This is a genomic window from Acinetobacter sp. UBA1297 (genome assembly GCF_002307755.1).
In the GTDB taxonomy this organism is placed as follows: Bacteria; Pseudomonadota; Gammaproteobacteria; order Pseudomonadales; family Moraxellaceae; genus Acinetobacter; species Acinetobacter radioresistens.
Genome location: NZ_DBUF01000009.1, coordinates 1 through 51,141 on the forward strand (window position 1 = coordinate 1; position 51,141 = coordinate 51,141).

Here is a 51,141-nt window from a genome sequence, read left to right on the forward strand (position 1 = left end):
CTTAGCTGTTTAGGCGGTGTGTAATTCGCTCAGTTCTCAATTGCAGGCGGCGAGACAGTAAATAAAATATTTTCCTTTCTTCATGCAGCAAATAAAATTTTTTATGGCATAGTCATGATTGTTAAACTTCTCTCGATGGAATACACCATGCAAATTACCCGTGGTATTTATCAGCATTATAAGGGTCAGCTATACCAGGTTTTTTCTGTAGCGAAACACAGTGAAACACAAGAGGAACTGGTTATTTATCAATGTCTATATGGTGATTATTCAATGTGGGTTCGACCTTTAAGTATGTTTAAGGAAACGGTGGAGGTAGAAGGTGAAATCATTCCCAGATTTAAACTTATCCAGATCGTATAAATTTTAAATTTATAAAAAATTTATAATAAAAACAGGAAAAACTGCCATGGCGACTTCCGAATTTAATGCCTATATGGCTGAGCTCTATCAATCTTTCCAAGCTCATGATGCAGACCAGAATGACCGATTGCTGCGCTATCGAAATATTGAGCCAGAATCGGCTCACTATTTATCTATGCTAGTGCGTATTCAGCAACCCGAGAGATTGCTGGAAATTGGTACTTCTACCGGATACTCTACACTCTGGCTGGCAGAGGCGGCCAGAGCAACAGGGGCAAAATTAGTTACTCTGGAAATAGAGAAGGAACGGAGTCAGCAGGCACAGTGGCATGCACAAAAAATGGGATTAACTGATGTAGTCCGGTTTTGGGTCGGAGATGCGCTTGAGTTTCTTCGCCACACTCAAGAACAGTACGATTTTATTCTACTTGATGCAGAGCGGGATGCCTATATTATCTACTGGCCTTATTTAAAGAAAGTTTTGACCCCAAAAGGGGTCCTGATTGTAGATAACGTAATTTCACATGCAGATCAGGTTAAAGATTTTATATCTTTACTTCAGCAGGAGCAGGACATGATGTTAACGACACTGGATCTAGGGGCCGGTCTACTCATGGCAATACGAACCTGAATCTTTTATTTTCAATATTTTAATTTACTGAAACTCACGCTATTGATAGCCGGTCAAAGTGCAAATTGAACTCCAGATATTTGTGAACAAAAGCAGTTTTGTCAGTAACGCGCATCATATTGTCATATACAAATGCCGGTACGGGGTGATAAAGCTCGCCTGTACCATTATTATAAAAAATTTTTAAATAACGTGAAGTAGAGTCATATTTCCAGTAAATAACAGCTAAAACTTGTGGCATAGGTTTCCTCCACGCTTTAGTTATATTTTCATTTATAATGCTTATAAGCTGACCATAGTCGAAATGAATCTTTCTGTGAGTATAAAATATGTTATTGCTGTGCTGGCTCGGCTATAGAATAAAATTCAAATAAAAAAACCGCCTCAAATGAGACGGTTTTTTATTAGCTTAATCTAATCAAGATTAGATTTTACCTACTAGGTCGATTGAAGGAGCAAGTGTAGCATCGCCTTCTTTCCATTTAGCTGGGCATACTTCACCTGGGTGAGCGTGAACGTATTGAGCTGCTTTTACTTTACGAAGCAGTTCAGATGCATCACGACCGATACCGCCAGCATTGATTTCAACGATCTGGATTTTACCTTCTGGATCGATAACGAAAGTACCACGGTCAGCAAGACCATCAGCTTCGATTAATACTTCAAAGTTTTTAGCCAGAGTCCAAGTTGGATCGCCTACCATTGGGTATTCGATTTTCTTGATTTCTTCTGAAGAGTCATGCCAAGCTTTGTGAGTGAAATGAGTGTCAGTAGAAACTGAGTAGATTTCAACACCTAACTGTTTGAATTCAGCATAGTTGTCTGCAAGGTCACCAAGCTCAGTTGGGCAAACAAAAGTAAAGTCTGCTGGATAAAAGAAGAATACAGACCATTTACCTTTCAGGTCAGCTTCAGTAATTTCGATGAACTGGCCGTTCTGATAAGCAGTTGCTTTAAATGGTTTAACTTCAGTATTAATTAAGCTCATCATTGTCTCCATGATTGAGTGTTAGCATTTAAATTTCATGATCTAGAATAGATAATTTTTTATCATTGGTAAAATAGTATTTTTACATTGCTTAAATCGGTAAAACAAATTAAGCCATTTCTATTTTACCTAAGTCTTGTCCGGTTCATTTTTTAAGGCGAAATCTAGAGCCAGTCGGGACAAGCATTTTTGCTACGCATATAACATGCCGTCGGACCCTTTAAAATTCAAGGGTTAAAATGAAAAAAACACTAAATATATTAAAGTGAGAATTCTTTCACTGGATGTCATTACGGCGTAAAATAGACAGTTCGTATTTTTATATCAGGAATTGCGCTCGGTGCTGAGTCATTTAAATGTAGATCAACTGGTCATGGCGCGGGACTCTTATCGTTTAAATCGGCTAGGTAAAGGTAAAGATGCAAATCCCAAGCAGTATCAGGAACTTTTTGAAAAATCTAACGCCAAGGTGCGGGCACGTGTAGAACGCCTCCCGAATATTAAACTGAATCAGGATTTGCCAGTCACGCAATATGCGGACAAACTGATTGAAGCAATACAAACGCATCAGGTCATTATTGTGGCAGGTGAAACCGGCTCTGGTAAAACAACACAATTACCCCAGATAGCAATGCTGGCAGGCCGCGGCCTGACGGGAATGATTGGTCATACCCAGCCGAGACGTCTGGCAGCGCGTAGCGTGTCACAGCGTATTGCTGAAGAAGTGGGTGAAAAGCTTGGGGAATCCATTGGCTTTAAAGTCCGTTTTAATGAACAGGGCTCACAGGATTCTATAGTCCGGTTGATGACAGACGGAATTCTGCTGGCTGAGCTGACCCATGATCGTTATCTGACTAAATATGACACGATTATTATTGATGAGGCGCATGAACGTTCACTAAATATTGACTTTATTATGGGCTACCTGAAGCAGCTCATTAAAAAACGTCCTGATTTAAAAGTCATTATTACCTCGGCAACACTAGATGTAAATCGGTTTAGTCATTACTTTAATGGTGCACCAGTCTATGAAGTGGAAGGCCGGAGTTTTCCGGTTGAGGTACGTTATCGTCCGATTTCCGACCTGAACATTGCAGGAAGTGATGATGATGAGTTTGATGACTTCGAAGAAAATTTACCACGTGCAGTAGTTCAGGCTGTAGAAGAGTGCTTCAAGGATGCAGAAGAAAAAGGTCATCCGGAACATGCAGATATCCTGATCTTTTCAAGTACAGAACAGGAGATTCGCGAACTTCAGGAAACTCTGGAAAAACATGGTCCACGGCATACAGAAATCTTGCCACTGTTCGCACGCCTGGGTTTAGGTGAACAGCAGAAAATTTTTAATCCGGGAGGAAAGGGCCGGCGCATTATTATTGCTACTAACGTGGCAGAAACGGCACTGACTGTTCCTAATATTCGCTATGTGATTGATAGCGGTTTTGCCCGTATTTCCCGCTATAGTTATCGCTCGCGCGTACAGCGCTTGCCGATTGAAGCGATATCGCAAGCTGCTGCAAACCAGCGTAAGGGGCGCTGTGGCCGTATTGCGCCTGGGGTCTGTATTCGTCTGTATAGTGAAGAAGACTTTTTAAGCCGGCCAGAATTTACAGAACCTGAGATCAAGCGGACAAACTTGGCTTCAGTCATTCTGCAAATGCAGAGTTTAGGTTTAGGAAATCTTGAAAATTTTGACTTTATTGAGCCGCCTGACCACCGCCTGGTTAATGATGGACGTAAGCTGCTCATTGAACTGGGTGCACTAAACGAGAAAAAAGCTGAGCTGACTAAAATTGGTCAGATGATGGCACGTATGCCAATTGATCCAAGACTTGCCCGCATGATTCTGGGTGGGGCACACTTCGGTGCGTTAAATGAAGCTCTGATTATTGTGAGCGCACTGGCTGTACAGGACCCACGTGAGCGACCTGCGGATAAACAGACTCAGGCGGATCAGAAACATGCTTTATTTAAAGAAGCTGATTCAGATTTTCTATTTTATTTGAAGCTCTGGTCAACTTTAAAAGGCAACAAGGATAACCAGCTAAGTGAAAATAAACGTCGCGCATTTGCACGTCAGCATTTTTTAAGCTGGCTACGTTTACGTGAATGGAAACAGACTCATAAACAACTTGTTGAACTGGCTGAAGGCTTAAAGCTGAGTTTTAATGATAAACCTGCCAGTTATGAAAACCTGCACCGAGCCCTGCTAACCGGATTACTTTCCTTTATTGCCAACAAGACTGATGAAAAAAATGTCTATATGGCGGTGCGCCAGCAAAAGGCACGAATTTTTCCTGCTTCTGTTTTACATAAGGCGGGCGCATCTTGGGTAATGGCTTTTGAAATGGTAGAAACTTCACAGGTCTATCTACGGACATTGGCTAAAATTGAACCGGAATGGATTTTGCTAGCGGCCCGTGATTTGCTGAAGCATCACTATTTTGAGCCGCACTGGTCGAAAAAAACAGGTATTGTAAATGCCTATGACCAGATTTCGCTATTTGGTTTAATTATTGAGCCAAAACGCCTGACCAATTTTGAAAAAGTTGATCAGGCAGCAGCTCATGAGATTTTCCTGCGAGATGCTCTCACAACCGGTAACCTGGGCATTATGCCGCCATTTCTAAAACATAACCTGCTTAAATTTGAAGAAGTAGAGCGGGTAGAAGACAAGCTGCGCCGACGTGATCTGGTTGTAGATGAAGAGACTGTCTATCAGTTTTATGCTTCTAAGATTCCTTCTGAAATTGCCAGCCGACGCAGTTTTGAAGACTGGCTGGCTACAGTTGAGGCCAAAGAACCGCGTTTCTTATATGTCGATGAAGAGTCACTCTGGCTGAATGACCGTCCGACTACACAGCAGTTTCCGGATTATCTGCAAAATGGACAGTTACGTTTGGCTGCAAGTTATCGCTTTGACCCAAGCCATGATGAAGACGGGGCTACAGTAAAAATTCCATTACAGGCATTAGCGCAGGTCAATGAAGAGATCTGGTCTTGGGGAATTCCAGGCTGGCGTCAGGAACTGGTTGAGGCCTTGCTTAAATCTTTGCCAAAGGATAAACGACGTAATCTAGTGCCGATCCCGGATACTGCACGCAAGTTGCTGCGTGAGGTACAGGATAAGGATTTGCAGCGTCATGTTCTGAATTATCTGACATTTGCCTTGCGGGGTGAACAGATTACAGAGAAGGATTTTTCAGTTGAACGGATTGATCAGTACCTGATTCCTTTTATCAAGGTAACTGATGAAAAAGGCCGAGTGATTGAAAAAGGACGTGATCTGGCAGAGCTAAAAGCACGTTGCCGTCAGGAAACTCAGCGACCGGTAAAACAGCTGAAAGGTGAATATAAAACTTTTCCGGAAAGCTTTATTTTTGAAGCCAGTCAGAAAGTAACAGGCGTAGTGATAAAACAGTATCAGGCTCTGGTTCCGGTAAAAAGCTTTAGTGAGATAGAAGCTAAAGATGAATCAGGTGTCGTTATACAAAGTTTTAATGATCAGGCCGAAGCCATTAAACAGCATCGTGAAGGAGTAATCCGTCTGATTCACATGCAGTTAGGTGACCTGATACGTCAGCTTAAAAAGCAGTTGGGTAAGCCTCTGGCTCTGGCTTATTCGTCATTAGGTGACCGGGCCAAACTGGAGCAAATGCTGGTATATGCGACTTTGCAAATGGCATTAACTGAACTGCCGGTGAATGCCGGAGAGTTCCAGAATGTACTGACAGAGGTTAAGGGAAATTTCCTGAGTTATGGCCAGCAGGCTTTGGCAGCACTCAGCGATATTTTTATTCAGTGGCAAGATATTCGCCGTAAACTGCTCGTGCTTGATCCGGAAATTTTTGGGCGTAGTATTGATGATATTGAAGATCAGCTTGACCTGATGCAACTGGGCGATTTCGTTTATACCCAGCCGCCTGAGGTATGGGCAGAATTTCCACGTTATTTGAAGGCCTTGGTTCTGCGTCTGGAGCGTTTGCCTAATAACCTTCAACGTGATGAAGCTGCTATTGCCCAGGTTGACCCGTGGATGGACAAGTTATTCAGTGTCCGTAACAATCCGAAATCTATAGACTTTTACTTTATGCTTGAAGAGTTACGTATTTCCCTGTTTTCCCAGCCTATGAAGACCAAAATACCTGTTTCTGCAACTCGACTGCAAAAACTATGGGATCGGCTCGGAATCAGTTAAAATACCGTCATTCTTTAAAAGGAGTTTTACATGGGCATCCGCATTACTGGTACTGGCTTGTTTCATCCTGAAAATGTCATTACCAACGAAGAGTTAGTTGAAAGTTTAAATGCTTATGTGGAACAGTATAACCTAGAAAATGCTGAAAAAATTGCTGCAGGTGAACTAGAGCCCCGCCGTGGTTCAAGTGCTGAATTTGTTGAAAAGGCATCAGGTGTCAAGCGTCGTTATGTGTCTGAAAAAACTGGTATTCTTGACCCGAAACGTTTGCGTCCACGTTTGCAGGAACGTGCTGATGACCAGCTGTCGTTACAGGCAGAGTGGGGCGTAATTGCTGCCAAGCAGGCGATGGAAAATGCTGGTGTTACACCTGAAGATATTGATGTCGTGATTCTGGCATGTTCAAACATGCAGCGCGCTTACCCGGCAGTTGCTATTGAAATTCAGACTGCTCTGGGAATTCAGGGGTATGCCTATGACATGAACGTGGCATGCTCTGCAGCGACCTTTGGCCTGAAACAGGCTCATGATGCCATTAAGACAGGCGCGCGTCGTGTATTGCTGGTCAATGTTGAAATTACATCTGCGCATTCTGATTTCCGTTCACGTGACAGCCACTTTATTTTTGGTGATGTAGCGACTGCTTCTATTATTGAAAATACAGACAGCAAATCTGGCTTTGAAATTCTGGATACACAGCTGTTTACTCAATTTTCCAACAATATTCGTAATAATTTTGGTTTTTTGAATACCAGTGAAAATGCCGATATTGATGACAAGCGTTTCCGTCAGGATGGCCGCAAAGTATTTAAGGAAGTATGCCCGCTGGTCGCAAAAATGATTACTACTCAACTTGAGAAAAACAGTATTCAGCCTAATGAAGTAAAACGCTTCTGGTTACATCAGGCCAATGCCAGCATGAATGAATTAATCTTGAAGCTGGTAGTAGGCAAAGAAGCAGCCCAGCCAGGGCTTGTTCCAATTATTCTGGATGAATTTGCCAATACTTCTTCTGCCGGGGTCATTATTGCCATGCACCGCACAGCACACGAAGTAAACGATGGTGAATATGGAATTCTGTGCTCGTTTGGTGCAGGTTATTCCGTGGGCTGTATTCTGGTACAAAAGCATGTAGTATAAAAATATCTTGTTAAACTCTTAAGAAGGGTACAGTTTAGGCTGTGCCCTTTTTATTGCATTTGTATAGTGATTAAAAGAGTAGCTTTAACCCGGTTCAAAGTGCAATCTGATGTTCTTTCAGACATTGTCTTAATACGCTAAATGCTACAAGCATGTCTTTCTCCTTTACACAGGCGAAACCTAGTAGCAGACCAGCTTGTGAGCGGTCTGCATCCGAATAATAGCGTGATAAAGGTCTTACTTTGACACCACGCGAAAGGGCCATTCTGGCAATTGCAACGTCATTACTATGCTCCGGCAGCTTGAGGACCAGGTGTAAACCTGCTGCATGACTAAATTCATGAATAAACTCTGTGCCCAGATAGCGCTCAATCAGTTCAATTAGAAATGCACGGCGTTTACCATACAAAATCCGCATCCGACGGATATGAGCGGCATAATGACCTTCTTGAATAAATTCAGCCAGTGCCCGCTGTGTAAGTAAATGCCCGCCCCGATAAAGCTCGGCAGCTACCGTTTTCAGTGATTCGACCAGACTTTTAGGAATGACCATATAACCAATCCGTAATGCCGGGTAAATCGTTTTACTGAATGTTCCCATATAAATGACGGGCGTATTTTCTTCCAGTCCCTGCAAGGAGGGAAAAGGCTGGCCGGAAAAGCGAAATTCACTGTCGTAGTCATCTTCAATTATCCAGCTGCCGTGATAACGGGCCAGGTCTAACAGTTGCCGGCGTCTGGATACGCTCAAGTGCGAACCAAGCGGATACTGATGTGAGGGAGTAACAAAGATCAGTTTAGGAACGGAAGATGTATGATCAGGAATAAGACCTTCATGATCAACGGGTACCGGGTTAATACACAGTCCATTGATCCGTAAAATATTACGCGCACCCCAGTAACCCGGATCTTCAATCCAGACCTGATCACCGGCATCGCATAAAGAGCGTGAAACCAGATCTACTGCCTGATGAATACCTTCAGTAATTAGAATCTGGTCAGCCTCACAGCGTACAGAGCGCGCAACCCGCAAATAATCTGCTAATGCCTGTTTAAGTTCAAGACAGCCCCCGTCATTGCTATAAATGAGCCGTGAAATTTCCGGCTGGCGGCTTAAACGGTTCAGAATCCGGCCAAACTCGGCGTGTGGAAATTCGGTAACGTCTGGTGCGCCTGGCACAAAAGCACCCCACTGATAGGGGGATGCGGCTGCACTTTCAAGAAATTCAGTACCACGCTTAGACAGATGCTTTAACTGTTGCTGGTTGGGCTGTTCTGCCAGATGTTCATGTCCCGGTACTGTCAGATAGCTCTCCGGCAGGTTTTCAGCGACCCAGCTGCCACGTCCCGTATGTGCCTGAATATAGCCTTGTGCCTGTAAATGCTCATAGGCATTCAAGATAGTATTACGTGAAACCTTGAGTTCATGAGCCAGATCACGCGAAGCCGGAAGCCGTGTTTTAGGCGGTAAAATACCTTCTGTGATGGCATCACGTAAACAGCAGAATACCCGGTGATATAGAGCTCCCTCGGTCTGTTTCTGTAAGCGCTGTAACAGATGATCTCCTAACAAGCTAAGCAATTGGCTCTCTCCGGTTTATTAAAAATGGCTCTCGTTTCTGGTCCCATAAAGCATGAAATTATAAAACCTTATGGATGGGCCAGCAGGTTCAACCCTGGAGCTGAACATATACTCAGGCTTAATTTACTGAAATTCAAGGGTCTTAAAACAAGCAGGATTGATCAGAAGATGAATCTGAACCCGTTATAAAAGCATAACAGGAAATTAGAAACCTAAGTCATCAAGGACTATAATTTATAAGGAATTCATCATGTCAGAAGAGACCATACAAGGCGCAGTACCTTTTACCGTTGTAGAGTGCAAAGAAGCGCCTGTCAAATCTTTAAGTTTTCTGGAAGGCGTTGCAATGATTGTTGGCACCAATATTGGTGCAGGTATTCTCTCTATAGCCTATGCAGCGCGTAAGGCAGGTTTTATGCCCTTGCTATTCTGGTTAATTGTTGCTGGTATTTTGACCACCATTACCATGCTATATGTTGCCGAGTCAACATTAAGAACCCAGGCACATCTGCAACTAAGCGGCCTGTCCGAGCGTTATGTAGGTGCTTTAGGCTCATGGATTATTTTCGCAGCGGTTTGTGTTAATTCAATGGGTGCATTAATCGCCTATATGAGTGGTAGTGGTGAGCTGCTGAATTCGCTGGCCGGCCTGCCAAGGTCACTCGGCAGTCTTATTTTCTTTATTCCCGCGGCAGGAATATTATGGCTCGGATTAAAAGCGATTGGCCGTAGTGAAAAAGTAATCTGTATATGCATGGTTGCTATGCTGGCGATTTTATTCGGTGCGACATTGCTCAATGAAAAAACCCAGTTTGTAAATCTGATGCAGGGCAACTGGATCTATATGATTCCAGTATTTAATGTCGTGGTGTTCTGTTTTTCTGCCCAATATATCGTGCCGGAAATGGCGCGTGGTTTTAGTGATAAGCCTGAGCAGCTGCCAAAAGCTATTATTACCGGTATGGTAATTACATTTATTCTGCTGGCTGCGGTACCGATGTCCGTAATTGCTCTTAGTGGTCTGGATAACATTACCCAGGTAGCAACTTTAAGCTGGGGCAAGGTACTGGGCAATTGGGCCTTTTTCTCTGCTAACCTGTTTGCCTTGTTTGCAATGCTGACTTCGTACTGGGGGCTAGGTGGCAGTCTGGTTACAAATATCGGTGATCGTTTTAAACTGGCAATTCATACCGATATGAAAAAGCGTCTTCTGGTCATGGCCATTGTAACTCTTCCACCATTTTTGCTGGCTTATAGCGGTATGGTCTCTTTCGTTAATGCTCTTTATATCGCGGGAACATTTAGTGGTGTAGTCCTGTCTATCATGCCCATGCTTATTTTAAAAGGTGCGCGTGCGCGTGGAGATATTCAACCTTCATGGACATGCAGCTCTGCCATTACTCACCCGGGCATTAAAATTCTGATTATTCTTATCTATTTTGCCAGTGCTGTTTATGCTATTGCTGCATTATTCAAATTATTGCCAGCTGGCTGGTAATTTTTATTTTTTCTAAACCTTAACTGTTCATTTATGAAACCGGTAGAGCGATTTGCTTTACCGGTTTTTAATGATTTTAAGCTGGAGAAAACTATTTATATTTCTTATAAAATATTAAAAAGACACCATTTTACCTGGATTCATTAAAGCTCCCACACCATAAGCACTTTTTGCAATTGGAATCACAACAGGGGCCAGAGTGCGCGCAAACAGGATGTTGGCATGATCAATCTGGGTGAGCATTTTAAAATCACTGGATTGACCAATAAAATCTGCTGCAATGGCTTTACCAATACGCACAGTCTGGGCAACACCGTGGCCGCTCCAGCCATGCACGGCATAAATTGGAGACTTGCTCCCGAACTTACGGCTGTCTACAGCACCATTGACTGTCAAATCAGTGGTACCACTCCAGACAAAATCGATTTCAACCTGCTTGAGCTGTGGGAAAACTGTATGAATACGATTTTTTAAATAGTTCAAGGTCCTCTCTGGTGACCAGCAGCTACCTGTACCTTGTCCGCCAAACAACAACCGGTTCTGTGTGACCGGGCGATAATAGTCAATCTGAAATTGGGTGTCGTAAACCGGATGCTCCTCAGGCAGAAGCTCATGAATATCAAGCTCAAGCGGAGCAGTGGTACTAACGTAAGTATAGAAGGGAAGCGTCGTCTGTTTTTTCTGTGGAAGCAACTTAAATGATGCATGATGTACAGCCATCACTACACTTTTACGTGCCTTGACTGTACCGGTTGCTGTTCTGACATAAACGCCGTCTTCGGCTTCTTCAATTGTAATTACTTCAGTCTGTTCATACACGGTACCCCCATTTTTGCAGAAGGCATAAATCAGGCCACGGTTTAGAGCAAGTGGATGAATCTGGCCACCTAACTCATCAATCAGCCCGCCGGTATAATAGTCTGATTTAATATATTCATCTAATTCGTGTTTACCTACAATGCGTGTATGGTCTTCACCCAGATATTTACGGGCATCTGCGCCTTGGGTAAGACCAACCAGATGACCTTGATGAACCGCAGCAGTAATGTGTCCTCGTTTTCGCTGAAAATCCAGACCGTATTTTTCAGAGATTTCATCAATTAACCGCATGGCCTCCGTAGAAGTAAAATGCCAGAGTTTTTTTGCATCTTCATAACCAAAATGTTCTGCCATTTCACCTGCTTCCCAGCGGGCCAGACCAGGTGTCAACTGGCCACCATTACGTCCTGAAGCGGCACTACCTACACGATTTTTCTCAAGTATAACAGTTTCGACCCCCTGTTCAGCCAGATGTAATGCAGTAGAGGCGCCTAGCAGGCCTGAACCAATGACAACCACATCACATTCACAATCAGTTTGCAGGGCATTAAATTCATGCCAGTCTGCCAGAGAGCTTTCATAGTAATTTGCCGGATGGTCAGCCTGTAGATGACGGGGATTAACCCAGTTCCATTCTTTACCTGCCTGTTGAGTGGTTGACTGCTTAAAACAACATCATTTAATATTATAGGTTTAGATATATTTAACATGGCTTTTGACCTCAATGAATTAATAAACATTGCTGATAGCAATATTCTGCTTTTTAAATTTTTTGTAAAAGAAAACGGAGATACCGGCCAATAACCAGATACAACCAAATATCAAGGAAGAATGATCCAGATTGAACCAGAGGCACAAGATGGCACAGACCGAAATAAATGGTAAAACCAGGTTGAGGAACTTATTCTTGAGTCCTGTGCGTTGCTGCTTTTTAATATAAAATTGCATAAATACTGAGAAATTCACCGCAGTAAAGGCAACCAGAGCACCAAAACTGATCAGGCTAACCACTTGGGCGAGATCCAGAAAAGCTGCACTCATTGAAATGAGGCCGACAAATAATACCGAAAAAAGTGGTGTGCCGAGTTTAAAGTGAACTGCACCAAAGAATTTACGCGGGAAAATACCATCTCTGCCCATAATATGCAAAAGCCGCGAGGCACTGGCATGGGTAGCAAGACCGGAAGCAAAGGTATTCATAATCTGCCCACACAGGAAAACCGACTGAAAAAAGGCTCCACCTACATAAAGCACAATTTCTGGCAGGGCTTCACTCGGATTATTGAAACGGACATTGCTGGGAAAATAAAGCTGGATAAACCAAGATGCACTAATAAAGATCAAACCGCCAATAAGGGTGGTCATCAGTACCGCACGCGGGATATTTCGCTTCGGGTCTTTGGTTTCAGCAGATAATGTCGTGACTGCATCAAACCCTAAGAATGAAAAACACAAAATTGATGCGCCAGCGATAAGTGGTAAAAGCTCATGATCTCCATTCCATAAGGGCGTAAGAGTCAGAACATGCTCATAACCCTGAGAAGAGCCTATACCCTGAATTACCAGATAAACAAATATAACCATGAGAATAATAGGCGCAAAAACAAAAGCCAGACTTAAGTTGGCTAATATGTTGATACGAAAACAATTCACCAGAGTGACAACACTTGCAGAAATCATGACCCAAGCCCAATAAGGAACATCTGGAATCAGGGCAGTGAGGTAAATGGAAGCGAGTAACACATTAATGAGCGGAAGCAGGAGATAATCCAGCAGCGCGCACCAGCCAACAAAAAAGCCATATTGTGGACCACAGCTTTCAGCAGTATAGGTATATGCTGAACCTGCTTTTTCAGATTCACGACTAAAACGCGCATAACTCCATGCAGTTAGCACCATTGCAATTAATGCCAGTATATAAGCTAAAGGTACGTGTCCATCGGTAACACCCGAAACAATGCCAAAAGTATCAAATACCGTCATCGGGGTCATGTAGGCAATACCAATAATAATGACTTGCCAGAGGGTCAGTTTTTTTAAATTTACAGTAGTTTTTTCCATATTATAAAAGCCCTTATATTTCTGTTTGCTACCCTGCAATTTTTAAGCCAGTCACTAATATGTTGCTGATATAAATAAAATAAGCATAAAGAATATGTGCCCAAACTTTTAAGCTCAGGTTCTTGTAATTTATAAGGTGGCTTGGCTTCTAATCAGAGGCTTAATTTAAAGCCTTTACCCATAACTGGTTTAAAGCTATAAAACCAGTAGCTGCAAGGGCTGGGATGACCGCACAATTGTACTAGCCATAGGCGTATGTCTCACCAGAGTACCCGTGCGGAAACCTTTTGTATTGGAGGTAATTACACGGGCTGTATCATTAATAATTACAGCAGCCTGCTTGATTTTGCGGAGGCTAGGCAGAAAAACTTTTTCAAGTGAAGAGACCAGTAAGTCAATAGCAATTACCCCTACAAACTGGCTTTGTACCATTACGGGATAGGCTGTGGTAATCGTGTAGGCACCGTTACAGATATAGTCGACATAAGGCCCCTGAATATAGGGTTGCTTGCTGCATGCTGGCTGTTGAAACCAGTCAAAGGAGCGGAAATCGAGAAAACGCTGGGCATTCTGGTAGTTTTCAAGTTTAGCCTGTTGCAGTTCATCGCCTTTTTTAAACCACCATTCCAGTGTCCAGTAATCTTTTTCTTCCTGGTTTTCGGGAGTATATCCTGCAAAACCAATCCCATGGGTATAAGTCGATTTTTCTAATGCAGCCTTAATTTCATATTGTAAAGCTTGACGCTCCTCAGTCGACAGTTTAATACCGCGGCCCGGATCTATTATACGTCGAGATAAAATATGGCTGGTCTGCTGGGCCAATTGCTGTGCAGTTGAAGTGGTCTCACTTATAACCTGCTCGAGTAACATCTGGAGCTGTTCTATATATAATTCTGTTTTCATTCCTTTATATCCTTGTCCTTGTTATTTCACCGTCTGGATAGGAACATGCAACGTTCCGGTATATCTATTCTTGTTATGCGATGGACAGTTTGTACTCGAGCATCTGGTCAGTTAGCATCGAGATAATTTTTTTGGTGTGCAGTGCTGCCTGAGCTTCATTTGCCTGATCTAGCAATGGCAATAATTGCTGATACTGCTCAACTACATCTGTATGAAATTCTGTATCCTGATAAAGTATCGCAACCAGAGGGGCCCACTCTGCCTGAATGGAAAGCTCTTGATTGGCTAGTCTTGAGGACTGTGCAAACGAAGCTAGAGTTAACAGACAGCGCATATCGGTTTGTGCGCGGGTATCCGGTTGTGTAGCCTGTGCAAACAGATGGATCAGTTCCTTCATTTTTGAAAGATCTTGTGTTGTCGTGCGCTGGGCAGCCAGATATACACTATGGCCAAGAATGGCACTATGGTATTCGCCCAGATCTGCCAGATAATCACTGCTGGCCTGCCGCAAGGGATGCTGCTCTAGCAACAGATCAGGAGAAATTTCACAGATAAAACTTCCACCGTTACGTCCACGTCGCGTATCAATCAGGCCTTTTACTCTCAAGGTGTTTAATGCTTCACGAACCGTAATAGGTGATACTCCCATAAGGCGGGCCAAATCGGCCTCATTTGGAAGCTGTTCATTACTTTTGAGCAGACCGGAAATGATTGCATTTTCTAGCCGTCCTACCACCTGTTCCGAGCGCGTGGCCTGCTCGATAGGCGCAAATATAATGGTGTGTGCTGTCATGGCTAACTCTCTTTAAAGCCAGGCATAAAATACCCGGCTCAGGAAGCGGCTAATCTTTAAAATACGCCATAGCGATGTACAGCTTGGTCATCTTGGGGAACTGGAGCAATTGCATCCCAGAGTTCAACGATTTTACCGTCTTCTACACGCCATAATTCAAAATAGGCATGACGTGTACCTGCAATACTTCCTTCAGAGTGGGTCAAGACAAACTGGCCATCGGCAATGGTGCGATGAATTTTCGAGTATAGCAAACCTTGACCTTCGTTACGGATTTTGTTGAGGAAATCGATCACTGCTACAGTACCGTCGCCAATATCAGGACTATGCTGCTGAAATAATTCGCCGTTAGCATAATCTCTGAAGCCTTCATAATCACCTTCAATCAGCGTACGGGTAAAAAATTCTTTTACCAGTGACCGGTTATGTTCTTCCTGACCAGTCTTTGCTACCTCAGTGGGCCCGTCAAGCTGGGTACGGCCACTAAGATTGGCTGCTGCTTCAGGGACTAATCCGTCCCAATGTTCTACAATTTTGTCATCTTTAACCCGGTAAATATCAAAACCGACCAGTGGCTGTTCATCTAGCCCTTCAAAGCGTCCATGAATAGCGACCAGATCGCCATCGGCCAAGATGCGAACAGCTTCATGTTTAAGATTTGGACAGTCTTGTACCAGTTGACGCAAACCAGAAAGCCCATCTGCGACCAGAGGCGAGTGTTCAATAAAGTCTGCCGAGAAGTAACGTTCAAGCGCACTGGTGTCATGCAGGCTGAACAGTTCATGATGCGCAGTTCCGACCAGTGCTTTAATTTCCTGTTGATTCATGTTTAGCTCCAGCCTGACTAGTCGTTTGAACTCATTACGTGCTTGATACGGGTATATTCTTCAAAACCGTAACCTGACAGGTCTTTACCATAACCTGATTTTTTGAAGCCGCCGTGTGGCATTTCAGCAGTCAGCGGAATATGCGTGTTGACCCATACTGTACCAAAATCAAGTTCGCGGCTGAGACGTGTAGCACGCCCGTGATCTCTGGTCCATACACTTGAAGCCAAGCCGTATTCAACATCATTGGCTTTATAAATGGCATCCGCTTCATCACTAAATTTTTGTACGGTAATCACTGGACCAAAAATTTCATTTTGAATTGCTTCATCCTGCTGTTGCAGACCGGTGATCACTGTAGGTTCAAAATAATAGCCTGGACGGTCAGCATGACGACCACCAGTTTCAATTTTGGCATGTGAGGGCAGACGTTCAATAAAGCCTGTCACATGTTTAAGCTGGTTGGCATTATTGAGTGGGCCATATAAGGCATTTTCATCATCTGGTTCACCGAACCGAGTGTTCTTTGCAGTAGCCACCAGTTTCTGCACAAATTCATCATGCACTGCTTCAGATACAATTACTCGGGTTGCGGCGGTACAGTCTTGCCCGGCATTAAAAAAGCCGGTCATGGCTATCATCTCAGCCGCCTTGTCGAGGTCGGCATCTTCAAAAACCAGAACCGGAGCTTTACCTCCAAGTTCCAGGTGAGCCTTGGCAAGATTGGCCGCAGCAGAGGCTGCCACCTGTAAACCGGCACGCACTGAACCGGTAATCGATACTAAGGCTGGAACTTTATGTGAAACCACCTTGGAGCCTACATCTGCCTTGCCTAGCACCACGTTAAAAGCGCCTTTTGGAAAGAATGGTGCTGCAATTTCTGCCAGCAGTAAAGTGCTTTCCGGTGTGGTATCACTAGGTTTAAGCACAACGGTATTGCCTGCAGCCAGTGCAGGTGCAATTTTCCAGACAGCCATCATGAGTGGATAGTTCCAGGGTGTTACCTGACCGACTACACCCACTGGCTCACGGCGGATACTGGACGTTAAGCCTTCCAGATATTCAGATGTTGCTGTCCCTTCCAGTAAACGTGCTGCGCCTGCAAAAAAGCGGATCTGGTCCGCACATATTGCTACTTCTTCAGAGGCGATCAGATGCTTAAGCTGCCCAGTATTACGGCTCTGTGCTTCGATCAGGCGGTCTGCATTGGTTTCAATAGCATCGGCCAGGCTCAGTAAAGCTTTCTGGCGTGCAGAGGGCGTAGTCCGTCCCCAGGTTTTAAATGCTTCTTTAGCAGCAGCATAAGCTGCATCTACCTCTGCTTCAGTTGCATTAGGCGACTGTGCATATATTTCTCCAGTTACCGGACTGATCAGATCGAAATAATTACTATCTTGCGGTTCAGAATATTCACTATTAATAAAATGTTTTAGTTTTACAGTCGTCATTTTTTACTCTTCCTTGGTTATAAAATATTACATATAAAACTATATGTATTATGTTTTATTTAAACTGTCAAATTATTTTTTAAAAAGAAATAAAAGCAGGAGTAAGCAAAAAAATTTATCTAATTATTTTATTATTTAGTAAGTAACTAAAAAGATTAATTTAATTTTTAAAAAACTAACATAACCTTGAAGAGAAAATAAATTTTTTATCTAACCTATTAAGATTCTCTATTTTTTATAGCAAAACAGATTGGCTCCTAAAGAAGAACAAGAAATGGCTCTCGTCAGAATGGGGTAAAAGGGTGAGATTAAAGAAGTCATCAGTCGTCAGACAAGCCTAGAGCAGGAACTGACAGTGCTTAAATAAAAATGAGGTACAAAAAATGGATTCTAAACATACTGATATTAACAGCCGCAAGCAGCAGGCCACTCCACGCGGTGTAGGCATTATGTGCTCATGGTATGTAGAACGTGCAGAGAACGCCACTCTGTGGGACATGGATGGGCGTGAATATACTGACTTTGCAGGCGGGATTGCCGTACTGAACACTGGTCATCGCCATCCGAAAGTGATTGCAGCAGTAACTGAACAGCTCGGCAAATTTACTCATACGGCATACCAGGTTGCACCTTATGAAAGCTATGTATCTTTAGCTGAGCGTATTAACCAGCGTGCGCCTATTGAAGGGCCAGCAAAAACGGCTTTCTTTACCACAGGTGCAGAAGCTGTAGAAAATGCGGTCAAAATTGCCCGGGCTGCCACCGGTCGTTATGGCATTATCACATTTAGTGGCGGTTTTCATGGCCGTACTTTTATGACTATGGCAATGACGGGTAAAACAGCACCTTATAAACGTGATTTTGGTGTCATGCCGGCAGGTGTATTCCATGGCCGCTATCCATCGCAGTCACAGGGAATCAGTGTGGACGATGCAATGGAAAGCATTGAAAATATTTTCAGTACTGACATGGTACCTCAAGATGTTGCCGCTATTGTACTTGAACCGGTACAGGGGGAAGGTGGTTTCAATGTCGCACCTCAGGAATTTCTGGTGCGTTTGCGTGAGCTCTGCGACCAGCACGGTATTTTACTGATAGCCGATGAAGTGCAGACCGGTTTTGCCCGTACCGGACAACTGTTTGCTATGCAGCATTACAGTATAAAGGCAGATATAATTACTATGGCTAAAAGCCTCGGCGGTGGTTTTCCGATTTCTGGCGTAGTGGGTCGTGCCGAAATAATGGATGCACCGAACCCGGGAGGACTGGGCGGTACTTATGCCGGTAATCCGCTGGCTGTAGCGGCTGCACATGCAGTAATTGATGTGATCGAAGAAGAACAGCTTTGCGAGCGTGCACATGTACTGGGTTCACAGCTCATCAAAACCCTGGAACAGCTTAAAGTTACCAGCTCCATGATTCAGGATATACGTGGTCTGGGTTCTATGGTCGCGGTAGAGCTTGAATATGCTGAGCAGGCAAAAGCGATTCAGGAATATGCCATGAGCCAAGGTCTTTTGCTGCTGACTTGTGGTAAATCAGCGAATGTTATCCGTTTTCTATATCCACTCACTATTCCGGCTGAACAGTTCCAGAAAGCTCTGGATATTCTGAAAGCCGGTTTCACAGCAGTCACCCAGCAAAATCTGGAGCGTTCTGCATGATCCAGCAAAATTTACAGTATTTACTGGACCATCCCGANNAACTTATGACCGTGCGGCTGTAGAAAATGCTATTCAACGTGCTGAACAGGCACAGGCTGCCTGGAAACAGCAGACTGCCCTGCAAAAAGCTGATCTACTGTGGAACTGGTACCGCCTGATGCTCAAGCATCAGGAGGACCTGGCACAGATCCTGACTGCCGAACAGGGTAAACCGCTGTCAGAAGCACGGGGCGAGATTAGTTATGCTGCATCTTTCATCCGCTGGTTTGCTGAGCAGGCTCGTCGTGTAGATGGAGAGGTTTTGACATCATCTCAGGCACAGCAACGGTTATTGGTAATTAAACAGCCAATCGGAGTAACAGCGGCAATTACACCATGGAACTTTCCGGCCGCCATGATTACCCGCAAGGCAGGACCAGCACTTGCTGCGGGTTGTTCAATGCTGATTAAGCCAGCAGAACAGACGCCACTTAGTGCTTATGCACTGGAGGTTCTGGCATTACAGGCAGGTATTCCAAAAGATGTCATGATTACACTGAGCGGCGAATCAATTGAAGTTGGCCAGACTTTATGCGAAAGCGACGTTGTCCGCAAGCTGAGCTTTACCGGTTCAACCGAGGTTGGCCGCATTCTCATGAAACAGTGTGCGCCAACAATTAAAAAGCTGTCACTCGAACTTGGGGGGAATGCACCGGTTATTGTATTTGATGATGCCAATCTGGATCAGGCTGTAAAGGGAATAATGGCTAGCAAATTCCGTAACAGCGGTCAGACCTGTGTATGTGCAAACCGTATTTATATACAGGAAGGTATTTATGATGCAATCAGTGAACGTGTGATTGCTGAAGTTGCCAGGTTAAAAGTGGGTGACGGCCGACAGTCTGAAATAACACAAGGCCCACTGATTGACGAAGCTGCAATTGAGAAGGTCCAGACGCACATTGAAGATGCCGTTAGCAAAGGTGCAAGCATCCGTACAGGCGGCAAACGGCTAAATCAAACCAGCACATTTTTTGAGCCAACCGTTTTAACTGGTGTCACTCAGGAAATGAAAATTTCTCGTGAAGAAACTTTTGGTCCACTGGCTCCATTATTCAGTTTTAGTACTGAAGAAGAGGTAATCCAGATGGCAAACAACACAGAATTCGGGTTAGCTGCTTACCTGTTTACACAAAGTACAGCCCGGCAGTGGCGTGTGGGGGAAGCGCTGGAATACGGCATGGTAGGCATCAATACTGGCCTGATTTCAACAGAAGTTGCTCCTTTTGGTGGTATAAAACAGTCAGGGCTGGGGCGCGAAGGCTCGCAGCATGGGATTGATGAATACCTGGAAATGAAATATTTATGTGTTGATATAAGTAACTAAAATTCAAAAACATCACATAGCCTGAGTGGTGGAAAATTTTTTCATCTCTCGGGCTATGTTGATATATGTTAAAGGTTCTTCACTTCTATATAGAAGTTCACCACTATAAGAACTTCTCCCATGCACATTAGAATTTCCTGAAGGAAACAGTTATGTCTAATCTTTCTTATATTAATGAAGAGGCAGGCGCCTGGAATACCTATCTGGCCCAGATTGATCGGGTGGCTCCATATCTGCAACATCTTGCTGATTATATTGATACTTTAAAACGTCCCAAACGTGCTCTTATTGTCGATGTGCCCATTGTAATGGATGACGGAACCATTCGGCATTTTGAGGGCTACCGGGTACAACATAATCTGTCCCGCGGTCCGGGAAAAGGAGGTATTCGTTACCATCCAGATGTGGATCTGAATGAAGTTACCGCACTGGCTGCCTGGATGACCATTAAAACAGCTGTAGTCAATCTGCCTTTTGGTGGTGCCAAAGGCGGGATTCGAGTTGATCCGCGCGCTTTATCAACCCGTGAACTGGAACGGTTAACGCGTCGTTATACCAGTGAAATTGGCCATATTATTGGCCCACAAAAAGATATTCCGGCTCCTGATGTGGGCACTAATCAGAATGTCATGGGCTGGATCATGGATACTTATTCATCAAATAAGGGTTATACCGTGACGGGTGTAGTTACGGGCAAACCGGTCCATTTAGGGGGGTCACTGGGACGTGTCAAGGCCACTGGCCGTGGCGTGTATATTACCGGACGTGAGGCTGCCAAAAAAAATAATCTGGCGATTGATGGTGCTAAAGTCGCCGTACAGGGTTTTGGTAATGTGGGCAGTGAAGCAGCGAATCTGTTCGCACAGGCAAATGCCAAGGTGGTATGTATTCAGGACCATACCGGTACGATCCTGAATAATAATGGTATTGATCTGGACGCTTTACGAATTTATATGGAAGAGCATCCAGGTGTACTCGGTTTTCCAGGTGCTACGCCTATAACTAATGACGAGTTTTGGGATGCTGAAATGGATATCCTTATTCCGGCAGCGCTTGAGGGACAAATTACTGTTGAACGTGCTGAAAAATTAAAAGCCAAGCTGGTTTTGGAAGGCGCAAACGGTCCGACCTATCCTGAAGCTGATGACGTGTTGCTGCAACGGGGCATTACGGTGGTGCCAGATGTTATCTGTAATGCCGGAGGGGTAACTGTCAGTTATTTTGAATGGGTACAGGATATTTCAAGCTACTTCTGGACTGAAGAAGAAATTAATCAGCGTTTGGATAAACTGCTTATTCAAGCAATTCATGATGTCTGGAATACTGCTGAGGCCAAGAAATGTACCCTGCGTACCGCTGCCTATATTCTGGCATGTGAACGAATCCTGATTGCACGTAAAGGCCGCGGCATCTTCCCGGGTTAACTTTTAAACGGTAGATAAATACTAAGTCCGTTGTGAGAAAAACCCAAACAGGATCTATAGATTGATCAGGTTTGGGTATTTAATAGTCAAAAATTATTTGTAGATTAGTATATAAGTGATCAAATAACTTTACCGTTTTAAGATTCAAATTAATTCTCTGTATGCCTGAGCTGACGGATGAGCTGCTCGGCATTAAATGCGCCGGTTAGACGGAGCTCACGTTTTTCCTGCCCATCCGGCTGTAAAAATAGAACCGTTGGAGGCCCCAGAATTTCCCGTTCAGATAAAATCTCATCCTGAGAAGGCTGATAATGAGACAGGTCAAGTTTGATTCTTTGCCATGATTTTAATGCTCCTTGTACATCTGCACGTGGCGTAATATCGCGCTCGATAGGCTGGCAAGCAACACACCAGTCCGCATACACATCAATCACGATAGGACGCTGAATTTGACGGGCTTTGGCCAGTACTTGATTTAATTCTTCAGCATTTCGTACTACCTGCCATGCATGAAGTTCAGAGGCATGTTGTTTGGCATTTAAAGATGACAGAGCATTTTTTATATTCCATCCACTTACGCCCATCAATAACGCTGCTAACAAGCAGGTCAAAATCTTGGCTTGCCCCTTGTTCTGCTGTCGGGTGATCCAGCCCAGATAAAGTGCGAGGACCAACAGTAAAACTGCAAACAGAGAATAATATAATGTCAGAGAGAGTAGAGGCCGGATAAAATATACTGCCATCATCAGCATAATAAAGCCAAAGCTGAATTTGAGCCGCTCCATCCACAGTCCGGGTTTAGGCAGGAAGCGGGCACCAAATACTGCAGCAATAAATAAGGGCAGACCGATACCCAGGCCGAGCATAAACAGGTACAGACCGCCCAATAATGGACTTTGTGTCTGTGAAACAAATAAGAGTGAACCAGCCAAAGGCGCACTCATGCATGGGCCAACAATCAGGGCTGAAAGGACCCCCATCACAGCAGCGCCGTAAATGGTTCCGCCAGTCTGCTGGTTCTGGATACGGTCCAAACGCTGCAAAATACCTTGGGGTAGAGACAGCTGAAACAGGCCAAGCAGATTGAGTGCAAATACTACAAATAGCAGTGCAAAGCCAATAATCACCGGTGGACTTTGAAACCAGCGCTGAAAACTGTAACCAACCCCAGCCACCAGCATGCCCATTAATGCATAAACCAATGCCATACTGACAACGAATGCTGTAGCGATAGGAATAGCCCGGTAACCTTTTTTACGCTGCACGATAATGCCTGACAGAATCGGAATTAAAGGTAAAGAACAGGGCAGGAAAGCCAGAAGTATTCCAAAAATAAAAAAGATCAACAGATTAAGTAGCCAGGAATCCTGCGAGAAAAGATTTAAAAATACCTGATCATTATTCCATTGATTTGACCATAAAAAAGAGCTATCTGAAGTATTTTTAGAACTAATAGATTGATCTGTATCGGTATTTATAACTTCCAGCTGTTGGGCTTTATAAATTGAGGACTGCCCTGCATCAGAAAATGAATCAATATCCTTACGGCTAACAAGCGTCGGATTTTGTTGTGCCGGTTCGCTACTAAACGAAGCCTGAGTATTATTAAACTGTAGCAAGCCGTTTTTTTGAGACTGTGACTGCGGAAAAAGTCCATCCTGATCAGTGGTTAAGGTAATGCGTTGTACAGGATAACACAGGCCGTCTGCCGAGCAGCCCTGCCAGCTGATCTGATAACTGGTCTTTGGCTTCACCTGAATTTTAGCTGCAACCTGATGATAATGAACCTCTGTAATTCCAAAGGTTGGATCATTTTTCTTTGTACCTTTAGGCAGTTCAATGTTTAATGGCTGCTGGCCAACCATAACCTTGAACTGGTTATGATACAAATAATAATGTGGTGCAATATTCCATTGTAGCAGGGCTTCTTTTTGTGAAACTGATTCAGCCTTGAGCTGGAAGGCCTGTGCGGCAGGCAGAAAACTAGCATTTGCCAAAGCGCTAGTACTGACTATGCTCACAAAACAGGAGAGTAAAATTTTTCTAACGTGCACTTCTATTCATAGGGGAGGCTAAATATTTAATTGTATTATGCCTGTCTTAAAAACAAGACGCTATGAACAGTTTTGTTATTCATTTTCAAGCAAACTAGTCATAAAAAAAGAATAAGCTCATTATAAATTTCTATTTATTCCAAGTTTTATTAAAAAAATAGATATAACAAATATATAGGAAATTATTAAGATTTAATAATTGATTAAAATATATATTTATATTATATATAAATATATATTGTTATTTGGTGGACCTATGATTCAGGACTATTGGCTTGCTCTACTTGGTGGAGCATTACTTGGCTGTTCGGTGATCGGCTACCTGTGGGTCAATGGCCGGATCGCTGGTATCAGTGGGCTGATTGCACAGGTACTTGATCCCTCTACCTTATGGAAAACACCGGCTCTCTGGTTTCTGCTGGGCCTTATATTAACGCCTTTTCTATATAGCTTATTTGTAGTACCAGAGATTGAATTGAATGCTTCGCCTTGGATGATGATTATCGCCGGGTTGTTAGTAGGCTTTGGTACCCGTCTAGGTTCTGGCTGTACTAGTGGTCATGGTATCTGTGGTATGAGCAGGCTTTCCAGACGCTCAATGGTTGCTACATTAAGCTTCATGCTCGCAGGTTTTATCACGGTTTATCTGCTTCGGCACGTTCTGGGAATACAGTCATGAAAAATATTTTGGCCTTTATATTTGGTAGTATTTTTGCGCTTGGGCTGAGTATTTCAGGAATGGCTAATCCTGAAAAAGTACTGGATTTTCTGGATATCACTGGTACATGGGACCCAAGTCTGGCTTTTGTGATGATAGGTGCCATTTTAGTGGCCATTATTCCGTTTCAGAAAGCGCTACGTTCTGCCGAGCCTAAAACTGTATTCCATGAAACAATAGAACTACCCACCAATCAAAAAATTGATTCTAAACTCATCATGGGTGCGCTGATTTTTGGTATGGGCTGGGGTATAGCTGGAATTTGTCCTGCACCAGGACTGACCCTGATCGGCCTTGGCCATTATGAATCACTCTATTTTATTTTAGCGATGCTAGCTGGTGTATTTGTTCATCGCAAATGGTTTGGATAGGAGAGCGAATATCATGACAATAGAACCTCTGGTTAAGGCATTTTTTGATAATGATACCAATACTTTCAGTTATGTAGTTACTGATCCTGTCACAAAGCACTGTGCTGTCATTGACAGTGTGATGAATTATGATGCAGCTTCAGCTTCCATGCATTACCAGCAGGCTGATGAAATTTTGCATTATATTAAACAGCAGGGCTTAACGGTTGAATGGATCCTTGAAACACATGTGCATGCTGACCATATGACAGCTGCGCCATATATTCAAAATAGTGCAGGTGGCAAAATTGCCATGAGCAAAAAAATCTCTGTAGTGCAGGAGACTTTTAGCAAAATTTATAATTTTGAGCCTGAATATTTTAAGGTTCATCATCCTTTTGATTATCTGTTTGAAGATGGTGAAAAATTCAAAATTGGCGAACTTGAAGCCTATAATATTCCGACGCCAGGGCATACACCTGCCTGTCTGAGTTATGTCATCGGTGATGCTGTTTTCGTAGGAGATACCTTATTCATGCCAGACTACGGTACAGCACGTTGCGACTTTCCAAACGGCAGTGCTGAACAGCTGTTTGATTCGGTACAGGCTTTATATCAATTACCTGATCATACCCGGGTATTCCTGTGTCATGACTACAAGCCAGAAGGCCGGGATGAGTTTGTACATGAAACGACTATTGGTGCGCAGAAACATGGCAATGTCCATATTCAGGAAAATACCCGCAAACAGGACTTTGTAACTATGCGCACCCAGCGCGATGCCAAATTATCTATGCCTAAACTAATCTTGCCAGCGATTCAGATCAATATGGATGGAGGACAATTACCAGAACCGGAGGCAAATGGGGTACGTTATCTGAAAATCCCTCTTAACTTCTTTAATTAATTTTGCTCAAGAGCTCTACCTATAACAGGAAGAAACTCGTAAAGACTAGTAATGCCAGAACTTAAACTCATCTGAAAATTCTGGTTCTGGCCAGGCAGCATTAAAAATTTTTATTATATTTCATATTTTATATTAGCCTTAAAATTCTAAAAATATCTTTTATAAAAAACACATAGTGACTCGATTGAGGTTTGGTACAAAATTTGTCTTAGTTAGTCTAAAAAAAATATTTCTAAAAAAAATTATGAAATAATTGTTAAAACAATCATATTTAAACATTGAAGAGAAACCAAGCCATTAAAGGGTTTAAGCGTTTATCAGGGAGTGTATTAGTGCAATTAAAAAATTCTGGTTTATTTAAACAACAGGTATTTATTGATGGTCAATGGCTAGAAGCAGAGCAGAATAAAAATTTTGCCGTAATAAACCCGGCTACTGGTGAAACCATTGCTCATGTACCTTCTGTTAGTGAACAGCAGGTAGTAAAAGCAGTACAAGCAGCTGATCAGGCACTACAAAGTTGGAAACAGACCACTGCAAAAGAACGTTCAATCCTGCTAAAAAAATGGTACCAGCTGATGATTGAACATCAGGAAGATCTCGCGATAATTCTAAGCACGGAACAGGGTAAACCAATGACCGAAAGTCGCGGAGAAATTCTGTATGGCGCAAGTTTTATCGAATGGTTTGCTGAAGAGGCTAAACGCACTTACGGTGATGTGATTCCCCATGATAAGCAGGGACGTCGCCTGCTTGTGATTCGTCAGCCAGTTGGCGTAGTAGCTGCAATTACACCTTGGAATTTCCCCAATGCCATGATTACCCGTAAAGTTGGTCCGGCATTGGCGGCAGGCTGTACTGTCGTGATTAAACCAGCTTCTGAAACTCCACTTTCTGCACTGGCTCTGGTCGCTCTGGCTGAAGAAGCTGGAATTCCAAAAGGTGTAATCAATGTAGTGACTGGCAGTGCCCGTGAAATAGGTGGAATCCTGACTCAGCATCCTCTGGTGCGTAAGGTATCTTTTACTGGTTCGACCGCCATTGGTAAATTACTGATGCAGCAATGCTCTTCAACCATGAAAAAAATCAGTATGGAATTAGGTGGTAATGCACCATTTATTGTGTTTGAGGATGCAGATCTGGATAAAGCAGTTGAGGGAGCGATAGCATCAAAATTCCGTAATAGTGGCCAGACCTGTGTATGTACTAACCGTATTCTGGTTCAAAACAGTATTTATGATACTTTTGTTGAAAAGCTTGCTGCTGCTGTAGCAAAACTCAAAGTTGCTCCTGCTTTTGAACCGGGTGCAGAACAAGGCCCGCTGATTAATGAAAAGGCAGTTGAAAAAATTCAGGAACATATTGATGATGCAACCTCCAAAGGAGCTAAAGTCATTTATGGTGGGCAGCGGCATCAATTGGGTCAGACATTTTTTGAGCCAACCGTCTTAACTGATGTGACCCCAGATATGCAGGTCGCACAAGATGAAACCTTTGGACCACTGGCACCAGTTTTTAGATTTACCGAAGAAGCAGAAGCCATCCGTATGGCGAATGATACTGAATTTGGCTTGGCTTCTTATATTTATACGCAAAATCTAAGTCGGGCCTGGCGTGTAAGCGAAGCCCTTGAATACGGTATGGTCGGTATAAATGAAGGTTTAATTTCTACTGAAGTTGCACCTTTTGGGGGAATAAAGGAGTCGGGTTGTGGCCGTGAAGGTTCTAAATATGGGATCGAAGACTACCAGGAACTTAAATACTTGTGCATGGGTATCTAGTCAGTTTCTGGCAATTTCTTTGAGAATGTAATCGTATAGTTTTATGATGGCCTGATATTTCATGATGAAATCATGAGTATAAGGCCTGTCCAGGAAATTATTTAACGTTACAATAACAGGGAGAAAGTAGACTGAACGTTATGAACACAATTAACACAGCCCCTGTTATTGATACTAAAGCCTTTCGCCGGGTACTGGGTAATTTTGCAACCGGTGTCACTGTAATGACTGCTCAGAATAGTCAAGGTGAAAAAGTTGGCGTAACAGCTAACAGTTTCAACTCTGTCTCACTTGACCCAGCATTGATTCTATGGAGTATCGATAAAAACTCTTCAAGTTACCGAATCTTTTCACAAGCCAGTCATTTCGCGGTCAATATTTTATCTGCGGCTCAAATTGAATTTTCCAATAATTTTGCCCGCCGTGCAGAGGACCGTTTTGCTGGAGTCGATTTTGACATGGGTGCCGGTAAAGCACCTTTATTAAAAAACTGTTCCGCTGTGCTGGAGTGTGAAAAATTTGATATTGTTGAAGGGGGTGATCACTGGATCATTCTGGGTAAAGTGGTTAAGTTTCATGACTATGGCCGTTCTCCTTTACTTTATCATCAAGGTGTTTATTCTGCGGTACTGCCTCATCCGAGTTTGAATACGCCTGTTGAGTCCAGAGAGGATAGTTTTCCTGGCCGTTTATATCATAACATGTACTACTTGCTAACTCAGGCAGTGCGAGCCTATGAAAGCGACTATCAACCCAAACAGCAGGCTACAGGTTTTCGGACCAGTGAAGCACGTTTGTTACTTGTATTGGACAGTAAAACTGCCAGTAGTAAACGTGCACTGCAGCATGAAGTCGCTATGCCCATTGCCGAGGTTGAACAGGCAGCCGAGATTTTAGCCCAAAAAGGTTTGCTTATTGAAACCGAGACTACTTATGTACTTACGGAACACGGAAAGAGTGCGGCCAATATGCTCTACCGGATTTCTGAAAGTCATCAACAGGAAGTATTTTCAAAATATACAGAAGAGCAACGCGAACTCTTTAAAGAAATGCTTAAAGACCTGATTGAACTTTAAAAAGTTTTTAATTTTATATTTAACTTATTCTGTTATTTTGTCTTATCTGAATTATGAACAGTTCAGGTAAGATCTTCACGTCTTTATAATAGCCTAAGCATGCTGACCTTATTAAAATTTGATAATTTATTTTAAAATTTAATTACATTATTTATAATAAATTTATGCATAATGTAATAAGTCCAACGCTTAAATAAAAGGTATTTAAATAATAAGATGAATTAATTTAAATCCTAAAATAAGGATATTAAAGCAAAAGTGATTTACTTTGAAATCTGGAAAATTTTTATCAATTCTTAAATTGTTCAATTTAGTAATTTTTATAACACTAACCAGGATGGTAGTATGAATACTCATGTCATTATTAACGGTGAAAATATTCAAGGATCAGCAGAAACTTTTAAAGTGCTGAATCCGGCTAATGAAGAAGTAATCACGGAAATAGCCAGTGCAACCCCAGAGCAGGTCAATCAGGCAGTTCAGGCTGCTACTGAAGCTTTCAAGCAATGGAAAAATATTTCTGATGAGGAAATTAATAACAGTTTTAGTAAAATTGCGAATGATATCCGTCAGGAAAAAAAAGAAATTGCCCGGTTAATTACCTTGGAGCAGGGCAAGCCATTAGGCTTGGCAGAGTTTGAGGTAGAAGCGGGTGCTAGCTGGATTGAATACATCGCCAGTATTGAAATACCAGTTGAAACTATTCAGGAACCTGGTGGTAAAACCATTCAGGTTTATAACCGCCCACTTGGCGTGGTCGCATCGATTACACCATGGAACTGGCCGTTTATGATTGCAGTCTGGCATCTGTTTCCGGCCTTAAAAACTAAAAACTGTATTGTCAATAAACCCTCAGAATATACTCCTTTAAGTACAGTCAAACTGGTAGAAATTATTAACCGTCATGTACCAAAAGGCGTGTGTAGCGTAGTACTTGGCACAGGTATAGTCGGGCAGGTTCTCAGTGAGCATCCTGATATCGCCAAAGTTACATTTACCGGTTCGACACGTACCGGGCAGAGTATTTTGAGCCATTCGGTTAATACACTTAAAGGTGTAGTACTGGAATTAGGTGGTAATGATGTAGGAATCGTACTAGACGATATTGACGTAGATAGCACAGCCGAGAAAATTTTCGGCTCGGCGTTTTTAAATGCTGGCCAGACTTGTGCCGCATTAAAGCGCTTATATGTGCATGAAAATATTTATGAGGACTTAATACATAAACTGGTAGAAATAGCTGAACGGCAGGTTGTGGGTAATGGACAAGAAGAAAATACAACTTTTGGTCCGGTACAAAACCGTATGCAGTTTAATAAAGTTAAGGCGCTTATTGAGGATGCGATTGCTCAAGGTGGAGAACTGCTTACTCAGGCACCAGTACTGCCAGAAAACGGCTATTATATTGCACCGACTTTGATTGCAAACCTAAGAGAAGGTGTGGCACTGGTAGATGAAGAGCAATTTGGTCCAGCTTTACCTATTATAAAGTTTAGTGAGATAGATGATGTGATCCAGCGCGCCAATCAAAGCTCTTTCGGGCTCGGCGGTTCAGTTTGGAGCCAAGATATTGAAAAAGCTCAAGAGATTGCCAATCAGCTAGAATGCGGTACGGTGTGGATTAACAGTCATGCTGATCTGTCACCTGCTGCACCATTTGGTGGTTGGAAACTTTCCGGCTTGGGTTATTCATTTGGACTGGATGGCCTACTTTTATTTACCAAGAAACAGGCAATCCATATCAGTCGCTAAAATGTTAAGGTGCCTCTTAGCTGATAAATGAGATAAGAGGCATTTAACAGTCTGTTTTAAACGTGCAAGGTCAGGTTATATTCAAAGAATATAAGTAATTCTATTTTTCAATTATTCATGCCTATAGTTATCTTTAATTCTAAAAATCAAAACAATAAATTTTAAAATATAAAAAATATTAAGCCTGGTTTTCATATATTAAATCGATACTTTAACTTGATGATCAGAAATATAAATTGGCTCCTGACAAATTTTAAAAAATGGTACTCGCAGGCTCTGGATAAACACGCCATATTGTTTAAGACGATAGGGCCAGATGTATTAAAACGGGTGGTGGCGAACGTACCATGTACATGAGTAAAAACTTGTACTTGCAGAGAATATTAAATAATGAATTTAAAAAATAAAGTCAGAAGCAAAGATGGAATGCTGTTTGGCAATATCGAGTATTTTTAGTGTGGTGGCGGCTATAGTTTAAGTGACACGAGCTAAATACCTCTGATTTTTAAAGTAAGTCTCTAACCTGACTATAGTTTCCTTAAACTCTAAAGCTAATGTGTATAAATAAATCTGATTGATCAAGATCATTATTCATTTTAATTGCTGGCTATAAACTCTGGACTCTTCAATTCAAGCAAAACAATTTCGTAAGGTGTAGATATGGCATTTTTATTTCAGGACTAATGTACAGTTTGCTGAATCTTGAAATTTTTTAAGTCGCTATCTATTTGCAACCATTAAAAAATTCATGGAATGAATACAAGATGCAGATAAATAAAAAAGAATCTTCGAATCAGTTAAGTGATTCATTAAAAACCAGACACCTCACCATGATGTCAATTGCCGGTGTTATTGGCGCTGCTTTATTTGTTGGCTCAGGTAGCATTATTGCAGCAGCTGGTCCGGCAGTAATACTGGCTTACTGTGCCGGTGGAGCTCTGGTGGTATTTATTATGCGCATGCTAGGCGAAATGGCGGCGACCTCACCCGACACCGGTTCTTTTTCGACTTATGCAGAACGTGCCATCGGGCGTTGGGCGGGCTTTACGATCGGTTGGCTGTACTGGTGGTTCTGGGTACTGCTGATGGCGTGGGAAGCTTATGTGGCAGGATTAATCCTGCATGAATGGTTTCCCTTACTCAGTGTAAACGTATTCACCCTGATGATGACGATTACTCTGACTGCCATCAATTTTATGCGGGTGAGTAAATATGGTGAGGTGGAGTTCTGGTTTGCTCTAATTAAGGTAATTGCAATTGTCCTGTTCATTGTTTTGGGTATATTGGCAATTTCCCGGTTATGGCCAGTGGGTGGCGTCAGCGGTTTTAGCAATCTTAGCACTCATGGCGGCTTTATGCCCAATGGTTTGGGGCCGGTCATTGTTGCTTTACTGGGTGTCATGTTTTCATTTCTAGGCGCAGAAATTGTAACAATTGCCGCCTCAGAATCTAAAAATCCGGTAGAACAAACCAAGCGCGCTATTAAATCTGTAGTCTGGCGGATCTGCCTGTTTTATATTGGCTCAATCTTCTTGATTGTCTGTATTGTTCCATGGAATGATCCTTTGCTTAGTCAGACAGGTTATGGAGCATACCGCCGTACTTTTGAAATATTAGGTATTCCTGCGACCAAGTGGATCATGAACTTCGTAGTACTGACATCGGTCAGCAGCTGTTTTGTTTCAGGCCACTATACCGCATCACGCATGTTGTATTCGCTTTCAAAGCGGGGAGATGCACCCGCCCTGTTTCAAAAAACCCGTAAAAACGGTACACCAGTGTTTGCTGTATTGGCTTCTTGTGTAGTGGCATTTGCTATTGCACTGATGAATTTCTTTGATGCGCTCAAACCCAGAGAAATTCTGGATATACTCATGAACACCACGGGTATGATCGCGATGCTGGTATATCTGGTGATTGCTATTTCTCAGCTCAGACTACGCCGAAAAATGGAACGCGAAGGTCAGGAAATCAAACTCAAAATGTGGTTTTTTCCGTGGTTAAGCTATCTGGTGATTGCTTTTATTATTGCATCTTTAATTGCCATGACTTTTATAGAGCAATATCGTGTTCTGGTTATTTCTACAGGTGGAGCTGCATTAATCGTTATTTTTATTGGGATTACATTGCAGTTTAAAGCTTACCGGAGAAAACTGGCAGCCCAGCGTCCACTTAAACGAAGTTATTTCTAGTATATCAATTCATCCATGCCTTAAATCTGTTTTAAATTTTTCAGGTTATAGCTACTGTTATAGAGGCTATAACCTGATGATTTTTTAATCATCCCTTTTAATTTAAATACTGTTTTACTAGCTTATAATCTGCTCATTTCTCTCATTGCTTAATATAAAAATCATCTCTTCAGCACATTTTGGTGCAGTTTTTGCATTTTTCCAGATGATCTTATTAAAAGTTTTAAGAAAATGCAGTTTTTGAATGAAGATAAGCCCGATGAATGTGCTCGCTGGTTTGCATGTCTGGAATTGGGTTTTAAAGCAGCACAGGACCGCACTATTTTAAAGCATCGTTGGCATTCTGGACCAATTAGGGTGCAAAAGATGCTATGGCCAGAAAAAACCGGAGTGTGTCATGCCATTATTGTGCATCCGCCTGCAGGAATTGCCGGGGGCGATCATCTGACTTTCAAGATTCATGTGGATGAAGAAGCACATGCCTTGGTTACTACTCCTGGTGCCGGAAAATGGTATAAGACTAATGCGAAACAGGCTTTTCAGCATATTCAGATTCAGGTTGAAAATAATGCGATTTTTGAATGGGTCCCTCAAGAAACCATGCTGTTCAATGGAGCATGGGCGCACTCTGAAACCACAGTTCAACTAAAGAACAATGCCAGCTTTATTGGCTGGGATATGCTGGTGATTGGGCGCCAGGCGCGAGATGAACGGTTTACTGAAGGCCTGTTTCAGAACCGCTTTAAACTGTTAAGAAATGAGCAGTTATTGGTCGCAGATAGCCTGAACTTTAAGGGGAATGACCGCTGGCTTAGCTCGTGTCTGGGAATGAATAATCGTGCAGTTATGGGAAGTTTCTGGGCTGTAGCACCTGAAAAATTTAGAACCAGTTTTTATCTGGATCAACACCTTGATCTGATCCGTGAGCTGATGATGCGTATGGATACACCAGTAACTTTAACTCTGCTCAATGATGTGATTTGTGCCCGTTATCTGGGGGATGATGTCCGTCAATGCCATGATGCCTTTGCGGCAATCCGTGCCCGGCTGCGACTTTACTGGTTTGACCTGAATGAAGAGTTTCCGCGAATCTGGAAAACCTGATAGTTAAATAATCTTCAAGCCTGCCGCATTCTAAAAAAACTTGCATATATATTGCATGACATTTGTGAAGAATTTTAGGAAAGAGATATGGAACTCAACCCTACTGAAAAAGACAAGTTATTGATTTTTACTGCTGGCTTGGTAGCAGAACGTCGTAAGGCACGGGGGGTAAAGCTGAACTATCCTGAAGCAATTGCTTTTATTTCAGCAGCATTACTTGAAGGTGCACGTGACGGTATGACGGTAAGTGACCTGATGCACTATGGCACTACCTTGCTTACACGCGCAGATGTCATGGAAGGTATACCGGAAATGATCGCGGAAGTGCAGGTAGAGGCAACGTTTCCAGATGGCTCCAAGCTTGTGACTGTCCATCAACCGATTGTCTAGGAGAGCAATATGATTCCGGGTGAAATTTTTACCCCTGACCTCGACATTGAAATGAATGTCGGTCGTCGGACCTTGAAAATCACTGTAGCAAATGCCGGAGACCGTCCAGTTCAGGTGGGTTCACATTTTCATTTTTATGAAGCGAATGATGCATTGCAATTTAACCGGGAAGCCACAAAAGGCTACCGGCTCAATATTGCTGCGGGTACAGCAGTGCGTTTTGAACCCGGTCAAAGCCGCTCTATAGAGCTGGTTGCACTGGCAGGCAAGCGCGAAGTATACGGGTTTGCGGGTCGTGTAATGGGCAAGCTGGAAGAACAGGAACACAAGAAATGAAAATGTCACGCCGTGCCTATGCGGAAATGTTTGGTCCAACACTCGGTGACCGGGTTCGTTTGGCAGATACCGAACTGTTTATTGAAGTCGAACAAGACCTGACTACCTATGGCGAAGAGGTCAAGTTTGGCGGTGGTAAAGTCATTCGTGATGGAATGGGGCAGTCGCAGCTGCTAGCAGAGGAGGTGGCCGATACCATAATTACCAATGCTTTAATTGTCGACTGGTGGGGAATTATTAAGGCTGATGTCGGTCTAAAAAATGGCCGGATCTGGAAAATTGGTAAGGCTGGTAACCCGGATATTCAACCCAACATTACTATTCCTTTAGGAGCAGCAACTGAAGTGATTGCAGGTGAAGGGCAGATTCTGACTGCAGGGGGAGTTGATACGCATATTCACTGGATTTGTCCGCAGCAGGTAGAAACTGCACTCATGTCAGGTGTCACTACCATGATTGGTGGTGGAACCGGGCCTGCTGCAGGTACTTCGGCAACTACTGTTACTCCAGGGCCATGGCATATCTCGACCATGTTGCAGGCCATTGATGATTTGCCCATGAATATTGGTTTACTGGGTAAAGGTAACTTAAGCAAACCGGAACCAGTTGCCGAGCAGATCCAAGCTGGTGTGGTGGGCTTAAAACTTCATGAGGATTGGGGATCAACGCCAGCGGCCATCGATAACTGTTTAACTGTAGCAGAAAATTATGATGTACAGGTCGCCATACATACCGATACTTTAAATGAAAGCGGATTTCTGGAAGAGACCCTGGCAGCATTTAAAGATCGTACGATTCACACTTACCATACCGAAGGTGCGGGTGGCGGACATGCCCCAGACATTTTAAAAGCAATCGGGCAGCCGAATGTTCTACCATCCTCTACTAACCCGACCCGGCCTTATACGGTAAATACTATTGATGAGCATCTGGACATGCTGATGGTCTGCCATCATCTCGACCCAGCTATTGCTGAAGATGTAGCCTTTGCAGAAAGCCGTATACGTCGTGAGACCATTGCAGCAGAAGATATTCTGCAAGACTTGGGCGCAATTGCCATGATGTCATCAGACTCGCAAGCCATGGGTCGTGTAGGTGAAGTTATTATCCGTACCTGGCAAACCGCGCACAAAATGAAAGTACAACGCGGTACATTAGAAGGCGATAATGCCAGTCATGACAATAACCGTGTAAAACGCTACATCGCCAAATATACAATTAATCCGGCAATTACACATGGATTAAGCCATGAAATCGGCTCAATAGAAGTCGGTAAGCTGGCTGATCTGGTACTGTGGAAACCGGCATTTTTTGGGGTGAAACCTTCCATGATTATTAAAGGAGGCATGATTGCTGCTGCGCCTATGGGCGATATTAATGCCTCTATTCCAACCCCGCAGCCTGTACATTACCGCCCAATGTTCGGGGCATTTCCACGAGGTGTGCACAATACCTGTATTACCTTCTTGTCACAAGTAGCGATTGAGAGAGGTGTACATAAAAAATTGGGACTAAAAAAGCTCATCAGTCCATGCAAAGAAACACGTAACCTCACTAAAGCGGATATGAAGCTAAATACTTACTGTCCTGTGATGGAAGTAGACCCGGAAATTTACGAGGTACGGGCAGATGGGAAATTACTGACGTGTGAACCTGCGGAAGTGTTACCAATGGCGCAGCGTTACTTCTTGTTTTAAATGGTAATTTAGATCAATATGCCATCTTTACTATTAAAATAATTGAGGGTGAAGATGGCTTTTAAATTTGAAAGTCAGGAATTTAAGCTTAAATTTGATCAAGTCGAATCACTGGCAAGGAGCATAATAGAAGATGACACGTACGCAGAAAGTATTAAAAACTTAGCCAACCATTTTCTAACTGCAACCCGCGTTTTTAACACGAATCTTGATTTAAGTGATTATGATCAATATATCGAATATTCGAGGAAACAACCTGTATCTGATTTCGTAAAAGTCATAGATCAAGCCCTCAAGAAATATAAAGATAGTAATTTAGAATCTGATTTAATCTATCTATTCGACATCAGTTTAAATTTAATCAATATCTATTTTTCTGAACTAACTTTTATTCTAGGTGGATTGAGTAATTCAATTTCTTTGGAAGTAGGCAGCGTTATTGACTTTGTTAATACCAAATATTCCAATGATCCCAATTTTAGACGTTATGTTAGATTTGCTGAAAGAGATTTGCCATTCCAAATTTTTAAAGAGTTATTTCATTCCAATGAAATTAAAAATATAGCGGAATTAAATAGTAAGTTAAATGAAGCTAATAATGCTATCAATACTTGGAATAGTACATTCGAAACTAAGCGAGATGAAGTAGAAAATTTAGAAAATAAACTTGAAGAATATAAAACTAAATATGATTTTGTTCTTTTAAATAAGGGGCTTAAGCAACTCTATGAACAGAAAAAAGAGGAATTGAAAAGTAGGAGAGATGGATATTCTGCTTTTGGTGCAATGTTATTTTTTACGCCGTTATGCTCAATCGCACTTTTTATATTTTTATATTTCAGTTTAGGTGAACAAGGACTTAAATTTATTATTTATTTATCATTACCCGTTACTACCTTCATGATTATTGTTTTTTATTTTGTGAGAGTAGGACTACAGCATGTTCGTTCGGTTCAATCTCAAATGAGGCAACTTGAACTACGAATGGCGCTCTGCCAATTTATTTATAACTATGCAGAAGACTCTGAAAAGTTACATAAGAAAAACTCATCTGGTTTTGAAAAGTTTGAGAACATAATCTTCTCACCACTTGTGTCTTCTGACGATAAAATTCCGACTACATTTGATGGAATGGAACAACTTACTAAATTAATTGGCGAGTTCAGGAAATAAATGCACCAATAAAAACCTTATTGGCACGAAAAATGCTTAATTTTGAGGCGTAAAACTACTGATACTTAATATGAGAATTATAAAACATTCAATTGTTAGGGATCTTTGCTTTAAAAAGGATAAGCATGAAAATCTATACCCAGCGATTAGAGACTATTCACCATAACAGTTCCTTTGAAATTGTTGAGCTGACATTTGATACCCGTCAAAAAAGCCGTTTTCGTGCGACCTTAAATTCAGGTATCGATATTGGTGCAGATTTACCTCGTACAGGTATTTTAAGAAGTGGTTCATTTATTGCCACAGAGCAGGGTGATATTTTGCGTATAGATGCCAAACCTGAACGTTTGATGCAGGTGATCGCCCAGAGCGACTTTGATTTGGTAAAAGCAGCCTATCACCTGGGTAACCGTCATGTTCCGCTGATGCTCACACCTAGCGCTTTATATTTTGAACCTGACCATGTGCTGGCAGAAATGGTTACAGGACTGGGTCTAACCGTTTCTGAAATCGAGCATCCTTTTGAACCAGAAAGTGGTGCCTATGCACAACACAGTCATGAACATCGTCTAAGTCCAATTAAAGCTTTACATGCTCATGGCCATCACTAATGCCAGCCAGCTTCTCAAACTGCTAACACTCTCTTCTACAGCCTTGCCGATAGGTGCTTACTGCTATTCACAGGGTGTGGAAAGTGCGATTGATCAGGGCATTATTCATGATGAAGTTTCTAGTATTGCCTATTTTGAAGAAGTACTTGAAATGCTGCTAGTACGCTTTGAATTGCCTGTACTTCAACGCCTGATACAGTTTTACGCCGATGAAGAGCAATTTTTATACTGGTCAAACTTATATCGTGCCAGTCGTGAAAGCAGAGAATTGCTGGCGGAGTCACAGCAACTGGCGTTTTCCCTAAATGCCTGGATACGAGATGTTCTAAAACTTCCAGTAACTGTTAAAAAACAGTTTGGTTTTGTTCCGGTATATGCCCAGCTATGTGGTCAACTACAACTAAATATAGCTGATGTCTTAACTGCTTATACCTTTAGTGTTCTGGAAAATCAGGTACTGGCAGCAGTCAAGACTATTCCACTTGGACAGATGAGTGGCCAGCGAATTCTATGGCATCTGCATGAACTAATCCCGCATGCAGTAGAGCAGGCTTTAATACTACAGGATGATGAACTGAGTAGCAGTTTGCCGCAATATGCCATGCTGAGTATGACACATGAAACCCAATATTCACGTTTATTTAGGTCGTGAATGAAGCGCTGGTTTAAAAATTCAAAGTAAGTTGTGAAATTAAAAAGGAAAATAAGATGACAGAACGTAGTCCATTAAGAGTTGGCATTGGCGGACCGGTAGGTTCAGGTAAAACAGCTCTTACCTTGAATCTATGCCGTGTCTTACGGGATAAATACAATATGGCCGTGGTCACTAATGATATCTACACCAAGGAAGATTCAAACTTCCTGACCCGTCATGAGGCTATGAGTCCAGATCGTATTGTCGGGGTAGAAACGGGAGGCTGTCCGCATACCGCTATTCGTGAGGATGCTTCAATTAATCTGGCAGCGATTGATGATTTATGTGAGAAGTTTGATGGACTGGAACTGATCATTATTGAAAGTGGTGGAGATAATCTGGCCGCAACGTTTAGTCCTGAACTTTCTGATCTGACACTATATGTCATCGATGTTGCAGGAGGAGAAAAAATTCCACGTAAAGGCGGGCCGGGAATTACTAAATCTGATCTTCTGATTATCAATAAAACTGATCTGGCGCCAATGGTTGGAGCAAATCTGGACGTTATGGACCAAGACGCCAAACGTATGCGTGGTGAAAAACCATTTTTATTTTCCAACATGAAAACTCAAGATGGTTTAAATGAAATTATAGAATTTATTGAAAAACAAGGACTATTTAAAGCCTGAGGACACTTATATGAAAAATATCATTCAAAGAGCCAGTTTAATAATGCTTGGCCTGATACCAGCAGTCAGTCAGGCACATCCGGGGCATGACCAACACTCAGGTTTTAGCGCGGGTTTCCTGCATCCTTTTACAGGCTTGGACCATATGATTATGGCACTGGCGTTGGGCGTTTTACTTTGGTCCGCAGCCAGACAGTGGAAAATACTTGGCATGGCCAGTATGGCTACCGCACTGGTATTTGGTTTCGTGCTGGGTCAGCAACAGTTATTTTCGAGCAGTCTTGCCGAGTATGGCATTATTGCCTCACTGTTGATGGTTACTCTTGCACTATGGTCAAAATCCAGAATAATTCTACCTGTGGCTACAGCATTACTGGTAACTTTTCATGGTATTGCTCATGGTAATGAGCTCGGTCATTCAGGCCATATCGCCGGACTTGTTTCAGGTATGATAATAGCGATGTCTTTGATTTATATCGCAGGCTTGGGCCTTGGAGCATTGATTACACGCTATATTCCTTATGGCAAAAAAATTGTTGGGGCGTGTGCAGCAATTGTGGCCCTGATAGGCCTTGCTTAGTTTTTCTTATTTCTTGCTGTTTAAGAGCTAAATACTTGTTTGGCTCTTAACTCTTCTGAAATTCTATGGATACAAGCAGCTATGCATCTTGCCTCGTATCAAGTTAAGGCATGAGTAATCAGCTTTAGAAAATTAGCATTATCTATATCAAGTTAATTATCGCTATAGTCTAAAGTAGCTGAAGAATTTAATAATAGAGATGTTTAATTATTCAAATATAAGATATTTCATTTTTAATTATCATTGAATTTAAAAATAAGAGTGAATTAATTATTTTAAAAGATTAGTAATAAATACTTTGAAATAAATTAATAAGTACAAAATATTAATATCTGGCAATAAAAATAGGCTTCTAAATAGAAGCCTGATGTATGATTTTATTATTTTCTTTATTTTTATTCTTGTTCTCTTATATTTATTATTTTTCCATTGTTTTGCACAAAGAACAGATCACTCCACTGTGCCGATGCGAATACATCACATCTGGCCGTTCATAATTTTCATTACATGCTATACAGTGATAGACAGTTGCTACCGGAGTCCCTTCTGTATCGTAGCGTGCCTCTTTCAGACCATCATTACTATTTTTAATATAGTATTTGCCCTTGGTCAGTAAACCCATCAGGGGCGTCAGGATAAAGGCTACCAATAGTGCAATCAGTGGGGAATAAGGTGCCAGAAATTCACCAAGCAGGCCAAAGAATGCCGCAATAGATAAACCAGCCGCTACCAGAAATGACACCATGCCTACCGGGTTAATGTTATAAAGCATGTCACGGCGGTATTCAGGCTCTTTAGGAGAAAGCTTTAGTACATATTTATTAATAGCAATATCAGTCGCAACCACCACTACCCAGGCAATTGCAAAGTTAGAGTAAAAACCTAGAATTTTACCTAAAACTGCAAACATATTGCCTTCCATCAGTGCCAGTGCAATGGCCAGATTGACCATCACAAAGATAATCCGACCCGGATAATGCTTGGTAATACGGGTATAAGCACTCGTCCAAGCCAGTGATCCTGAATAGGCATTGGTAACATTGATTTTGATCTGTGAAATTACCACCAGAATGACAGCAAGACTGAGAGCCAGCCAGCCTGGTAACATGTCATGGAATGCTGCATTGAACTGTTGCACAGGTTCAGTACTATTTACGCCTGGAATTTTTGTAAGAAGATAAAAACCTAAAAATGCCCCAATAATTTGCTTGATTGCACCCAAAATGACCCAACCCGGACCTGCAGAAATTACTGCGATCCACCAGGATTTACTATTTTCCTTAGTTTTAGCGGGCATAAAACGCAGGTAATCAATCTGTTCACCAATTTGCATGATGAGTGAAAGACAGATTCCTGCACCCAGCATGATTGCTGCCATGTCTAATACTGCAAATCCCTCATTTCCGCCATAAGCAGCAAACTGGCTTATCAGATCAGGTTCCTGATAAATCAGATAAGCGACCGGTCCGATCATCAGTATCAGCCAGATTGGGGTAGTCCAGACCTGTAATTTAGTGAGAGCTTTCATACCATAAATCACCAGTGGAATAACCAGCACGGTAGAGACCAGATAGCCTGCCCAGAGGGGAATACCTAAACCCAGTAACAAGCCTTGCGCCATAATTGATCCCTCAAGCGCAAAGAAAATAAAGGTAAAACTGGCAAAGATGATACTGGTTAGCACTGAACCAAAGTAGCCAAAACCGGCTCCACGTGTAATCAGGTCCAGATCAATATTGTAACGTGCTGCATAATAAGCCAGTGGAATACCTGTTAAAAAAATAATGAGCGCCGCAAATAGAATTGAAAACACTGCATTTGTAGTACCATATGCCATGCCGATACTGGCACCAATAGAAAAATCTGCCAGATAAGCAATTCCGCCTAATGCTGTAATGGCTACTACCTTTGGACTCCAGCGTCTAAAACTGTGAGGCGCATAACGTAACGTATAATCCTCTAGGGTTTCATTGGCGGCAGAAGAAGGACTATTCTCTAGTACATCTGTTGCTGATGAGTTATGCATCACAAACACTCCTGTTTTTATTTTGTGTCTGTCTAAATGCTTAGCAAAAGTAGTGCCAGTTTTCTAAATAAAAAATAAAATATATTAATTTACTGAAAAATATAAATTAATATTTAAATAAAATTCTTGATCTAATTTAAAATTTATGTAAATTTTTAGAAATAGAACTAATTTAAGCCCCAATATAAAGCGGCCTTAGAAAATTATATACATTCGATTGAAATCTATTTTTATATTATTTTATTATCTTTATGAAAATTAAAATTTATAAATTAGTATAAGGTAATAGATTTTAATTATTCTATTTTGCTTAAGAAATAAATTTAAAATTTATATTTATAAAAAATTATTAAGTATTAACCTATATTAGTTAAATTAACTTAAAGCTAATATCTATAAATTTATATCTTTAATATAAAAGTCTAATAGATTTTATTAAAATTTTAATTATGTAAAAAATTAAACTATGAAGCTGGATCAGGGCCAGATTGATTTAATTCTAATTAAAACCTTCTTGGAGCTAGATTTCAGCAGATAAAAAATGGTAAAACTGAATCAAGATTACTTTCTAAAAACAAAAAATAGGCAACTAATGTAGAAAAATGGTGAATTAAGGTAGTTTGTTATAATAATGAGGCTAGGGATAAAGCTAGAATGTAAGAGAGCCAAGGAGGTTAGGGATTCTAAATGAATAACAATTGTGATGACCACGATACTTACCATATTTTTAATCTGATTGGTCAGCATACTGAACTTCATCTTATTTTAAGCGCGGCAAGTACCTGGCTAGAGTCCCGCATTTCAAATGTTCTTGTAGCAATTATGCTTTATTCTGAACAGGAACAAATTCTGAAATTTACAAGCGGCAAGCAGAATTTTTCTAAACAGTATGGGGAGACCATAGACAATATAAATATTGCACCAGATGAAAGAACATGTGGCAGGGCAGCATATTTGCGTAAAATGGTCGTCAGTGAAAATTTATTGAAAGATATTTACTGGACTCCCTATCAGGCCTCAATCAAGCTCGAAAAGCTTTGTACCTGCTGGTCGACGCCTATTCTTAGTGCACGCGGAACTCTTTACGGGACGTTTGCAACTTATTATCGGACATTAAGAAAACCTACTGATCATAATATCAAGTTATTAAAACAGGCTGCGGCCATGGTTGCCTTGGCAATCGAACTTGACCTTGAGCGCAAGCAGAGAATTGCAATAAGCGAAAAATATAGTTCTTTTTATACTTATCACCCTGATGCAATTTTTGAAATTGATACGCAAGGTATCATGGTGAGTACAAATATTGCCTCACGTAAAATTATTGGTTTTTCTGATGAGCAAATCAGGGGAAAGCATTACAGTTCATTCTTACCTGCTGAATATCGTGATATTGCCGATAAAGCATTTAAAGAGGCAATGCAGGGAAATGCACAACACTATGAGGTACCGGCTTATCATGCTTCTGGTGAAATGATCTGGCTCGATCTGACTAATTTACCGATTAAACAAAATCATCAGGTAACAGGAGTATTCGGTATTGCCCGTGATATTACATTACGGCGTAAAAATCAGGAACACTTGCGGTTATTAAAACGTGGAGTGAATGCCAGTCCTAATGGAATTATAATTACAGATGCTACCGCCGAGCGAAAAATCGTTTATGTTAATCCAGCCTTTTTACATATGACGGGTTATACCGAAGAAGATGTTATGGGCAAGACATGCCACTTTTTGCAAGGACCGGAGACAGAAGCTGAAAAGATTGCTTTAGTACAGCAGGCTTTAAAAGAACACAAAGAGATACAAGTAACCGTTAAAAATTATCGTAAAGACGGGAGCTGGTTCTGGAACCGTTTAATGTTGGGCCCGGTTTTTGATGAGGCAGGTAGATGTACACATTTTTTGGGAATTCAGGAAGATATTACTCAACAGCGTATTCATGAAGACTATATTACCCATCAGCATAGTCACGATCATTTGACTGGTCTAGCTAACCGGCAGACCTTTGAAACCAACTTACAGCAGGCCTTCGAAACTCAACATCATAGTTCCAGGCCTTTATTCCTCTGTTATATTGATCTAGACGATTTTAAGCCGCTCAATGATAGTCTGGGGCACCTGATTGGTGACCAGATTATTAAAAGTGTAAGCGACCGCCTGCAAGCACTTTTACAAACTGGCGATTTCTTGGGCCGTTTTGCAGGTGATGAGTTTGCGTTATTAATGGTGAATCGAAATAAACGGTCAGATGTAATTACAACTGCTGAAGAGATTCTAAAACTCTTTACACAACCTTTTCAAATTGATGAGCATAAAATCCATCTGAGTGCCAGTATTGGTATTGTTGCTGATGACTGTTCTATACAGCGTTCGTCAGAACTTTTATATCATGCTGTTTTAGCCATGAAAGAAGCAAAAAGACAAGGTCGTAATACCTGGCACTGGTATGAAGAAGCCAATAAAAAAGTTATGCCAGAAATTGACTATGCGCACTTACGCCTAGAGCTGATGGAAGCTTTAAACGATAATCAATTTAATCTGTTTTACCAACCCTTGATTAATCCTGCAACTGGTCTGGTCAAAGGCGTGGAAGCACTCATCCGCTGGAATCATCCACAGCGGGGATATATTTTTCCCGATATTTTTATTCCTTTAGCTGAAAGAACGGGACAGATTGTTGCAATTGGACAATGGGTGCTCAAAAAAGCCTGTATGGATATTGCTGAATGGAATAAGACTCATCAAAGTCAGCTTACTGTTTCGGTTAATATTTCGCCTTTACAGTTTCGTAGAGCAGGTTTCTTGCAAGAACTGGAACATGCACTGGACATTAGCACATTAACACCTGAGCTTCTCAAAATAGAAGTCACTGAGGGTATGGTAATTATTGGCGCTGACCGTGCTATTGAAATTTTAAAATCTATACGAGAGCTAGGGGTACAGGTATCTATAGATGACTTTGGTACAGGTTATTCCAGTTTGAGCTATTTACGACGTTTACCAATTAACCAGATCAAACTGGATCGCAGTTTTATTGAGCATCTTACAGAGAGTGACCAGGATGCTGCGATAGTTCAGTCCATTATCCATCTGGCCCATCAATTAAACCTGGAAGTTGTAGCCGAAGGAGTTGAAACCCTGAAACAGGCGGCCTTTCTCTACCAGCAGGGCTGTGATCTTTTACAAGGTTATTTTTATGCCCGTCCTGCGCCTATAACTGAATTAAAAACCATCTATATTTCATCATTAGGTTAATACGTACAGCAGAAGAATAAGGTCTAAAAAATAAATTGCATAATACACCTATGACAAGAACATCGCTGTTTCTCATATAGGTCAAACTGTATTCAAGAGCTGAATTAGTTAGTGCCCCATAGTTGCTACTCATGAGTAATGACATTTGTCACAAATAACACCAGCAATGGAATTATTAAATACGGATAAAAATTGGAGTCTATTAAGAGGCATTTGCAGAGTCAGAAAATTCTGGCTGTTGCGGGTTGATATAGTTTTTACAGTACTATAACTAAATAAAAAACTTTTCGCTAAGAATTTGATGAATTCAATCTATTGTTATTGGTTTATTATTTTCTAAACTCTAAGAAGTCATATTTAAATATTCAAATAACAGTTGACTTATAAGTAAAGCCCTTTCTAAATTTTATCACTTCACAGGCTGATATATTTTCAATTTAACTTGAGTTTTACTCATTATAGTGTTGTTTTAATCAGCAAATATTAATATAAGATTTTGTTTTTTATATTTATAGTTTATTTAAAGGTTGTTTTTTGAGCATTCGCAAAAGTGAATAAAATTGTATTTAATGTATCTATATTGAATTTTATTAATATTAAGGCTGATTTATGAGCAATACATCTCCTCAAGCCCGAAAGCTATATGCTGGCTATAAAGCTGATCATGTGGGCAGTTTCCTGCGTCCTTTACGACTAAAAGAAGCACGTCAAGCTGTTGCTGATGCCAAATTGAGCCAAGCTGAACTTACTCAGATCGAAAATGAAGAAATATTAAAGATTATTGAGTTGCAAAAAGAAAATAATATCAAGGCAATTACTGATGGCGAATTACGTCGTGCTTGGTGGCATTATGATTTTATGGAAAACCTGATCGGTGCTGAAGGGTATGAGGATAGTGTCGGTTTAAAGTTTCATGGTGTCGAGACCAAACCCCATAATGTACGTATTGTAGGCAAACTCGATTTTCCAGAAAATCATCCACATCTGGCGCATTATAAATTTTTGCATGATGCGGTAGGCACTAATGGTATGGCTAAAATGACCATTCCAAGTCCAAATATGATGATGCGGCCTAAATTACGTTTTAATAATACGTATGGTGAAGATATTCAGCAATATGTGGTTGACTTGGGACTGGCTTACCGCAAAGCAGTACAAGCATTTTATGACTTGGGCTGCCGATATTTGCAGATTGATGATGTATTCTGGGCGTATTTGATCAGTGAAGAAGACCGTGCGCGTGAGCAAGCCGCCGGGGTCGACTTGGACCAGTTAGCTGACTTTTGTGTTCAGACCCTGAATATTGCCCTTGAAAATAAGCCCGAAGATCTGGTGGTTGGTCTGCATATCTGTCGTGGTAATTTTTCTTCTACCTGGCACTACCAGGGTGGATATGAATCGATAGAAGACTATATCTTTAAACATCTTAAAAATATAGACCGCTATTTTCTGGAATATGACACAGAGCGCGCAGGTGGTTTTGAACCTTTAGCTAAACTACAAGGCAGTAATGCAGAAGTTGTTCTCGGTCTGATTACTTCGAAGGTAGAAGAGCTGGAAAATAAACAGGCCATCATCGCACGTATTCATGAAGCTTCCCAATATTTACCACTTGAACAGCTCGCACTTAGTCCACAATGTGGCTTCTCTTCAACCGAAGAAGGAAATAGGGTCCCTTACGACGCACAGTGGCGCAAACTTCAATTGGTGAATGAAATTGTGGCAGAAGTATGGGGAGAGTAATTTTAGAATTAACTCTATTGGATAGGTATTAAGTATAAAACTGGATAAAAAATCCAGTATTCTAAAAATAATAATAAAAAATTAATTATAAGAGAAACTTTATAAGAAAATTTTTTAACTTATTACAAGTAGCCAGTTTTATAAAAAAGTTAATTTTAATAAAACTAAAGACTGGCTCATTATTTTTTTAACTATAAACTTAAAATAAAGGATTATTCTAACAGCTTTAATATTCTTGCAGCTAAAAACCAAACCTAAAATATAATTTGAAAATATATTTTAATTTAATAGATTAATTTTTAAAATCCTTTATTTATTTTCGACAGTATAAATATCAGGTGATGTTTTAAATGAAGATTAGAAATATGTTTTTATTCATTTTCGGTCTTGCTACAGTCTCTACAAGCAATATCCTTGCCGAGCCTTTGAAGCTACCAGCAGAATGGACACAAAGTATAGAGCCTTTCAGGATTGCTGGCCCTATCTACTATGTGGGTACGCGCGGTTTAGGCTCGTATCTTATTGTTTCTGGTTCTAAAGCTATATTAATTGACACAGGCCTAACAGAAAATGCTGCTTTAATTGAGCAGAATATACTGAAACTTGGGCTAAAGCTTTCAGATGTAAAGATTATTTTGGTCAGCCATGCACACTGGGATCATGTTGGAGCTTTAGCACAAATTCAGAAGAATACAGGTGCTAAAGTATTTGCTATGGATAAAGAGGTTACAGCTTTAACGACAGGTAAGCCTGAAGGAGACAATATTCCTCAGTCCTTTTCTTATACTCCGGTTAAAGTTGACCATATATTAAGAGATAAAGAAGTCATTAAAATGGGAAAAATATATCTTAAGGCAACCTTAACTCCCGGCCACACTCCTGGGTGTACCACCTGGTCAACCAGTTTAAAAGAACATGGAAAAACCCTAAAAGTAGTATTTCCATGCAGCTTATCTGTTGCCGGAAATGTATTATCGAATAATCAGACTTATCCAGGTATTGTACAGGATTATCAGCTGAGTTTTCGCCGCTTAAGCAAAATGCCTGCTGATATTGTACTAACTAGTCATCCTGAAGCGGCCGATCTTATGAGCCGAAAAGCCAAGTCTGAGGCAGGACAGCTTGATGCTTTCACGGATCGGAAACTCCTGGAAAAAATTATTAAAGATGCTGAATTTTCTTTTAATCAGTCTCTTGATAACCAGAAAAAATAATATATTAAAGGAGCCTCTCTCATAAAGACGGCTCTAATTTTTCTCAAATTAATACTAGCCCATTCAAACTATAATCTTACTTTCACTTTATTAAAGGTTGTCCAGATATGATTAATGATTATGGCTATCTGGTTGCTCAGTCACACGCTCTTTGGATGTGTGATCGGTTTGAGCATCATAGAGAATCTTGCCATTAAACATAGTCATTAGAACCTGTGCAGTTTCCAGTTCCTCAGCTTTAAGCTCATATAAATTATGGCTCATTACAACCAGATCAGCAGCCTTACCTACCTCAATTGAACCAGTTTCGTTTTCAGCAAAAATTGCTTCAGCGCCGTTGATTGTATGGCTGGCAAGCATTCTGCTTAAAGGGATGCCAGATTGAACACCGGCAGAGATTCGCGTCATCGGATAGAATTCACGTACTGGATAATCACTAGATGAACTAAGCTGTACATTGGTATCGAAAAATGCTTTAGGTAAGGGATGACCATCTGCACGGATACCTAATGAGAGAAAGCGCGGTATAGTCGGGATAGCCTCATTACTGACGTGTGTAATCATGTGGCGTGCATCGCGCTTGCCATTCTGTTTTTGGGCATACTCCAAAGCATCAAGCATAAGGTTGTAAGTATTGGTTGGCCCTATATCATGAATATAGATGCGGAATTTTTCACGGTCCAATGCAGCTACGGTTTTTTCAGAACTTCCTGATCCCAGACGACTGAACCATATGTACTGCTTGCACCTGTACCAAAAATTTTGATTGAATCTGTCTTGAAGAATTTGCCATGATATTTTGCACGGCGTTCTACGAAACCTGGAATCTGTTCAGTACCACGTGTTTCATCTGCCCATTGCAATAAATCATAGCGCACGGTTAATTCATCTTCAGTATCTAGAGCTTTTATAGCATCCAGAAAACTGTCTGTTGGATAATGCAATGGCACAAGAACAGAAGTCACGCCACGCTGTGGCGCCAGATCTTTTTGAAATGAAAGTATGGCGGCTTTATATTCGGCTATTGTAAAGTCAGGTTGGGGAAGTGTACTAATAACCAGATTTTGTGCTCCAAACTCACGGAAGATTCCGGTTGGGTTACCTTGGCTATCGCGATCAATAAATGCTCCCACCGGATCTGGAGTAGTTGCATTGATACCTGCATTTTGCATGGCTCGGGTATTTGCCCATACTTCATGATGTCCATGAGTAATAAATACAGCCGGAATATCTTTACCCACAATTTCATCCAGCAGTTGTGCTGGCGAACGTCCTGCTGCTTTTGCCTGTGCCAGTACATAGTTCAAGTTCCATCCGACGCCACGTACCTGCTTGACTTCAGGCTGCTTTGCAAGAAAATTCTGGGTAGCCGCTTTATAAGAGTCCAAAGAAGGGGCTTCCAGATTTACCCAGTATATATTTTCTGCACGTAAATAAGCATGATTATGCGTATCTACAAAGCCAGGGAGCAACATTTTTCCCTTCAAGTTTATTATTTGGGTGTCCTTGCCACGCCACTCTTTTAGTCCCGTATCATCACCTACATAGACAATTTTACCTTCTTTGACTGCTACCGCTTCTGCTTCTGGCAATTTGGGGTTCATGGTATAAACTGAACCGCTTTCAAAAATCAGATCAGCTGAGCGTGTCTGCTCATATTTATCATCACCACAAGCAGCCAAGGTGAGGGCTAAAGTGCTTGCCAGCGTAAGCTTAAAAAATATGCGGTGTTTTTGAAACATAATAGGGTCGTCCTTGTTATTATTTATGGGTTACTACCTGAAAATAATTTAATGAAAATTTTCTTGATTAATAGTCTTGATCTGAAATGTTACGCCGCATAACTTAGGAGATAATATGAAATGAGTCAAAAACCTAAGCGGTATATTGTTATACCTTTAAAGGTATAATTAAAATATAGAAGACTAATCTTATAATATGATTAAAAAATATTTTTAATATTTTATTCTGGAGATTTTATAATCAGTTAAATATAGAATATCTTGATTAATTAATCATTTTATTTCGAGAATACAGAAATTAAAGAAATATATTTTATCGAAAGCTGCCTTTAAAATTGAGCAGATGAGATAGAGGGTAGAAAAATTATTATGGTTAAATACTTAATTAGTGCGTGTCTGGTTGGTGAGAATGTGCGCTATAACGGTGGAAACTGCTTGCAGGAAAAGCTGAAATATTTAATTGAATCGCATCAGGCAATCAGTTTCTGTCCAGAAGTAGCAGGAGGGTTAAGTACACCACGATTACCTGCTGAAATTGTAGGTGGTCAGGCACAAGACGTATTTAATCAGCAGGCAGTAGTCTTAGACTCATCGGGTCAGGATGTCACACAGGCTTTTATAAATGGCGCCTATCAAACTTTGAAAATGGTACAACAGCATCATATCAGCCATGTCATTCTAAAAGCAGATAGTCCATCTTGTGGTTCAAAACTGATTTATGATGGCTCATTTACCGGAAAGAAAATTACAGGCGAAGGAATGACTGCTATTTTACTTAGGCAGCATGGAATCATCGTGATGACTGAAGATGAATTTATGTAAACTCTTATAGAAAAATTTTGATGCTATGTCAGACCTTATTTATTTTTAATAGAATAGCCATAAAAAAAGCCTTTATCTCTAAGATAAAGGCTTTTTAAATTTTGGAGCGGGAAACGAGACTCGAACTCGCGACCNNCCAACTGAGCTATTCCCGCAATATGCAGCGTATTATAAGGCTTGTTCCGGGCTTGTCAATTAGCTGTTGTATCAACCGATGGTATTTTAAACTTTTTCACAACTCTATAGAGATATTTTTCAGTGTTAATTCAAGAAATATTCAGTAAAACAGGACAAAAACTAAAAATAGTCTTTGTCCTGCTTGTTTAATCTGCACGTCGCCATAAGGTGCCCTGACGGGTATCTTCAAGAACCACACCTTGGTCCAGCAGATTTTGTCGGATGGAATCTGCTTTGGTAAAGTCTTTTGCTTTTTTCGCATCTACACGCTGCTGAATAAGCTCTTCAATTTCACTTTCAGACAATCCAAGTGCTTCCTGACCAATATCAGATCTTAAAAAGTCATCTACATTGTGCTGAACCAGACCTAAAATATTGGTCAGGTGACGCAATGTGGAATAAAAAACTTTAGC

At 41.4% G+C, this 51,141-nt stretch carries 40 protein-coding genes, 1 tRNA gene and 2 pseudogenes; 28 read left to right on the forward strand and 15 right to left on the reverse strand.

Going from position 1 to position 51,141, the window contains the following annotated elements; genetic code table 11:
• Positions 1–147 precede the first annotated feature (147 nt).
• Entirely contained in the window at positions 148–363 is a 216-nt protein-coding gene (locus B3R63_RS04165; protein ID WP_005406270.1) for a DUF1653 domain-containing protein, read from the forward strand.
• A 46-nt stretch (positions 364–409) separates the two neighbouring features.
• Positions 410–994 carry an O-methyltransferase gene (locus B3R63_RS04170; RefSeq protein ID WP_119879106.1) on the forward strand — a complete coding sequence of 195 codons (585 nt, stop codon included), beginning with the start codon at positions 410–412 and terminating at the stop codon, positions 992–994.
• Positions 995–1,028: 34 nt separating this feature from the next.
• On the opposite strand, the gene B3R63_RS04175 is transcribed toward B3R63_RS04170, so the two are convergent.
• Together B3R63_RS04175 and ahpC are read right to left on the reverse strand one after the other, a co-directional pair.
• On the reverse strand, positions 1,029–1,235 hold the full coding sequence (locus tag B3R63_RS04175; protein WP_005019605.1) for a KTSC domain-containing protein: 207 nt from the start codon (positions 1,233–1,235) through the stop codon (positions 1,029–1,031).
• A 183-nt stretch (positions 1,236–1,418) separates the two neighbouring features.
• A complete protein-coding gene (gene ahpC, locus B3R63_RS04180; RefSeq protein WP_005019607.1) occupies positions 1,419–1,982 on the reverse strand; it encodes an alkyl hydroperoxide reductase subunit C in 564 nt (187 codons plus the stop codon).
• 373 nt (positions 1,983–2,355) lie between these two features.
• Between ahpC and hrpA the strand changes: the two genes are divergently transcribed.
• Both hrpA and B3R63_RS04190 read left to right on the forward strand, forming a co-directional pair.
• Positions 2,356–6,180, forward strand: coding sequence for an ATP-dependent RNA helicase HrpA (gene hrpA / locus B3R63_RS04185; protein WP_414630834.1), 3,825 nt, complete (start codon positions 2,356–2,358; stop codon positions 6,178–6,180).
• Between the two features lie 30 nt (positions 6,181–6,210).
• The gene (locus B3R63_RS04190) at positions 6,211–7,320 is read left to right on the forward strand and encodes a beta-ketoacyl-ACP synthase III (protein ID WP_119879108.1); all 1,110 of its coding nucleotides are present in this window, start codon (positions 6,211–6,213) and stop codon (positions 7,318–7,320) included.
• A 94-nt stretch (positions 7,321–7,414) separates the two neighbouring features.
• On the opposite strand, the gene B3R63_RS04195 is transcribed toward B3R63_RS04190, so the two are convergent.
• Positions 7,415–8,902: a PLP-dependent aminotransferase family protein gene (locus B3R63_RS04195; protein ID WP_119879109.1), complete on the reverse strand. Its 1,488-nt coding sequence runs from the start codon at positions 8,900–8,902 to the stop codon at positions 7,415–7,417.
• A 250-nt stretch (positions 8,903–9,152) separates the two neighbouring features.
• Here B3R63_RS04195 and B3R63_RS04200 point away from each other — a divergent pair, with 250 nt between their 5' ends.
• On the forward strand, positions 9,153–10,400 hold the full coding sequence (locus tag B3R63_RS04200; protein WP_119879110.1) for an aromatic amino acid transport family protein: 1,248 nt from the start codon (positions 9,153–9,155) through the stop codon (positions 10,398–10,400).
• Between the two features lie 114 nt (positions 10,401–10,514).
• Here B3R63_RS04200 and B3R63_RS04205 read toward each other — a convergent pair.
• From B3R63_RS04205 to B3R63_RS04230, 6 genes and pseudogenes are all read right to left on the reverse strand, one after another.
• Positions 10,515–11,929, reverse strand: a pseudogene (locus B3R63_RS04205) (NAD(P)/FAD-dependent oxidoreductase).
• Positions 11,930–11,948: 19 nt separating this feature from the next.
• Positions 11,949–13,280, reverse strand: a complete 1,332-nt coding sequence (locus B3R63_RS04210) for an APC family permease (protein WP_119879275.1) — start codon at positions 13,278–13,280, stop codon at positions 11,949–11,951.
• A gap of 195 nt (positions 13,281–13,475) precedes the next feature.
• Positions 13,476–14,183 carry a cache domain-containing protein gene (locus tag B3R63_RS04215; protein ID WP_005406353.1) on the reverse strand — a complete coding sequence of 236 codons (708 nt, stop codon included), beginning with the start codon at positions 14,181–14,183 and terminating at the stop codon, positions 13,476–13,478.
• 73 nt (positions 14,184–14,256) lie between these two features.
• Positions 14,257–14,976: a FadR/GntR family transcriptional regulator gene (locus B3R63_RS04220; protein ID WP_119879112.1), complete on the reverse strand. Its 720-nt coding sequence runs from the start codon at positions 14,974–14,976 to the stop codon at positions 14,257–14,259.
• Between the two features lie 56 nt (positions 14,977–15,032).
• The gene (locus tag B3R63_RS04225) at positions 15,033–15,803 is read right to left on the reverse strand and encodes a nuclear transport factor 2 family protein (protein WP_111281642.1); all 771 of its coding nucleotides are present in this window, start codon (positions 15,801–15,803) and stop codon (positions 15,033–15,035) included.
• A 17-nt stretch (positions 15,804–15,820) separates the two neighbouring features.
• Complete coding sequence (locus B3R63_RS04230; protein WP_265779104.1) at positions 15,821–17,251, reverse strand: gamma-aminobutyraldehyde dehydrogenase; 1,431 nt, start codon at positions 17,249–17,251, stop codon at positions 15,821–15,823.
• A gap of 383 nt (positions 17,252–17,634) precedes the next feature.
• On the opposite strand from B3R63_RS04230, the gene gabT reads away from it, so the two are divergent.
• The 3 genes and pseudogenes from gabT (at position 17,635) to B3R63_RS04245 (ending at position 21,705) form a co-directional block, all read left to right on the forward strand.
• Positions 17,635–18,915 carry a 4-aminobutyrate--2-oxoglutarate transaminase gene (gene gabT / locus B3R63_RS04235; protein WP_265779105.1) on the forward strand — a complete coding sequence of 427 codons (1,281 nt, stop codon included), beginning with the start codon at positions 17,635–17,637 and terminating at the stop codon, positions 18,913–18,915.
• 40 nt (positions 18,916–18,955) lie between these two features.
• Positions 18,956–20,281, forward strand: a pseudogene (locus B3R63_RS04240) (NAD-dependent succinate-semialdehyde dehydrogenase); the annotation flags it as partial.
• Positions 20,282–20,433: 152 nt separating this feature from the next.
• Positions 20,434–21,705: a Glu/Leu/Phe/Val family dehydrogenase gene (locus B3R63_RS04245; RefSeq protein WP_005026647.1), complete on the forward strand. Its 1,272-nt coding sequence runs from the start codon at positions 20,434–20,436 to the stop codon at positions 21,703–21,705.
• 149 nt (positions 21,706–21,854) lie between these two features.
• On the opposite strand, the gene dsbD is transcribed toward B3R63_RS04245, so the two are convergent.
• Positions 21,855–23,726: a protein-disulfide reductase DsbD gene (gene dsbD / locus B3R63_RS04250; protein WP_286728422.1), complete on the reverse strand. Its 1,872-nt coding sequence runs from the start codon at positions 23,724–23,726 to the stop codon at positions 21,855–21,857.
• Between the two features lie 289 nt (positions 23,727–24,015).
• Between dsbD and B3R63_RS04255 the strand changes: the two genes are divergently transcribed.
• The 16 genes from B3R63_RS04255 to B3R63_RS04330 all read left to right on the forward strand — a co-directional run bounded on the left by B3R63_RS04255 (position 24,016) and on the right by B3R63_RS04330 (position 39,749).
• Positions 24,016–24,438, forward strand: a complete 423-nt coding sequence (locus tag B3R63_RS04255) for a YeeE/YedE family protein (protein ID WP_410169887.1) — start codon at positions 24,016–24,018, stop codon at positions 24,436–24,438.
• Positions 24,435–24,848 (forward strand): DUF6691 family protein, encoded by a 414-nt coding sequence (locus B3R63_RS04260; protein WP_005019643.1) that lies wholly within the window; start codon positions 24,435–24,437, stop codon positions 24,846–24,848. The genes B3R63_RS04255 and B3R63_RS04260 overlap by 4 nt, the downstream gene beginning before the upstream one ends.
• Before the next feature lie 13 nt (positions 24,849–24,861).
• Positions 24,862–25,734, forward strand: coding sequence for an MBL fold metallo-hydrolase (locus B3R63_RS04265; RefSeq protein ID WP_265779107.1), 873 nt, complete (start codon positions 24,862–24,864; stop codon positions 25,732–25,734).
• Between the two features lie 332 nt (positions 25,735–26,066).
• Entirely contained in the window at positions 26,067–27,515 is a 1,449-nt protein-coding gene (locus B3R63_RS04270; protein ID WP_248088566.1) for an NAD-dependent succinate-semialdehyde dehydrogenase, read from the forward strand.
• Between the two features lie 140 nt (positions 27,516–27,655).
• On the forward strand, positions 27,656–28,591 hold the full coding sequence (locus tag B3R63_RS04275; protein WP_265779108.1) for a p-hydroxyphenylacetate 3-hydroxylase reductase component: 936 nt from the start codon (positions 27,656–27,658) through the stop codon (positions 28,589–28,591).
• 345 nt (positions 28,592–28,936) lie between these two features.
• Positions 28,937–30,343 carry an aldehyde dehydrogenase family protein gene (locus B3R63_RS04280; protein ID WP_286728398.1) on the forward strand — a complete coding sequence of 469 codons (1,407 nt, stop codon included), beginning with the start codon at positions 28,937–28,939 and terminating at the stop codon, positions 30,341–30,343.
• A gap of 764 nt (positions 30,344–31,107) precedes the next feature.
• Entirely contained in the window at positions 31,108–32,535 is a 1,428-nt protein-coding gene (locus B3R63_RS04285; RefSeq protein WP_265779110.1) for an amino acid permease, read from the forward strand.
• Between the two features lie 231 nt (positions 32,536–32,766).
• The gene (locus tag B3R63_RS04290) at positions 32,767–33,639 is read left to right on the forward strand and encodes an urease accessory protein UreD (protein ID WP_111281636.1); all 873 of its coding nucleotides are present in this window, start codon (positions 32,767–32,769) and stop codon (positions 33,637–33,639) included.
• Between the two features lie 87 nt (positions 33,640–33,726).
• Entirely contained in the window at positions 33,727–34,029 is a 303-nt protein-coding gene (gene ureA / locus B3R63_RS04295; RefSeq protein WP_005019651.1) for an urease subunit gamma, read from the forward strand.
• Between the two features lie 9 nt (positions 34,030–34,038).
• Positions 34,039–34,365: an urease subunit beta gene (locus B3R63_RS04300; protein WP_075041280.1), complete on the forward strand. Its 327-nt coding sequence runs from the start codon at positions 34,039–34,041 to the stop codon at positions 34,363–34,365.
• Complete coding sequence (gene ureC, locus B3R63_RS04305; protein WP_075041281.1) at positions 34,362–36,062, forward strand: urease subunit alpha; 1,701 nt, start codon at positions 34,362–34,364, stop codon at positions 36,060–36,062. The genes B3R63_RS04300 and ureC overlap by 4 nt, the downstream gene beginning before the upstream one ends.
• Positions 36,063–36,116: 54 nt before the next feature.
• Positions 36,117–37,235, forward strand: coding sequence for a hypothetical protein (locus tag B3R63_RS04310; protein ID WP_265779111.1), 1,119 nt, complete (start codon positions 36,117–36,119; stop codon positions 37,233–37,235).
• A 125-nt stretch (positions 37,236–37,360) separates the two neighbouring features.
• A complete protein-coding gene (ureE, locus tag B3R63_RS04315) occupies positions 37,361–37,846 on the forward strand; it encodes an urease accessory protein UreE (RefSeq protein ID WP_286728399.1) in 486 nt (161 codons plus the stop codon).
• Positions 37,833–38,498 (forward strand): urease accessory protein UreF, encoded by a 666-nt coding sequence (locus B3R63_RS04320; protein WP_265779113.1) that lies wholly within the window; start codon positions 37,833–37,835, stop codon positions 38,496–38,498. Before ureE ends, B3R63_RS04320 begins: the two co-directional genes overlap by 14 nt.
• A gap of 56 nt (positions 38,499–38,554) precedes the next feature.
• On the forward strand, positions 38,555–39,169 hold the full coding sequence (gene ureG / locus B3R63_RS04325) for an urease accessory protein UreG (RefSeq protein ID WP_005019668.1): 615 nt from the start codon (positions 38,555–38,557) through the stop codon (positions 39,167–39,169).
• Between the two features lie 10 nt (positions 39,170–39,179).
• On the forward strand, positions 39,180–39,749 hold the full coding sequence (locus B3R63_RS04330) for a HupE/UreJ family protein (protein WP_265779114.1): 570 nt from the start codon (positions 39,180–39,182) through the stop codon (positions 39,747–39,749).
• Between the two features lie 418 nt (positions 39,750–40,167).
• Here the strand turns inward: B3R63_RS04330 and B3R63_RS04335 are convergent, their stop codons facing one another.
• Entirely contained in the window at positions 40,168–41,775 is a 1,608-nt protein-coding gene (locus tag B3R63_RS04335; protein WP_286728401.1) for a purine-cytosine permease family protein, read from the reverse strand.
• 687 nt (positions 41,776–42,462) lie between these two features.
• On the opposite strand from B3R63_RS04335, the gene B3R63_RS04340 reads away from it, so the two are divergent.
• The 3 genes from B3R63_RS04340 to bla all read left to right on the forward strand — a co-directional run bounded on the left by B3R63_RS04340 (position 42,463) and on the right by bla (position 47,987).
• Positions 42,463–45,030, forward strand: coding sequence for a bifunctional diguanylate cyclase/phosphodiesterase (locus B3R63_RS04340; protein WP_286728402.1), 2,568 nt, complete (start codon positions 42,463–42,465; stop codon positions 45,028–45,030).
• Positions 45,031–45,639: 609 nt separating this feature from the next.
• Positions 45,640–46,773 (forward strand): 5-methyltetrahydropteroyltriglutamate--homocysteine S-methyltransferase, encoded by a 1,134-nt coding sequence (locus B3R63_RS04345; protein ID WP_075041285.1) that lies wholly within the window; start codon positions 45,640–45,642, stop codon positions 46,771–46,773.
• A 350-nt stretch (positions 46,774–47,123) separates the two neighbouring features.
• Positions 47,124–47,987, forward strand: a complete 864-nt coding sequence (gene bla / locus B3R63_RS04350) for a putative subclass B3 metallo-beta-lactamase (RefSeq protein ID WP_101162569.1) — start codon at positions 47,124–47,126, stop codon at positions 47,985–47,987.
• A gap of 111 nt (positions 47,988–48,098) precedes the next feature.
• Here the strand turns inward: bla and B3R63_RS04355 are convergent, their stop codons facing one another.
• Together B3R63_RS04355 and B3R63_RS04360 are read right to left on the reverse strand one after the other, a co-directional pair.
• Positions 48,099–48,671, reverse strand: coding sequence for an amidohydrolase family protein (locus tag B3R63_RS04355; RefSeq protein ID WP_250706214.1), 573 nt, complete (start codon positions 48,669–48,671; stop codon positions 48,099–48,101).
• Between the two features lie 5 nt (positions 48,672–48,676).
• Positions 48,677–49,729 (reverse strand): amidohydrolase, encoded by a 1,053-nt coding sequence (locus tag B3R63_RS04360; protein WP_286728403.1) that lies wholly within the window; start codon positions 49,727–49,729, stop codon positions 48,677–48,679.
• Between the two features lie 369 nt (positions 49,730–50,098).
• Here B3R63_RS04360 and B3R63_RS04365 point away from each other — a divergent pair, with 369 nt between their 5' ends.
• Positions 50,099–50,551: a DUF523 domain-containing protein gene (locus B3R63_RS04365; RefSeq protein WP_286728404.1), complete on the forward strand. Its 453-nt coding sequence runs from the start codon at positions 50,099–50,101 to the stop codon at positions 50,549–50,551.
• A gap of 102 nt (positions 50,552–50,653) precedes the next feature.
• Here B3R63_RS04365 and B3R63_RS04370 read toward each other — a convergent pair.
• Positions 50,654–50,706 (reverse strand) — tRNA-OTHER (locus B3R63_RS04370).
• A gap of 168 nt (positions 50,707–50,874) precedes the next feature.
• Positions 50,875–51,141 (reverse strand): CysS/YqeB C-terminal domain-containing protein (locus B3R63_RS04375; protein ID WP_422652247.1); only part of this gene is annotated, 267 nt, incomplete at its 5' end.

Bases quoted from the DNA above. Each gene is read 5' to 3' on its own strand.
- ureG (WP_005019668.1), top strand. From the start codon at position 38,555: ATGACAGAACGTAGTCCATTAAGAGTTGGCATTGGCGGACCGGTAGGT.
- B3R63_RS04290 (WP_111281636.1), top strand. From the start codon at position 32,767: ATGCAGTTTTTGAATGAAGATAAGCCCGATGAATGTGCTCGCTGGTTT.
- ureC (WP_075041281.1), top strand. From the start codon at position 34,362: ATGAAAATGTCACGCCGTGCCTATGCGGAAATGTTTGGTCCAACACTC.
- ureE (WP_286728399.1), top strand. From the start codon at position 37,361: ATGAAAATCTATACCCAGCGATTAGAGACTATTCACCATAACAGTTCC.
- B3R63_RS04215 (WP_005406353.1), bottom strand. From the start codon at position 14,183: ATGAAAACAGAATTATATATAGAACAGCTCCAGATGTTACTCGAGCAG.
- B3R63_RS04245 (WP_005026647.1), top strand. From the start codon at position 20,434: ATGTCTAATCTTTCTTATATTAATGAAGAGGCAGGCGCCTGGAATACC.
- B3R63_RS04225 (WP_111281642.1), bottom strand. From the start codon at position 15,803: ATGAATCAACAGGAAATTAAAGCACTGGTCGGAACTGCGCATCATGAA.
- ureA (WP_005019651.1), top strand. From the start codon at position 33,727: ATGGAACTCAACCCTACTGAAAAAGACAAGTTATTGATTTTTACTGCT.
- B3R63_RS04260 (WP_005019643.1), top strand. From the start codon at position 24,435: ATGAAAAATATTTTGGCCTTTATATTTGGTAGTATTTTTGCGCTTGGG.
- B3R63_RS04200 (WP_119879110.1), top strand. From the start codon at position 9,153: ATGTCAGAAGAGACCATACAAGGCGCAGTACCTTTTACCGTTGTAGAG.
- B3R63_RS04210 (WP_119879275.1), bottom strand. From the start codon at position 13,280: ATGGAAAAAACTACTGTAAATTTAAAAAAACTGACCCTCTGGCAAGTC.
- B3R63_RS04335 (WP_286728401.1), bottom strand. From the start codon at position 41,775: ATGCATAACTCATCAGCAACAGATGTACTAGAGAATAGTCCTTCTTCT.
- B3R63_RS04190 (WP_119879108.1), top strand. From the start codon at position 6,211: ATGGGCATCCGCATTACTGGTACTGGCTTGTTTCATCCTGAAAATGTC.
- B3R63_RS04175 (WP_005019605.1), bottom strand. From the start codon at position 1,235: ATGCCACAAGTTTTAGCTGTTATTTACTGGAAATATGACTCTACTTCA.
- B3R63_RS04230 (WP_265779104.1), bottom strand. From the start codon at position 17,251: ATGACGACTGTAAAACTAAAACATTTTATTAATAGTGAATATTCTGAA.
- gabT (WP_265779105.1), top strand. From the start codon at position 17,635: ATGGATTCTAAACATACTGATATTAACAGCCGCAAGCAGCAGGCCACT.
- B3R63_RS04280 (WP_286728398.1), top strand. From the start codon at position 28,937: ATGAATACTCATGTCATTATTAACGGTGAAAATATTCAAGGATCAGCA.
- B3R63_RS04265 (WP_265779107.1), top strand. From the start codon at position 24,862: ATGACAATAGAACCTCTGGTTAAGGCATTTTTTGATAATGATACCAAT.
- B3R63_RS04360 (WP_286728403.1), bottom strand. From the start codon at position 49,729: ATGTTTCAAAAACACCGCATATTTTTTAAGCTTACGCTGGCAAGCACT.
- B3R63_RS04310 (WP_265779111.1), top strand. From the start codon at position 36,117: ATGGCTTTTAAATTTGAAAGTCAGGAATTTAAGCTTAAATTTGATCAA.
- B3R63_RS04165 (WP_005406270.1), top strand. From the start codon at position 148: ATGCAAATTACCCGTGGTATTTATCAGCATTATAAGGGTCAGCTATAC.
- B3R63_RS04255 (WP_410169887.1), top strand. From the start codon at position 24,016: ATGATTCAGGACTATTGGCTTGCTCTACTTGGTGGAGCATTACTTGGC.
- bla (WP_101162569.1), top strand. From the start codon at position 47,124: ATGAAGATTAGAAATATGTTTTTATTCATTTTCGGTCTTGCTACAGTC.
- B3R63_RS04275 (WP_265779108.1), top strand. From the start codon at position 27,656: ATGAACACAATTAACACAGCCCCTGTTATTGATACTAAAGCCTTTCGC.
- B3R63_RS04340 (WP_286728402.1), top strand. From the start codon at position 42,463: ATGAATAACAATTGTGATGACCACGATACTTACCATATTTTTAATCTG.
- B3R63_RS04285 (WP_265779110.1), top strand. From the start codon at position 31,108: ATGCAGATAAATAAAAAAGAATCTTCGAATCAGTTAAGTGATTCATTA.
- ahpC (WP_005019607.1), bottom strand. From the start codon at position 1,982: ATGAGCTTAATTAATACTGAAGTTAAACCATTTAAAGCAACTGCTTAT.
- B3R63_RS04345 (WP_075041285.1), top strand. From the start codon at position 45,640: ATGAGCAATACATCTCCTCAAGCCCGAAAGCTATATGCTGGCTATAAA.
- hrpA (WP_414630834.1), top strand. From the start codon at position 2,356: ATGGCGCGGGACTCTTATCGTTTAAATCGGCTAGGTAAAGGTAAAGAT.
- B3R63_RS04320 (WP_265779113.1), top strand. From the start codon at position 37,833: ATGGCCATCACTAATGCCAGCCAGCTTCTCAAACTGCTAACACTCTCT.
- B3R63_RS04300 (WP_075041280.1), top strand. From the start codon at position 34,039: ATGATTCCGGGTGAAATTTTTACCCCTGACCTCGACATTGAAATGAAT.
- B3R63_RS04170 (WP_119879106.1), top strand. From the start codon at position 410: ATGGCGACTTCCGAATTTAATGCCTATATGGCTGAGCTCTATCAATCT.
- B3R63_RS04220 (WP_119879112.1), bottom strand. From the start codon at position 14,976: ATGACAGCACACACCATTATATTTGCGCCTATCGAGCAGGCCACGCGC.
- B3R63_RS04365 (WP_286728404.1), top strand. From the start codon at position 50,099: ATGGTTAAATACTTAATTAGTGCGTGTCTGGTTGGTGAGAATGTGCGC.
- B3R63_RS04330 (WP_265779114.1), top strand. From the start codon at position 39,180: ATGAAAAATATCATTCAAAGAGCCAGTTTAATAATGCTTGGCCTGATA.